The 54,130-nt window shown below is 60.6% G+C and carries 58 protein-coding genes and 3 tRNA genes (2 of these 61 cut by a window edge); 31 read left to right on the top strand and 30 right to left on the bottom strand.

What is annotated here, in order from left to right:
* On the top strand, positions 1-759 hold the 3' portion of the coding sequence (locus FAA97_RS04385) for a methyl-accepting chemotaxis protein (RefSeq protein WP_136597283.1). The gene continues 1,149 nt to the left of window position 1, outside the view; only the last 759 of its 1,908 coding nucleotides appear in the window; its start codon lies beyond the left edge, outside the window; the stop codon is at positions 757-759.
* A 78-nt stretch (positions 760-837) separates the two neighbouring features.
* Here the strand turns inward: FAA97_RS04385 and FAA97_RS04380 are convergent, their stop codons facing one another.
* The gene (locus FAA97_RS04380) at positions 838-1,653 is read right to left on the bottom strand and encodes a DUF1206 domain-containing protein (RefSeq protein ID WP_136597282.1); all 816 of its coding nucleotides are present in this window, start codon (positions 1,651-1,653) and stop codon (positions 838-840) included.
* Between the two features lie 129 nt (positions 1,654-1,782).
* On the opposite strand from FAA97_RS04380, the gene FAA97_RS21020 reads away from it, so the two are divergent.
* The 3 genes from FAA97_RS21020 (at position 1,783) to FAA97_RS04370 (ending at position 2,915) form a co-directional block, all read left to right on the top strand.
* Positions 1,783-1,953, top strand: coding sequence for a hypothetical protein (locus FAA97_RS21020; RefSeq protein WP_168800914.1), 171 nt, complete (start codon positions 1,783-1,785; stop codon positions 1,951-1,953).
* Positions 1,954-2,088: 135 nt separating this feature from the next.
* On the top strand, positions 2,089-2,379 hold the full coding sequence (locus tag FAA97_RS04375) for an ArsR/SmtB family transcription factor (RefSeq protein WP_425467395.1): 291 nt from the start codon (positions 2,089-2,091) through the stop codon (positions 2,377-2,379).
* A 2-nt stretch (positions 2,380-2,381) separates the two neighbouring features.
* Positions 2,382-2,915 (top strand): SRPBCC family protein, encoded by a 534-nt coding sequence (locus FAA97_RS04370; protein ID WP_168800913.1) that lies wholly within the window; start codon positions 2,382-2,384, stop codon positions 2,913-2,915.
* Positions 2,916-3,009: 94 nt separating this feature from the next.
* Here the strand turns inward: FAA97_RS04370 and FAA97_RS04365 are convergent, their stop codons facing one another.
* From FAA97_RS04365 to FAA97_RS04350, 5 genes are all read right to left on the bottom strand, one after another.
* On the bottom strand, positions 3,010-4,653 hold the full coding sequence (locus tag FAA97_RS04365; RefSeq protein WP_246041332.1) for a PQQ-dependent sugar dehydrogenase: 1,644 nt from the start codon (positions 4,651-4,653) through the stop codon (positions 3,010-3,012).
* Positions 4,650-5,090 carry a DUF2231 domain-containing protein gene (locus FAA97_RS21235; RefSeq protein WP_246041331.1) on the bottom strand — a complete coding sequence of 147 codons (441 nt, stop codon included), beginning with the start codon at positions 5,088-5,090 and terminating at the stop codon, positions 4,650-4,652. The genes FAA97_RS04365 and FAA97_RS21235 overlap by 4 nt, the downstream gene beginning before the upstream one ends.
* A 192-nt stretch (positions 5,091-5,282) precedes the next feature.
* Positions 5,283-5,780: a xanthine phosphoribosyltransferase gene (gpt, locus tag FAA97_RS04360; protein ID WP_136597279.1), complete on the bottom strand. Its 498-nt coding sequence runs from the start codon at positions 5,778-5,780 to the stop codon at positions 5,283-5,285.
* Between the two features lie 217 nt (positions 5,781-5,997).
* Entirely contained in the window at positions 5,998-6,840 is an 843-nt protein-coding gene (locus tag FAA97_RS04355; RefSeq protein ID WP_136597278.1) for a universal stress protein, read from the bottom strand.
* 115 nt (positions 6,841-6,955) lie between these two features.
* Entirely contained in the window at positions 6,956-7,741 is a 786-nt protein-coding gene (locus FAA97_RS04350) for a competence/damage-inducible protein A (protein WP_136597277.1), read from the bottom strand.
* Between the two features lie 188 nt (positions 7,742-7,929).
* On the opposite strand from FAA97_RS04350, the gene wrbA reads away from it, so the two are divergent.
* Both wrbA and FAA97_RS04340 read left to right on the top strand, forming a co-directional pair.
* Complete coding sequence (wrbA, locus tag FAA97_RS04345) at positions 7,930-8,526, top strand: NAD(P)H:quinone oxidoreductase (protein ID WP_136597276.1); 597 nt, start codon at positions 7,930-7,932, stop codon at positions 8,524-8,526.
* Between the two features lie 130 nt (positions 8,527-8,656).
* On the top strand, positions 8,657-8,950 hold the full coding sequence (locus FAA97_RS04340) for a PilZ domain-containing protein (RefSeq protein ID WP_136597275.1): 294 nt from the start codon (positions 8,657-8,659) through the stop codon (positions 8,948-8,950).
* 5 nt (positions 8,951-8,955) lie between these two features.
* On the opposite strand, the gene FAA97_RS04335 is transcribed toward FAA97_RS04340, so the two are convergent.
* Complete coding sequence (locus FAA97_RS04335) at positions 8,956-9,210, bottom strand: hypothetical protein (protein ID WP_136597274.1); 255 nt, start codon at positions 9,208-9,210, stop codon at positions 8,956-8,958.
* Between the two features lie 277 nt (positions 9,211-9,487).
* Between FAA97_RS04335 and FAA97_RS04330 the strand changes: the two genes are divergently transcribed.
* Positions 9,488-9,572: transfer RNA gene (locus tag FAA97_RS04330), tRNA-Leu, on the top strand.
* 108 nt (positions 9,573-9,680) lie between these two features.
* On the opposite strand, the gene FAA97_RS04325 is transcribed toward FAA97_RS04330, so the two are convergent.
* Complete coding sequence (locus tag FAA97_RS04325; RefSeq protein WP_136597273.1) at positions 9,681-10,079, bottom strand: hypothetical protein; 399 nt, start codon at positions 10,077-10,079, stop codon at positions 9,681-9,683.
* A gap of 245 nt (positions 10,080-10,324) precedes the next feature.
* Here FAA97_RS04325 and FAA97_RS04320 point away from each other — a divergent pair, with 245 nt between their 5' ends.
* The 3 genes from FAA97_RS04320 to FAA97_RS04310 all read left to right on the top strand — a co-directional run bounded on the left by FAA97_RS04320 (position 10,325) and on the right by FAA97_RS04310 (position 13,115).
* On the top strand, positions 10,325-11,359 hold the full coding sequence (locus FAA97_RS04320) for an ABC transporter substrate-binding protein (RefSeq protein WP_136597272.1): 1,035 nt from the start codon (positions 10,325-10,327) through the stop codon (positions 11,357-11,359).
* Between the two features lie 155 nt (positions 11,360-11,514).
* Positions 11,515-12,303, top strand: a complete 789-nt coding sequence (locus FAA97_RS04315; RefSeq protein ID WP_168800912.1) for an ABC transporter ATP-binding protein — start codon at positions 11,515-11,517, stop codon at positions 12,301-12,303.
* Positions 12,300-13,115, top strand: coding sequence for an ABC transporter permease (locus FAA97_RS04310; protein WP_136597271.1), 816 nt, complete (start codon positions 12,300-12,302; stop codon positions 13,113-13,115). Before FAA97_RS04315 ends, FAA97_RS04310 begins: the two co-directional genes overlap by 4 nt.
* 11 nt (positions 13,116-13,126) lie before the next feature.
* Here the strand turns inward: FAA97_RS04310 and FAA97_RS04305 are convergent, their stop codons facing one another.
* Both FAA97_RS04305 and FAA97_RS04300 read right to left on the bottom strand, forming a co-directional pair.
* Positions 13,127-13,762, bottom strand: coding sequence for a hypothetical protein (locus FAA97_RS04305; RefSeq protein ID WP_136597270.1), 636 nt, complete (start codon positions 13,760-13,762; stop codon positions 13,127-13,129).
* A gap of 87 nt (positions 13,763-13,849) precedes the next feature.
* Positions 13,850-15,304, bottom strand: a complete 1,455-nt coding sequence (locus tag FAA97_RS04300; RefSeq protein WP_136597269.1) for a TrkH family potassium uptake protein — start codon at positions 15,302-15,304, stop codon at positions 13,850-13,852.
* 97 nt (positions 15,305-15,401) lie between these two features.
* Between FAA97_RS04300 and ilvA the strand changes: the two genes are divergently transcribed.
* Together ilvA and FAA97_RS04290 are read left to right on the top strand one after the other, a co-directional pair.
* Complete coding sequence (ilvA, locus tag FAA97_RS04295; protein ID WP_168800911.1) at positions 15,402-16,652, top strand: threonine ammonia-lyase; 1,251 nt, start codon at positions 15,402-15,404, stop codon at positions 16,650-16,652.
* Between the two features lie 36 nt (positions 16,653-16,688).
* A complete protein-coding gene (locus tag FAA97_RS04290) occupies positions 16,689-17,009 on the top strand; it encodes an HlyU family transcriptional regulator (RefSeq protein ID WP_136597267.1) in 321 nt (106 codons plus the stop codon).
* Between the two features lie 66 nt (positions 17,010-17,075).
* Here FAA97_RS04290 and FAA97_RS04285 read toward each other — a convergent pair whose 3' ends face one another.
* On the bottom strand, positions 17,076-17,690 hold the full coding sequence (locus FAA97_RS04285; protein WP_136597266.1) for an FMN-dependent NADH-azoreductase: 615 nt from the start codon (positions 17,688-17,690) through the stop codon (positions 17,076-17,078).
* Positions 17,691-17,818: 128 nt separating this feature from the next.
* Here FAA97_RS04285 and FAA97_RS04280 point away from each other — a divergent pair, with 128 nt between their 5' ends.
* Entirely contained in the window at positions 17,819-18,784 is a 966-nt protein-coding gene (locus tag FAA97_RS04280) for a LysR family transcriptional regulator (RefSeq protein ID WP_136597265.1), read from the top strand.
* 55 nt (positions 18,785-18,839) lie between these two features.
* Here FAA97_RS04280 and FAA97_RS04275 read toward each other — a convergent pair whose 3' ends face one another.
* Entirely contained in the window at positions 18,840-20,837 is a 1,998-nt protein-coding gene (locus tag FAA97_RS04275) for a bifunctional 2',3'-cyclic-nucleotide 2'-phosphodiesterase/3'-nucleotidase (protein ID WP_136597264.1), read from the bottom strand.
* Positions 20,838-20,978: 141 nt separating this feature from the next.
* Here FAA97_RS04275 and FAA97_RS04270 point away from each other — a divergent pair, with 141 nt between their 5' ends.
* Positions 20,979-21,377, top strand: coding sequence for a hypothetical protein (locus tag FAA97_RS04270; protein WP_136597263.1), 399 nt, complete (start codon positions 20,979-20,981; stop codon positions 21,375-21,377).
* Positions 21,378-21,485: 108 nt separating this feature from the next.
* On the opposite strand, the gene FAA97_RS04265 is transcribed toward FAA97_RS04270, so the two are convergent.
* Positions 21,486-21,821 (bottom strand): PilZ domain-containing protein, encoded by a 336-nt coding sequence (locus FAA97_RS04265; RefSeq protein ID WP_136597262.1) that lies wholly within the window; start codon positions 21,819-21,821, stop codon positions 21,486-21,488.
* 102 nt (positions 21,822-21,923) lie between these two features.
* Positions 21,924-22,385 (bottom strand): Lrp/AsnC family transcriptional regulator, encoded by a 462-nt coding sequence (locus FAA97_RS04260; RefSeq protein WP_136597261.1) that lies wholly within the window; start codon positions 22,383-22,385, stop codon positions 21,924-21,926.
* A gap of 159 nt (positions 22,386-22,544) precedes the next feature.
* On the opposite strand from FAA97_RS04260, the gene ald reads away from it, so the two are divergent.
* Complete coding sequence (gene ald, locus FAA97_RS04255) at positions 22,545-23,663, top strand: alanine dehydrogenase (RefSeq protein ID WP_136597260.1); 1,119 nt, start codon at positions 22,545-22,547, stop codon at positions 23,661-23,663.
* Positions 23,664-23,803: 140 nt separating this feature from the next.
* Here ald and FAA97_RS04250 read toward each other — a convergent pair whose 3' ends face one another.
* Together FAA97_RS04250 and FAA97_RS04245 are read right to left on the bottom strand one after the other, a co-directional pair.
* Positions 23,804-24,901, bottom strand: a complete 1,098-nt coding sequence (locus tag FAA97_RS04250) for a catalase family protein (RefSeq protein ID WP_136597259.1) — start codon at positions 24,899-24,901, stop codon at positions 23,804-23,806.
* A gap of 133 nt (positions 24,902-25,034) precedes the next feature.
* A complete protein-coding gene (locus tag FAA97_RS04245) occupies positions 25,035-25,604 on the bottom strand; it encodes an OmpA family protein (protein WP_136597258.1) in 570 nt (189 codons plus the stop codon).
* Here FAA97_RS04245 and FAA97_RS04240 point away from each other — a divergent pair.
* A complete protein-coding gene (locus FAA97_RS04240) occupies positions 25,603-26,715 on the top strand; it encodes a DUF4344 domain-containing metallopeptidase (RefSeq protein WP_246041330.1) in 1,113 nt (370 codons plus the stop codon). The two genes, FAA97_RS04245 and FAA97_RS04240, sit on opposite strands and share 2 nt — an antisense overlap.
* 57 nt (positions 26,716-26,772) lie before the next feature.
* On the opposite strand, the gene FAA97_RS04235 is transcribed toward FAA97_RS04240, so the two are convergent.
* Positions 26,773-27,453, bottom strand: coding sequence for an NUDIX hydrolase (locus FAA97_RS04235; RefSeq protein WP_136597257.1), 681 nt, complete (start codon positions 27,451-27,453; stop codon positions 26,773-26,775).
* A 137-nt stretch (positions 27,454-27,590) separates the two neighbouring features.
* Here FAA97_RS04235 and FAA97_RS04230 point away from each other — a divergent pair, with 137 nt between their 5' ends.
* Entirely contained in the window at positions 27,591-28,613 is a 1,023-nt protein-coding gene (locus FAA97_RS04230; protein ID WP_136597256.1) for an SPFH domain-containing protein, read from the top strand.
* Entirely contained in the window at positions 28,610-29,554 is a 945-nt protein-coding gene (locus FAA97_RS04225; RefSeq protein WP_136597255.1) for a diacylglycerol kinase catalytic domain-containing protein, read from the top strand. Before FAA97_RS04230 ends, FAA97_RS04225 begins: the two co-directional genes overlap by 4 nt.
* Positions 29,555-29,574: 20 nt before the next feature.
* Here the strand turns inward: FAA97_RS04225 and sseA are convergent, their stop codons facing one another.
* From sseA to FAA97_RS04210, 3 genes are read right to left on the bottom strand one after another with little or no spacing between them, the layout of a single operon-like run.
* The gene (gene sseA / locus FAA97_RS04220; RefSeq protein ID WP_136597254.1) at positions 29,575-31,002 is read right to left on the bottom strand and encodes a 3-mercaptopyruvate sulfurtransferase; all 1,428 of its coding nucleotides are present in this window, start codon (positions 31,000-31,002) and stop codon (positions 29,575-29,577) included.
* 20 nt (positions 31,003-31,022) lie between these two features.
* Positions 31,023-31,766 carry an alanyl-tRNA editing protein gene (locus tag FAA97_RS04215; RefSeq protein WP_425467394.1) on the bottom strand — a complete coding sequence of 248 codons (744 nt, stop codon included), beginning with the start codon at positions 31,764-31,766 and terminating at the stop codon, positions 31,023-31,025.
* Between the two features lie 13 nt (positions 31,767-31,779).
* The gene (locus FAA97_RS04210; RefSeq protein ID WP_136597252.1) at positions 31,780-32,817 is read right to left on the bottom strand and encodes a cysteine synthase A; all 1,038 of its coding nucleotides are present in this window, start codon (positions 32,815-32,817) and stop codon (positions 31,780-31,782) included.
* 377 nt (positions 32,818-33,194) lie between these two features.
* On the opposite strand from FAA97_RS04210, the gene FAA97_RS04205 reads away from it, so the two are divergent.
* Positions 33,195-33,812, top strand: a complete 618-nt coding sequence (locus FAA97_RS04205; RefSeq protein ID WP_136597251.1) for a DUF2799 domain-containing protein — start codon at positions 33,195-33,197, stop codon at positions 33,810-33,812.
* 186 nt (positions 33,813-33,998) lie between these two features.
* Here FAA97_RS04205 and FAA97_RS04200 read toward each other — a convergent pair whose 3' ends face one another.
* The 3 genes from FAA97_RS04200 to FAA97_RS04190 form a co-directional block, all read right to left on the bottom strand.
* The gene (locus FAA97_RS04200; protein WP_136597250.1) at positions 33,999-35,453 is read right to left on the bottom strand and encodes a cryptochrome/photolyase family protein; all 1,455 of its coding nucleotides are present in this window, start codon (positions 35,451-35,453) and stop codon (positions 33,999-34,001) included.
* A gap of 116 nt (positions 35,454-35,569) precedes the next feature.
* A complete protein-coding gene (locus FAA97_RS04195; RefSeq protein WP_136597249.1) occupies positions 35,570-35,797 on the bottom strand; it encodes a hypothetical protein in 228 nt (75 codons plus the stop codon).
* 175 nt (positions 35,798-35,972) lie between these two features.
* Positions 35,973-36,047: transfer RNA gene (locus FAA97_RS04190), tRNA-Asn, on the bottom strand.
* A 164-nt stretch (positions 36,048-36,211) separates the two neighbouring features.
* Between FAA97_RS04190 and FAA97_RS04185 the strand changes: the two genes are divergently transcribed.
* From FAA97_RS04185 to FAA97_RS04170, 4 genes are all read left to right on the top strand, one after another.
* Positions 36,212-36,529: a hypothetical protein gene (locus tag FAA97_RS04185; RefSeq protein WP_246041329.1), complete on the top strand. Its 318-nt coding sequence runs from the start codon at positions 36,212-36,214 to the stop codon at positions 36,527-36,529.
* A 112-nt stretch (positions 36,530-36,641) separates the two neighbouring features.
* On the top strand, positions 36,642-36,899 hold the full coding sequence (locus tag FAA97_RS04180) for a hypothetical protein (RefSeq protein WP_136597248.1): 258 nt from the start codon (positions 36,642-36,644) through the stop codon (positions 36,897-36,899).
* A gap of 138 nt (positions 36,900-37,037) precedes the next feature.
* Positions 37,038-37,111: transfer RNA gene (locus FAA97_RS04175), tRNA-Cys, on the top strand.
* Positions 37,112-37,290: 179 nt separating this feature from the next.
* Entirely contained in the window at positions 37,291-37,614 is a 324-nt protein-coding gene (locus FAA97_RS04170; RefSeq protein ID WP_136597247.1) for a hypothetical protein, read from the top strand.
* Between the two features lie 70 nt (positions 37,615-37,684).
* On the opposite strand, the gene FAA97_RS04165 is transcribed toward FAA97_RS04170, so the two are convergent.
* The 5 genes from FAA97_RS04165 to FAA97_RS21015 form a co-directional block, all read right to left on the bottom strand.
* Positions 37,685-38,671, bottom strand: a complete 987-nt coding sequence (locus FAA97_RS04165) for a NucA/NucB deoxyribonuclease domain-containing protein (RefSeq protein ID WP_136597246.1) — start codon at positions 38,669-38,671, stop codon at positions 37,685-37,687.
* Positions 38,672-38,903: 232 nt separating this feature from the next.
* A complete protein-coding gene (locus FAA97_RS04160; RefSeq protein ID WP_136597245.1) occupies positions 38,904-39,572 on the bottom strand; it encodes a hypothetical protein in 669 nt (222 codons plus the stop codon).
* Between the two features lie 109 nt (positions 39,573-39,681).
* Entirely contained in the window at positions 39,682-40,059 is a 378-nt protein-coding gene (locus FAA97_RS04155; protein WP_136597244.1) for a helix-turn-helix domain-containing protein, read from the bottom strand.
* Positions 40,060-40,341: 282 nt separating this feature from the next.
* Positions 40,342-40,785: a helix-turn-helix transcriptional regulator gene (locus FAA97_RS21415; protein ID WP_425467405.1), complete on the bottom strand. Its 444-nt coding sequence runs from the start codon at positions 40,783-40,785 to the stop codon at positions 40,342-40,344.
* A gap of 193 nt (positions 40,786-40,978) precedes the next feature.
* Positions 40,979-41,143 carry a hypothetical protein gene (locus FAA97_RS21015; RefSeq protein ID WP_168800910.1) on the bottom strand — a complete coding sequence of 55 codons (165 nt, stop codon included), beginning with the start codon at positions 41,141-41,143 and terminating at the stop codon, positions 40,979-40,981.
* A 286-nt stretch (positions 41,144-41,429) separates the two neighbouring features.
* Here FAA97_RS21015 and FAA97_RS04145 point away from each other — a divergent pair, with 286 nt between their 5' ends.
* From FAA97_RS04145 to exoR, 5 genes are all read left to right on the top strand, one after another.
* On the top strand, positions 41,430-42,101 hold the full coding sequence (locus tag FAA97_RS04145; RefSeq protein ID WP_136597242.1) for a protein-L-isoaspartate O-methyltransferase family protein: 672 nt from the start codon (positions 41,430-41,432) through the stop codon (positions 42,099-42,101).
* 193 nt (positions 42,102-42,294) lie between these two features.
* A complete protein-coding gene (locus FAA97_RS04140) occupies positions 42,295-43,347 on the top strand; it encodes a PopZ family protein (protein ID WP_136597241.1) in 1,053 nt (350 codons plus the stop codon).
* Between the two features lie 114 nt (positions 43,348-43,461).
* Positions 43,462-46,392, top strand: coding sequence for a valine--tRNA ligase (locus tag FAA97_RS04135; protein ID WP_136597240.1), 2,931 nt, complete (start codon positions 43,462-43,464; stop codon positions 46,390-46,392).
* Positions 46,393-46,828: 436 nt separating this feature from the next.
* Entirely contained in the window at positions 46,829-47,998 is a 1,170-nt protein-coding gene (locus FAA97_RS04130) for an OmpP1/FadL family transporter (RefSeq protein WP_136597239.1), read from the top strand.
* Positions 47,999-48,592: 594 nt separating this feature from the next.
* Positions 48,593-49,336, top strand: coding sequence for an exopolysaccharide production regulator ExoR (exoR, locus tag FAA97_RS04125; protein ID WP_136597705.1), 744 nt, complete (start codon positions 48,593-48,595; stop codon positions 49,334-49,336).
* A gap of 84 nt (positions 49,337-49,420) precedes the next feature.
* Here the strand turns inward: exoR and xth are convergent, their stop codons facing one another.
* Both xth and erpA read right to left on the bottom strand, forming a co-directional pair.
* Positions 49,421-50,206: an exodeoxyribonuclease III gene (gene xth, locus FAA97_RS04120; RefSeq protein WP_136597238.1), complete on the bottom strand. Its 786-nt coding sequence runs from the start codon at positions 50,204-50,206 to the stop codon at positions 49,421-49,423.
* An 8-nt stretch (positions 50,207-50,214) separates the two neighbouring features.
* Positions 50,215-50,547, bottom strand: coding sequence for an iron-sulfur cluster insertion protein ErpA (gene erpA / locus FAA97_RS04115; RefSeq protein WP_136597237.1), 333 nt, complete (start codon positions 50,545-50,547; stop codon positions 50,215-50,217).
* Between the two features lie 196 nt (positions 50,548-50,743).
* On the opposite strand from erpA, the gene FAA97_RS04110 reads away from it, so the two are divergent.
* The 3 genes from FAA97_RS04110 to FAA97_RS04100 all read left to right on the top strand — a co-directional run.
* Positions 50,744-51,961: a deoxyguanosinetriphosphate triphosphohydrolase gene (locus tag FAA97_RS04110; protein WP_136597236.1), complete on the top strand. Its 1,218-nt coding sequence runs from the start codon at positions 50,744-50,746 to the stop codon at positions 51,959-51,961.
* A gap of 58 nt (positions 51,962-52,019) precedes the next feature.
* A complete protein-coding gene (argS, locus tag FAA97_RS04105; RefSeq protein ID WP_136597235.1) occupies positions 52,020-53,780 on the top strand; it encodes an arginine--tRNA ligase in 1,761 nt (586 codons plus the stop codon).
* Between the two features lie 64 nt (positions 53,781-53,844).
* A protein-coding gene (locus FAA97_RS04100) for an SPOR domain-containing protein (protein WP_136597234.1) crosses the window boundary here: on the top strand, positions 53,845-54,130 show its start. Its footprint extends 2,585 nt past the window's final position; only the first 286 of its 2,871 coding nucleotides appear in the window; the start codon lies at positions 53,845-53,847; its stop codon lies off the right edge, out of view.

The following is a 54,130-nucleotide window of genomic DNA, read 5'->3' as shown; positions in this document are numbered from 1 at the left end:
AATTCCGGCGAGCTGTCCTCGGCTGCCAATCAGCTTGCCCGTCGCACCGAACAGCAGGCTGCCGCGCTCGAGGAGACCGCAGCCGCTCTCGAAGAAATCACGACGACCGTGAAGACATCGACGGCACGCGCGACGGAAGCCTCGCACATGGTCAACGAGACGAAGAACAGCGCAGGCAAGTCCGGTGACATCGTTCGCAACGCGATCGATGCCATGGGCCGCATCGAGCAGTCTTCGCAGAAGATCAGCCAGATCATCTCGGTGATTGACGAGATTGCCTTCCAGACCAACCTTCTGGCGCTCAATGCCGGTGTTGAAGCCGCACGCGCCGGGGAAGCCGGTCGTGGCTTTGCGGTCGTTGCCCAGGAAGTTCGCGAACTGGCCCAGCGTTCCGCCAACGCCGCCAAGGAGATCAAGACCCTGATCAACACCTCGGCTGAAGAAGTGAAGGGCGGCGTATCGCTGGTTCTGTCGACCGGTGAAGCGCTGAAGGAGATCGAAGACCTCGTCAACCGCGTCAACGATCATGTCGTGACCATCGCGCGTGCCTCGCAGGAACAGTCGGCTGCCCTGGGTGAAATCAACACCTCGGTCAACCACATGGACCAGATGACCCAGCAGAATGCTGCCATGGTGGAAGAAACCACCGCGTCGAGCCAGGTTCTGGCCAACGAAGCCCGCCAGCTGCAGGCCGAGCTTGCCCGCTTCAAGCTGGCAGCGGCGACGCAGGCCAGCGCGTCTTATCGTTCGGCCGCATAAGCCAAACGGTCCAGAGGTTCCGAAACGAGAGGAGGCGCCGCGTGATTGCGGCGCCTTTTCCATGTTGTCTGCCGTACCTTAAGTCGGCAATTGCGCCTTCAGATCGGAGATCTGCGGCATGCGGATACGCCGGTATCGCGCCTCAACGAAATTGTAGAGGCCGAAAGCGCCAAGCCCGAGCGCAACGATGGTGTAGATCACCCCACCAAGGGGCAGCTGCCGCACCCAGGTGAGCGCTTCGGCGGTGCCGCCTGCCTGATCGGGATTAACGGTGAAGGCTGCATAGAGGAAGAAGCCGCCGACAATCGCAAAGACGACGCCGCGCGCAACGAGGCCGTAGATTGAGATCAGCACCGCAGGCGTGTTCCTGCTTGCATCGAGATCGAGGTATTTATCGAACTTGCGACGGATGCCTTTGGCCGCCGTGACAATGCCGCCGATGATGAAACCGACACCGACGATACCGGCAAGGTAACGTCCGAAAGGCTGTTGCATGATCCAGGCGGCGAGGCCCTGTTCGCCTCCAGAGCCAGACTGGCCGCCGGCCTGCAGTGCGAGCGTCAACGCCGATAGGGCCAGACCGGCATAGGTGATTGCGGAGCCGAAAAGCGCTGCCCTGATGAGGTAGCCTTTTGCATCCTCATCCTGCCCATCCGTATTGGCGATCGACTGGGCGAGACGCCAGACGACGAAGCCCGCGAGGCCGAGCCCGATCAGCGCGATCCAGATCTGGCCAAGCGGCTGTTGCAGGAGGGTTGTCAGCGCCGACTGCGAATCGGCTTTCCCGCCCGCCAAGCCGGAAAACAGGGCAAGGGCGGCGATGAGGAGGAAGACGATGCCACGGGCGGCGTAGCCGGCTCTGGCGATCATGTGGAAATTCTGAGGCGATGGCATGGGGCTCTCCGATTACTCGAAGGGCAAACGATGAAAACAGCCTTCGGTTCCCGGTCTCAATGGCCGTGGCGGCCTGGTCTCCGGAACCGCTTTGCAGATCGACCGTTTCTCTGAAGACAGGAGGCGCAGATGACCCCAATTGACGAGACCAATGACGGCGCGACCAAACATGAGACGGGCTATCGCGGACAGGAAATCCCGGGCTCCTGGGTCGGCACGGTCATCTCAGGCTGGTCGCTGCTCTGCGGCGCAGTTGCGCTCAGTGTTATCTTTGGTCTGGCCTGGGTGTTCATAGCCTGACGATACTCCGATAGATACTCAACTCAATGGTTGACTATTTCGTCTCGTGGCTTTATATTCAACCTCATGGTTGAGCAAATTTCGACATCTCTCGATAGGATATTTCACGCTCTCGGCGACGGCACGCGGCGACGTATGCTGGCCGATCTGGCGGGGGGTGAGCGAACGGTCAGCGCGCTGGCCGAACCTTTCACCATGTCGCTGGCCGCAGCCTCCAAGCATGTCAAGGTGCTGGAAGCGGCCGGTCTTGTCCGGCGGGAAATCCGCGGGCGAACCCATTTCTGCCGACTGGATCCGGGGCCCATGGCCAACGCGCACCAGTGGCTGAGCACCTATGAGCACTTCTGGACCGGCCGGCTGGATGTCCTCGAACGGCTTCTTCGAACCGAAGACGCCGCATTGTCCAACCCCCAACAAGGAGAATGACGATGACAGAGACGCTTGCCGTGAACCCCTATGGTCGGCTGACAGAGCCGGCCACCCTGACGATCGAACGCCTGCTGCCCGGGCCGGTCTCACGCATCTGGGCTTATCTCACCGATGCCGAAATGCGCCGCAAATGGCTGGCTGACGGGGAAATGGAGCAGAAGGCGGGCAGCACCTTCGAGCTCGTCTGGCGCAATGACGAGCTGAGTGATCGGCCTTCTGTCAGGCCGGATGGATTTGCCGAGGAAATGCGCATGACGAGCCGGGTGCTCGACGTGCAGGTGCAGAAGCGTCTGGTCTTCACCTGGGGTGAAAGCGGCGAGGTATCCTTCGATCTTACGCCGCAGGGGGAGGAGGTCCTGTTGACCGTGACCCATCGGCGGATCTCCGACCGCACCAATCTTTTGATGGTGGGGGCGGGATGGCACATGCATCTCGACATTCTCGCTGCCCGCTTGACCGGCGATCCCGTCGAGCCGTTCTGGGATGGCTGGCAGCGTCTGCGCGCGGCCTATGACCAGCGGCTGCCGGCCTGAGCGGTCGATCGTAAAACGGACGGCCCTCTCCTTGGCAGGAGAGGGCCGTCTCATGTCGCAGACGGGGTAGGCACTAACCGCAGGGCGTAGCCTGTCAGGGCTGGCTTGGCGCAGGGGCGTCCGGTGCATCCTCGACGGCAGCCGGTGGATCCGTTGCCGGCACATCGGTCTGCGGCGGTGAGGGTGGCGCTGCGGGAGGCTGCTCGCCATTCGGCTGCGCAGCCGGTGCCGGCGTGGTTGCAGGCGTTTCGCCGGCAGCCGGTGCCGGATCGGCCTGAGGCGGCGTGCCGGCATCTTCAGCCGGTGCCGTGGCGGCGGGACTGGCCGCCGCCGCGGCCGGCGAGCCTTCCGGCATCTGGTCGGTGCCAACAGGGTTCGGCAGGACGGTACCGTCGGCATTGGCGACACGCCAGACGGTGTTGCCGACGTCATCGGCGATCAGCAGCGCGCCGGTGCCATCAAAGCCGACGCCGACCGGGCGGCCGCGGGCCTGCTCGTCGGCGTTGAGGAAGCCGGTGACGACGTCGCGGGCCTCGCCTGCGGGAACACCATTTTCAAACGGTACGTAGAGGATCTTGTAGCCGTTGAAATGGGTGCGGTTCCAGCTGCCACGATTGCCGACGAAGGCGCCGTTGGCATAGTCCTCGGGCATTGCCATGCCGAGCGAAAAGGCAAGCCCGAGCGCGGCCACATGGCTCGACAGCGCATAATCCGGCTTGATCGCCTTTTCGACCATGTCGGGGCGCGGCGGATGCAGGCGCGGATCGACATGCTGGCCATAATAGCTCCAGGGCCAGCCATAGAAGGCGCCGTCCTTCACCGAGGTCATGTAGTCAGGAACGAGGTTCGGACCGAGCTCGTCGCGTTCGTTGACGACGGTCCAGAGTTCACCGCTTTCGGGATTGATGGTGAGGCCGTTCGGATTGCGCAGGCCAGAACCATAGATGCGCGAGGCGCCGGTTTCCCGGTCGACCTGCCAGACTGCCGCCCGGCCCTTTTCGGCTTCCAGCCCGCGTTCGCCGGCATTCGAATTGGAGCCGACGGAGGCATAGAGGAACCGGCCATCGGGGCTGAGCGCCAGATCCTTTGTCCAGTGGTGATTGATCGGGCCGCCGGGAAGCGGTGTCACGACACGCGGCTCGCCGGTGATCTCATTGGCGCCCAGCGCATAATCATAGGCGAGCACGGCATCGGCGGCAGCGACGTAAAGTGTGTCGTCGATCCAGGCAAGACCGAAGGGGGAGTTCAGGTCTTTCAGGAGGTCGAAACGCTCGTCGACGGTGCCATTGCGATCCGTATCACGCAGAAGCGTGATCAGGTTGGTCGGCTTCTGCTCGCTGCCGCCCGCCGCCATGCTCATGATGAAGCCGCGGATGAAATCCTTCGGTCGTTCGATCGGTTTGCCGGGCGGTGCCTTGGACTGGACCACCAGCACGTCGCCGTTCGGCAGCGTGTGGACGGTGCGCGGATTGGAGAGATCCTTGGCATAGGCGGTGATGGTGAAACCGTCGACGACGTCGGGCGTCTCGTTCTCGCCCCAGCCGACGACTTCGGCCACCTTCAGATCCGGCAAGAGATCCTGTTGCGGTTCCGGCAGATATGGGTCTGGACCGATCTGGCGGGTGATGTCGAAGCTGTCTTCGCTGTCGCTGCAGCCGGTGAGCGCCAGAACGATCAACGCCGTTGAAGCAAGGACTGCGCGGCCACGCTTGGATTGTCTCAAGGGATGGCAGGTCATGGCGTTCTCCAGGCGGTGGCGGCACGCTGGCCGGCGGTCAGGGCAAGGCAGACGATAATGGCGACGACGGTCACGGCCGAGCAGACAAGGCCGTAGGGCACGATGGCGGTCCAGCCATCGCCGGCATGGATGAAGCTGTTGAGGATGCCGAGGAGGAGGGCGACGACGTAAGCGACGACAGCCGGCAGGCGCGGCCGCAGGATTCGGGTCGCAGGACGGGCAAGGTCGATGAGGCCGGCAATGACCGACAGCGCGCCGCCGACCAGGCCGAAGAACAGCAGCCAGTCGGAGAAATTCGACCACATCAGATGCGAGGTCTGCCAGTAGAGGATGTCTGTGAGGAGGGTCAGCACGAAGCAGACGAAGGGAAAGGGCACGAACAGGGCCGACAAGGGATAGGCAGTTGTCGCGTCGGGCGGGGAGTGCAGGGAAGCCATGGCAATCTCGCGCTGGTCTGTGAGGAGAGGGATGGTGACGCAGGGCAGACGGTTTCAACCATGCTTTTGTTCCATCTTTTTCGCCGACAGTGCACATCAGGAGAGCGGAGCATGCCTTCCAAAACGACAAAACCCGCGCACTGCGCGGGTTCTGGACGAGATCAGGCACCCAACGGCCTCGGGATCGGGCAATCAGCCCTTGGAGCACTTGGCGATCGGCTCCTGATAGGTGAAGCCCATGTCCCAGGGGAAGTAGATCCAGGTGTCCTGGCTGACTTCGGTGACAAAGGTGTCGATGGTCGGCACGCCTTTCGGCTTGGCGTAGACGCAGGCAAAATGGGCCTTCGGCATCATCTCGCGCACTTCAAGTGCAGTCTTGCCGGTATCGGTCAGGTCGTCGACGACGAGGACGCCTTCGCCACCATTTTCCATCAGCGACGGCGTGATGCCCTTGAGGAGGTTCATTTCCCCCTGATTGACATAGTCATGGTAGGAGGCAACGCAGACCGTCTCGATCAGCCGGATATTCAGTTCGCGCGAGATGATCGCTGCCGGCACCAGACCGCCGCGGGTGATGCAGACGATGGCGCGGAATTCCTGGCCCATGCCGGCAAGACGCCAGGCAAGTGCCCGCGCATCGCGGTGGAACTGGTCCCAGGAAACGGGGAAGGCTTTATCGGGAAGGGACATCGTCATTGGCTCCGCTTGGCTGATCGGTCGTTGGCGCTTTGCGGCGCCGTGACGGAAGCGGGTGCCGGAGAGCCTGCCTATGCGGGCCACAAACGCGTTTCGCGCGGCATCGACCGCGCGAAATTCGCCCCGACGGGGCTGCCGTCCTTGGCTTCTGCTCATAACGGCAAAGACGCCGCCATGGCAAGGCCTTCAGACGGGCTGCACGCCGCTTGGCTCAGCGCGACAGAAGGGTAAGCGCAGTCATCGAATCGAGCAGCGTGCGGGTAACGCCGCCAAACAGCATTTCCCACCAGCGCTTGGTGCCAAAGGCGCCCATCACCAGGAGATCGATGGAACTGTCGGAGAGACGGTTCTCGATGGCGGCGGCCGGTGTGAGGCCGCTGTGTTCCTGGCTGGTGACCGTGACCTTGATCCCGTGCCGGGCGAGGGTGGCAGCAATCTCGGCGCCAGCCATGCCGGGCGTCTGGCTGGGTGTTTCGGGCGGGTCGACGCTGAAGATCTCGACGGTATCGGCAGCCTTCAGGAAGGGCAGCGCGTCGAAGGTGGCGCGGGCCGCCTCCCGCGAGCCGTTCCAGGCAATCAAAACGCGGCGGATCGGCTTCGGCTGCTTGAGAATATGGGGAATGAGGAGGACGGGACGGCCGCTTTCAAACAGGAAGCTTTCGAGCTCCGCCCTGTTGTCGTTGAGAAGGCCCGCTTCGCCCTGTGCTGCAACGACCAGATCGGCACTGCGGGCGCTATCGATCAGTGAGGCGGAGTTGAGCCCGGAGGCGGTGACGAAGCTGCGCCAGGCATGCGATGCGCCTTCGCGGGCCGCGATGTCGCGAAACAGCTTCTCGACGGTTTCCGATTCGCGGTGGGCTGCATCCTGGAGGGCCTGAACGGTTGCCGGATCCGGTATCTCCATCGGCGCCACCATGGGAATCATGGCGACGGATTCGGCATGGGCGCCGATGACATGCGCGTCATACTGCTTGGCAAGAGCGAGGCTGAAGTCCGTTACCTGACGGGCGTCCTTCGGCGTGTCGAGGATGGCGAGTAGCGTGCGATAGGTCATGACAGTCTCCCTTGGCGGTTCCGGCACAGGGCCGGTCTGAGACAACTATCGCGGGACGACGGCTGTTCCGCCTTGACCTTGGTCAAGTGCGCAAGGGTTGCTGTCGGATTTCTCGTCAGGCGACCTCGCCGGTGCCCAGATCGAGTCCAGATGCCGCATCCTTCTGCGCCCTGATCGCCTCGATCATCGCTTCGATCGCTGCCGCTGCCGCGTTGACGGCTGCCTCGTCGCGCGCTCGCACGATGAGTTCGGTGGAAAAGCGCAGTCCGTCGAAATGCGGATAGGAGCCGATCGATGTGTCGGGATGCGCCTTCTGGATGGCGGCAAGCGGCGTGCCGATATCGCCCTCGCCGAAGGGGCAGGCGATGGAACGGGACAGGACGCGTCGACCGGCGGGAAGCGTGGCAATCACATGCGCCATCATCGCCTGAAACACCTGCGGCACGCCTGCCATGACATGCACATTGCCGATGATGAAGCCCGGAGCCGTCGAGACCGGGTTCGGGATGTGGCTTGCCCCTTGCGGCATCCGCGCCATGCGCTGGCGGGCCTCGGTGAAGTCCAGGCCGCGCCCGGCATACATGTCGGCAAGCAGCTTCATTGCCGCCGCGTCATGCAGGCAGGGTACGCCAAAGGCCCTGGAGACGGCATCTGCGGTGATGTCGTCATGGGTCGGGCCGATACCGCCCGAGGTGAAGACATAGGTGTAGCGCGCGCGCAGGGCATTGAGCGCCTCGACGATGGCATCCTCCTCATCGGAGACGATGCGCACTTCCTTCAGATCAATGCCGGCGACGGTGAGGAGATCGGCGAGATGGCCGATGTTCTTGTCCTTGGTGCGACCGGACAGGAGTTCGTCGCCGATCGCCAGCATGGCGGCGGTTGAGATGGTGTCGCTCATCGAAAGGTCCTTTCGCAAGGGGGCAGGGCGTATCTAGTGGTTTGTAACGGACATGAGAAGCAAAAGTCGCATGGGAGTGAACACTGCGTTCTATTCGGCGGGGCTGGTCTCTCCAAAACTTTGCGCTAACTCTCGACGGGAACGGGCGGCGCCGCCTCCCGGCTGCATCTTCGAGAGGAATATACGACATGGCAAAGGTACTGGTTCTCTATTATTCGGCCTATGGTCACATCGAAACCATGGCTTACGCTGTTGCCGAAGGCGCAAAGTCGGCCGGCGCAGACGTTACCGTCAAGCGCGTGCCTGAACTTGTTCCGGAAGATGTTGCCAAGGCCTCCTACTACAAGATGGACCAGAAGGCGGAGATCGCCGATCCGAATGAACTCGACCAGTATGACGCGATCATTGTTGGTGCCGGAACGCGTTATGGCACCGTTGCCTCGCAGATGCGCAATTTCTGGGACCAGACCGGCGGCCTCTGGGCCCAGGGCAAGCTGACCGGCAAGCTCGGTTCGATGTTCACCTCGACCGCGACTCAGCACGGCGGCCAGGAAACCACGATCATGGGCTTCATCCCGACCTTCCTGCACCATGGCATGCTCTATGCCGGCCTGCCCTATGCCTTCCAGGGGCAGATGGGTGTGAGCGAAGTGATGGGTAACTCGCCCTACGGCGCTTCGACCATCACCGCCGGTGATGGCTCTCGCCAGCCGTCCGAAATCGAACTTGAGGGCGCGCGCTATCAGGGCGCCCATGTGGCAAAACTCGCGGCCAAGCTCGCCTGAGGCCGAGCTACTAATTTCGACATGGAGAAGGGCGGATTTTCCGCCCTTTTTCATGTCTGGGCACAAGAAAGAACGAATTTTCGTCACTGAGTTGGGAAAAGTTTTAACCCTTTGTGAGAGCATGTGACCCATGTCACATCAGTCGAAAGCGGAAATCCCGGGTCTGCCCGATCAGAGCGAGAGGCGTCGCGAGCCACGCCTGCGTGCGCTCAAGGCCGGTCGCGCCGTGATTGGAAACGGACACTCCACCTTCGACTGCACGATCCGCAATCTCTCCTCCCATGGGGCGAAGGTGATCTTCGAATCAACGGTGCCAATCCCGCAGCATTTCGAACTGCGCTTCGAAGACGGTCATCACCACGCCTGCGAAGTGCGCTGGCGCACGCCAAAGGAACTCGGCGTGCTCTTCACCGATGTGACCTGATCGCCTCAGTGCTCCGCTCTGGACGAGGTCTTTTCACCGAGATGGCCATAAAGCGAGATGGCAAGCAGGACTGACAGGAAGGCAACCTGAACGATCTGGGGCAGGGCCGGGATGTCCGACATGGCACCCTCTTGCACTGGCCAGAGACCGAGGTCCGACAGACGCGACATCAAGCTTCCAGGTGGAAAATCCAAGAGGAAGTAGACGGTAAGCGCAACGAACATCGCGATATCGCTCGATCTAAAAATGAATTTCGCCATTATAGTTTCCCCTCTTTTACCTGGCGAAGTGCTGCCGTTGGTTAATGCCTGTTAATATTTCGGCAGATCACGACGGAAACGGGGCAAGAAGGTGGCAAGAACAGTGCGGGCTTGTTGTGCTGTGTCCCGCATCACCAACAAGGGCCGAAAATGCTGTCGTTATACCTCCTCTATTTGGTGCCGCAGTTCGGCTAATCGCAAAGCTTGTACAGGGAAAGTCATGAGAGCGTCGAAACCGGCTTGCATTTTCACCGCGAACGCCCGAAAAAGCCGCGACGCGGACGTGGCGAAATTGGTAGACGCAAGGGACTTAAAATCCCTCACCTCAGGGTATACGGGTTCGACTCCCGTCGTCCGCACCAAATCGAATGCAGGCTTTGCCTTTTACTCCGTCAGGACCTGTGGCGGCGTGATGACGGTGGCAAAGCCCGCGAGAGCGGCAGTGCGCCCCGCGGGGTCATGCGCGAGCATCAGTTGCAAATCACACCTTGATCGTTGATGGCAAAGGCGGACGGATTGCCGGCGCCTGCGAGCGTCTGCTGACCGGTGATCGAATACTCAACATTGGTGACGGTTCGAAGCTTCGAGAAGGTCTTGCTGGACTGGCAGCGGAAGTTGCCATTGCCGAGATTGGCGCAGTTGACGTTGATGTGCTGGAAGGTCAGCGGGTCGTCCGTAAACATGTCGCCGGTCATCGTGGCGGAGTTGACCGTGTCCCCGACGGCGGAGGGTGCGACGACAACCGAGATGTCGGCGCGAAATGGTTCGCCGTCCCAGAGATCGCATGTGGCCGCCTGGATCTGGGCTGCGGACGCCCAGCCGGGCACGAGAACGACGACTGCGTGGAGAAGTGCGGTGAAATTGCGCATGAAGTACCTCCTATGGTTGAAATTGCGCAACTTGCAACTATAGGCAATCACTGGTTGAGTCAAGCCTTGATGGCGCTCGTGGATTGTGCCGTGCGCGGCTTGGTCGACCTAAGTCAGATGAATTCACTGCGCATTGCACAGGAATTGGTCATTCCTAAATTTGACCAAAGATTGAGCATTTTCCTCTTTGCCTGCCCCGGGAAACCTGCTTTGATGGCTCCATCAAAAACAAGGGGAACACGACCATGATCACGAGACGTCTTTTTTCCGGTGCAGCGCTTGCTGCCGCGGTTGCAGCCGGTGTGGGGCTTATGCCGGCTGTCGCCATGGCCGAGACCGCCATCAAGTTCACGCTGGACTGGAAGTTCGAAGGCCCGGCGGCCGGCTTCCTGCTGGCGCTGGACAAGGGCTACTTCAAGGCCGAAGGGCTCGACGTCACGATCGATAGCGGCAATGGTTCGGTCGAGGCGATCCCGAGGGTTGCGACCGGGGCCTACCAGATGGGCTTTGGCGACATCAACTCGGTGATCAAGTTCCTCGACGAGGACCCGACCCAGAAGGTCAAGGCGGTGATGATGGTGTATGAACGCCCCACCTTCGCCGTCGTCGGTCGCAAATCGCTTGGCGTTACCGAAGATCCGAAATCGCTTGAGGGAAAGAGGCTCGGCGCACCGCCGCCGGATGGCGCCTTTGCCCAGTGGGCTGCCTTCAAGCAAGCCGCCAAGATCGACGATAGCGGCATCAAAATCGAAAGCATCGGCTTTCCGGTTCGCGAGCCGGTGCTGGCCAAGGGTGATGTCGATGCCGTCTTCGGATTCGCTTTTTCCGTCATCCTGAACCTCAAGGCGCAAGGCATTGCCGACGAGGATATCGCCACCATCCTGATGGCCGAAAACGGACTGAACCTCTATGGCAACAGCGTACTTGTGAACTCCGATTTTGCCGCCGAAAACCCCGAGGCGGTCAAAGGCTTCCTGAAGGCGCTTGCCAAGGGCTTTGCCGATGCCGTCGCCAATCCGGAAGAGGGCGTGGCGGCCGTCTTGACGCGCAATGAAACGCTCAATGCCGATATCGAAAAGCAGCGGCTCGACATGGCCAATGCGATGAACATCAAGACGCCATATGTCGTGGAGAACGGTTTCGGCGGCGTCGATATGGCACGGTTGTCGGCATCGATCGAAACGCTGAAAATCTCAATGGGCCTGAAGGGCAACGTGAAGGCCGAACAGATCTTTGACGCAAGCTTCTTGCCGGCCAAGGAAGAGCGGATGCTGCCCTGATCGCGCACCTTCTGACGGAAGAAGCCGGTGCCACGATCGGGTGGGGGCGGCGCAACGACACGCACAAGTCTTGTGTTGTTGGCGCCCCCCCATTGCCTCGCAGGCGCTCGGTGCTTGTCCCCGCCGGGGAAAAGTGGAAGCGAAAAGGAGCAACCATGTCTCATCTTGTATCCATCGATGGCGTCGATATGCGCTATGGCGGCGCGGGCGGCACGCTCGCCGTCTCTGATCTGACGCTGCGCGTCGACAAGGGCGAATTTGCAGCCGTTGTCGGCCCATCCGGTTGCGGCAAGTCCACCTTGATGAAACTGGTGACGGGTCTCCACATTCCGCAAAAGGGCACCGTCATCGTGGCGGGCGAAGAGGTGACCAAACCGGTTTCCATTGTCGGCATGGCCTTTCAGAATCCGACGATGCTGCCCTGGCGCACCACGCTCGACAACATCCTTTTGCCGCTGGAGATTGTCGAAAAACATCGCCACCGTCTGCGAAAGCACCGCAAGGCCTATATCGAGAAGGCGGAAAGTCTGCTGGAAATGGTTGGCCTGAAAGGGGTGGGATCGAAATATCCCTGGCAGCTTTCCGGCGGCATGCAGCAGCGTGCCAATCTCTGCCGGGCGCTCATACACGAGCCTGACCTCTTGATGCTCGACGAGCCCTTCGGAGCGCTCGATGCCTTCACGCGTGAAGAGTTGTGGTGTGTCATTCGCGACCTTCACGCCGCGCAAGGTGTGACCGTGGTGCTGGTGACGCATGACCTGCGAGAGGCCGTGTTTCTGGCCGATCGGGTGTTTGTCATGAGCGCGCGGCCTGGAAGGGTGATCGCGGAGCACCGCGTGCCGTTCAATCGGCCCCGCGACCTCGATCTCATGTATGACCAGGCTTTCAACGACATGGTGCATGTGCTGCACGGCGAAATTGCCAAGGCGAGGGTGGCCGCATGACGACGATATCGACTGGAACCGCCTTGCATACAGCCAATCGCCCGCCGCTGCGGATCAACTGGGTGCGGCTTGCCCCCTGGCTCTACACCATCGGACTTTTTGCCGGCTGGGAGCTGCTTGTGCTGGCGCTCGACATGCCGCCGACCATTCTGCCGGCGCCGAGCCGGGTGTTTGAAGCCGTGCTGCAATACTGGTCGCCGATCTGGAAGAATTCGCTGCAGACGCTTTACACGACGACGCTCGGATTTCTCATTGCCGTGGTGGCGGGCTTGGCGCTTGGCCTGTTTGTCGGTTGGTCGAAAACCATCTATGCCGGGCTTTATCCGCTGATGATCGGCTTCAATGCGATCCCCAAGGTGGCGCTCGTTCCGATTCTGGTCATCTGGTTCGGCATCGGCACGGTGCCGGCCGTGCTCACCGCATTTCTGATTTCCTTCTTCCCGATCGTCGTCAATGTCGCGACGGGCCTGGCCACCATCGAGCCGGAAACGGAAGACGTGTTGCGGGCACTTGGTGCGAAGAAGATGGATATCATGCTGAAGGTCGGCATTCCGCGGTCGATGCCTTACTTCTTCGGATCGCTCAAAATTGCGGTGACGCTTGCCTTTGTCGGCTCAGTCGTTTCGGAAACGGTCGCTTCCAATTACGGTCTTGGCAATATGATGAGTTCGGCGCAGAGCCAGTTCAATGTGCCGCTGGTCTTTGCCGGCCTGCTGGCGCTGGCTGTCGAGGGCATTGCAATGTATGCGCTGATGGCCTGGGTGGAGCGGCGGATGACGGGCTGGGCGCATCGCTCCACGATGGCGCAGTGAATAGATAAGGTTCAGCTGTCGCCGGCGATGGAAAACGGCTGCTCGACCCGGACCGAGCGTTCCGAGACGAGATCGTTGAGGGTGTAGGACAACACATAGGAACCGGGGGCGGCGCCCGCGACATCGAGTGTCAGGTGGGTGAAGACCTCTTGCGCCATGCCCTGGCCGGCATAGCGGAAATCGCCGAAGCCTTGTTTCAGAGCCACGTCGCGCCCTGTCGCGTCGGTCAAGCGCATGTCGACGGTGAAATGCGCTTCCATCTCGCCGCTGCCGGTGTCCTTCCAGTCTAGCCCGACGATTTCGAGATAGGTGATCAGCGGCTCGCCACGGCGGAAGATCGGATCCGGTTTTTCGCGGTAGGAGCGATAGGCCGCAGGCTTCTCCGTCACGAACTTGGCGCGGGCGATGGTGAGCGGCAGGGCTTGCGAAAAAGCGGCCATGCCTGCCTGGATCGCATCGAGGGCAGCCACCGCATCGCCCGCGGCAGCGAGCCGTTCGGCTTTCATGGCGGCATCGAGAAGCGGGCCGGATGTGGCCGTTGCGGGCAGACCAAGGGCAAGAGAGAAGGCGGCAAGCAGCAGAGAGGCAGTCTTGGCGCAGCCCTCAGACCGTTCCGATGCTTTCGCTGATCCTGCTTTTCGCCGCATGCCGATTCTCCCGCCATTTCCTCTGAAACCAGAGTGCGGAGGTTGCAGGGCTTGCGTCAAGTCGGTGGCGAGCGGCTCCGACGGTGGTTACGACCGCCAGAACATCGGCACGAGCAGCACCAGAACCGTCAGGACCTCGAGACGGCCGAGCAGCATGGCAAGTGACAGGATGTAAAGCTCCGGATCATTCATCATGGCAAAGTTGCCAACCGGGCCGATCAGGGGGCCGATACCAGGGCCGACATTCGAAAGGGCCGTGATCACGGAGGAGGTGGCCGTTGCGAAATCGTAGCCGGCAAGCGCCATCCCCATCGAGCCGATGGCCCAGATAAAGATATAGGCGCTGATGAACAGGAAGACGGCACGTTGTGCATCGGCATCGACATTCTGGTTGCCGTAGCGCACCGAATAGACCGCGTTGGGATAGATGAGCTTCTTCAGGCCCGTGACGATGATGTTGAACAGGATGACGAAGCGATAGGCCTTGATGCCGCCGGCGGTGGAGCCGGAACATCCGCCCATGAAGGTGGCAAAAAAGGCTGCCGCGACCGCAAAAGGCCCCCACAGCGTGTAATCTTCGCTGGCATAGCCTGTGGTCGAGAGTATCGAAGCGAAGTTGAAGAAGGAGTGCGTCAGCGCGACTGGCAGTTCGATGCCATTGCGCACATGATTGTAGAGCCCGCCCAGGATGGCGAAGGTGCAGAGATAGGCCAGGAAGACGAAGATCTGCGGATCGCGCAGCGCATCCAGGCGGCCGCGCACCAGAAGCACGATCAGGATCGAGAAGGGCAGGCTGCAGACCGTCATGAAGAAGGTCGAGACCCAGAGCAGGGCATGGCTGTCGAAGGCCGCGAACGAGTTGTCGTAATTGCCGAAACCTGCCGTGGCGACCGTGGTAAAGCCATGCACAATGGCGTCGAAATGGCCCATGCCCGTCACGTCATAGGAAATGATGCAGGCAAGCGTGATGGCAACGTAGACGGCCATGAAGGCGCGCGTGAAGGTGGCGATGCGGGCAAAGGGCTTCTCGCCGGTATCGGAGGATTCCATCTTGAAGAAAGAGACGCCACCGACCCGCAGGAAGGGCAACACGAACAGGCCGAGCGCGACAATGCCGATACCGCCGAGCCAGGCAAGCAATGCACGCCACATCAGGATGCCGGGCGACACCTGATGCAGGTTTGAAATCACCGTGGAACCGGTTGTGGTGATGCCGGAAATCGCTTCGAAGAGGGACTGTGCAAAGGTCAGCTCGAGATCCGAGAAATAGAAGGGAATTGCCCCGACAAGCGAGAACACTGCCCAGAGCACGTTGACGAGCAGAAAGCCCATGCGCTTCGAAAAGGCCGGCGGCGGGCCGCGCGTGGCCATGGAGGCCATCAGCGAGATCGCACCGACCATGGCGGCGCAGATCGCAAACAGTGCCCAGTCGCGCTCGCCGTAATAGAGGTCGACCATCGCCGGGATCAGCATGGCCGTTGACAGGTAGAGGCCGCAGAGCGCGGCGATATAGACAACGGAGCGCAGCAGATTGGTGTTCAAGAAATGTCATCCGCGAGTTGGCGGACAAAGAGCCTTTGTCTCTGCCCCGCGTCTATGCCATAGCGGGGTGAGGTCGAAATTTCAACGGATGCGCGGAGTGAAGGTAATGGACGTCGAGAATGCAGTGGTTGCGATGCGGGAACTTTTCCCTGAAACGCCCTTGCAGCTCAACGATCACCTGAGCGCCCGCTTTGGCGCCAATGTCTATCTGAAGCGCGAGGATCTGACGCCGGTACGCTCCTACAAGATCCGTGGCGCCTTCAATTTCTTCCGCAAGATCGTCGCCGACAGCCCCGCCGACACCACCTTCGTCTGCGCCTCCGCCGGCAATCACGCCCAGGGCTTTGCCTATGTCTGCCGGCATTTCGGTGTCGAGGGCGTCGTTTTCATGCCGGTGACGACGCCGCAGCAGAAGATCGACAAGACCCGTACCTTCGGCGGAGACTTCATCACCATCCGATTGATCGGCGATATCTTCGACCAGTGCTATGCGGCAGCCCGCGAGCATGTGGAGACGATCGGCGGTCACATGGTGCCGCCCTTTGACGATCCCGATATCATCGAGGGACAGGCGACCGTTGCCGCCGAGATCATGCAGCAATTGCCGGAAGGCGTCGTGCCGGATCTGGTGATCATGCCGGTCGGCGGCGGCGGTCTGTCTTCGGGCATGACCGGCTATCTCAAGGACACGCTGCCGGATGAAGCCTTCGTCTTCTGCGAGCCGGCCGGCGCGCCGAGCCTGAAGACCAGTCTCGAACAGGGCAGGGTCGTGACCTTGCCGAAGGTCGACAATTTTGTCGACGGTGCGGCCGTCGCCCGAATCGGCGATCATAATTTTGCGGCCTTGAAGCGCTTTTCTCCAGAGCAGGTCGAGATCGTGCCGGAAAACGCGATCTGCGTGACGATGACCGAAATGCTCAACATCGAAGGTGTGGTGCTCGAGCCCGCAGGCGCGCTGTCGCTGGCGGCGCTTGCCCAGTTGCCGGAGGAGAAGCGCGCCGGAAAGACTGTTGTCGCGGTAGTCTCGGGCGGCAATTTCGACTTCGAGCGTCTGCCGGACGTGAAGGAGCGCGCGATGCGCTATGCCGGCCTGAAGAAGTATTTCATCCTCAGACTGCCGCAGCGTCCGGGAGCGCTGCGCGATTTCCTCAACCTGCTCGGACCGGAAGACGATATCGCGCGTTTTGAGTATCTGAAGAAGTCGGCGCGCAATTTCGGCTCCATCCTGATCGGCATCGAGACGGGCAAGCGGGAGAACTTCGCCGATCTGTTCGAGCGTTTCGATCAGGCCGGGCTGGGATTTGAGGATATCACCGAGAACGAGATCCTGGCCAATCTGATCATCTGATCCGCCATGCCCCGAATTTTCTGAGAGGAGCTATTCATGTCCCTGCTGTCGCGTATCGCATCGTTGTTCACCGGTGGTGCCGCTGCCGTACCCCAGGCGAAACCGGCGAGTGAACCGGAGATCTATCAGGACTGCCAGATCTTTGCCGAGCCGATCCGTGAGGGCAACCAGTATCGGCTGGCGGGCCGAATCGTCAAAACGGTTGATGGCGCGGTACTTGAGCGCAGCTTCATCCGCGCCGATGTCTTCACGAGCCTTGAGGATGCGCAAACAAGCGCCCTGCGCAAGGCGCAGCAGATCATCGATCAGAATGGTCCCGGCCTGTTTGCCGACGGTGAGGCGAAGCGCAGCGCCTGAGGTGCCGGCATAAAAAAGCCGCCGACAGCAGGGCTATCGGCGGCTTCTCGTCCGGGAGGCGGTGGATCAGGCGGCCCGGGCCAGTTCCTCGGCCTTGGCATGTGCTGCGGCAATCGCCTTTTCAGCAGCCTCAGGACCATAGGCCAGACCTTCGACATAGATGGTCTCGACCAGTTCGATGCCGAGGAAGCCAAGAACCGTCTTCAGATAGGGTTCGGCATGGTTCATCGAGACGGCAGGGCCAGAGGAGTAGACGCCGCCCGCTGCCAGAACCAGATAGGCCTTCTTGCCGCTGGCAAGACCGACCGGGCCGTTCTCCGTGTATTTGAAGGTCACGCCAGCGCGGGCGATATGGTCGATCCAGCTCTTCAGCGACGAATAGATGTTGAAGTTGATCAGGCCGGTGCCGATGACGATGGTGTCAGCGGCCATCAGCTCGGCCACGAGCTCGTCCGAAATCGCAGCCGCTGCCGCTTCGTCTGCCGAGCGCTCTTCCGCCGGCTTGCGGATGGCGGCGGTGAAGGTGCCATCGACATGGGCAAGCGGGCTGTCGGAGAGATTGCGATGCGTGATCGTACCGCCGGTCTGTGCCTTGATGTCCTCGGCAAACTTGGTGGCGACGGAATTGGACAGCGATTCTGCGCCGCGGGGGCTCGATGTGACGAGAAGAATGGATGACATGGTCTAAATCCTTGTATGCTCTCAGCGTGGGAGGACGCGAGCCAGGATTTAGTGGGATGGAGCCATCAGGAAAACGGTGATAATATAGATTGATTTCATCGAATAAATAGATGGCAAGGTGTTCGCCCATGGAAGCCAATCCAACGCTCGATCAATTGCAGGTCTTCCTCGCTGTTGCCGATGCCGGCAGCTTTTCAGCTGCCGCCCGCCAGCTCAACCGAGCCCAATCCGTCGTCAGCTACACCATTGCCAATCTCGAAGCCCAACTCGGTGTTTCACTTTTTGCCCGCAATGGGACGCGCCAATCCCAGTTGACCGAGGCGGGCAGGGCAATGCTCAGCGATGCCCGGCGGATCGTCTCGGATCTGCAGGTGATGCGGGCCAAGGCAAAAAGCATGGTGCAGGGTCTGGAGCCCGAGCTTTCCCTCGCCATCAGCGTCATGGTGCCGATGGGCGCAACACTGTCGGTGCTGCGCGAGTTTCAGCAGCGTTTTCCAGCGGTCTCGCTCAGGCTTGAGGTCGCCGAACTCGGGCGGATCATGGAATTGGTGATGACCGGTCGCGCATCGATCGGCATTGGCGGGGCCATTCTGGAGCAGGATGATGCGCTGACCATCGAGCGCATCGGCCACAACTATCTCTTGCCGGCCGTGGCGCGTGATCACCCACTGGCGAAGATCAGCCGGACGCTCTCGCTCGCCGATGTGCGCGAGGAGACGCAGATTGTCGTCAGCGATGCGTCCGATTTGACAGCTGGGCGCAATTTCAACGTCCTCTCCTACAAGACATGGCGGGTGAGCGACATGGCGACGAAACTCCAGCTGATCCGCGGAGGTCTCGGATGGGGTGGTCTGCCGGCCTCGATCATGCGGGAGGATCTGCGCAAGGGGCGCGTGGTGCACCTCGATCTGCCTGCCTACGAGCGGGGCGCCTACACGCTTTATGCCATTCGCAAGACGGAGCGGCCACCGGGCCCAGCCGGCGCCTGGCTGATCAGCGCCTTTGGCACCAGCCTGCAGAACTGCCCGGGATCGCATGAAAAAATTCCGGTAGAGTTTCAGAATGCAGGTGAACTTGTCGGTATAAGCGATTGATGGAACGTGAAGAACCCGCGATCGGATGTCGCGGGTTCTTCACGTGCAGGCCGCGTCAGAGCGAGATTCGGAATTTGGCGAAACCTTCCTGGCCTTCGCCAGCATCTTCCAGTTTGACCGAGGAGACGGCGCCCAGATAGTCGCGCGCCTTGGGACCGGTTTCAAAGGTCACGGAGGTGCCGGGCAGGGGCGCGAAGGACCAGTTGCCGTCGGCCGCGGGATTGATGGTTCCCTGCTCGACGATGAAGCGGACGATGATGTCGCGATTGGTGTCGGGGCCGACAAAGATCACCTTGTCCGAGGCAATTTCGGGGAACTTGCCACCGCCGCCGGCGCGATAATTGTTGGTCGCCACGACGAAGCGCTGCGCCGGATCGATCGGCTTGCCGTCGAAGGAGAGATCGACGATGCGGCTGGACTGCGGATTGACCGCCTGGCCGTCCTTGTCGAATTTCGCCGGTTTGGTCAGGTCGATCTTGTAGGTTACGCCATCGATGATGTCGAAATTATAGGATGGAAAATTCGGGTTGAGGAGCGGAGCATCCTGCCGTCCGGCTTCGATCTGGTTGAACATGCCCGCCGACATTTCCAGCCAGTTCTTCACCTGCTCGCCGGTGATGACAACAGCCTGGATCGTATTGGGGTAGAGATAGAGATCGGCGACATTCTTGATCGCGATGTCGCCTGCCGGCACATCGGTGAAGTAGTCGGGACCGCCGCGTCCGCCGGCCTTGAAGGGGGCGGCAGCCGAAAGCACCGGCAGATCCTTGTATTCGCCGTCTTTCAGCATCTCCTTGATATACCAGGTCTGCGCGTTCGAGACGATCTGCACGGACGGGTCATCGGCGACAAGGGCAAAGTATGAGTAGAGCGGCGCCGACGTCTTGCCCACAGGCGTGCGGACATAGGCGAGCGTCGCCTGATGGTCTTCAGCGATGGCCGTGACGACCTCCGGCTTGTCATCGACATCCGCAACGACCTTCCGATTGTCGTCGCGATGGTAGATCGGGCGCGCTTCGCAGGTGAAGTCGACAATCTTCCAGCTGTTGCCCTCCTTCTCCAGGAGAAGGTCGATCAACCCCATATGCGAGCCCCAGAACCCGGCCATGACCGCTGGTTTGCCAAGCAGCGTGCCCTTGACGGCATCCGCCCCCGGCACATCCTCGAAGTCCTTGCTCCCTGGAAAGACCAGATGCTGGTGGCCGGTGAAGACCGCATCGATGCCGTTTACCCCGGCAAGATAGAGGGAGGCATTTTCCATGCCTTCCTTTTCGCCCTGGCCGTCGATACCCGAATGGGAGAGTGCCACGACGATATCGGCACCCTCTTCCTTCATCTGCGGAACGAACGCACGGGCGGCCTGCAGAATGTCGCGTGTCAGAGCCTTGCCTTCGAGGTTTTTAGCATCCCACAGCATGATCTGCGGCGGCACGAAGCCGATAAAGCCGATTTTGATCGGGCTTTCCTGCCCGGAGCCATCCCGGATCATGCGCTCCAGAATGACGTAGGGCTTGAAGAAGAGCTCGTCGTCCTTGGGATCGGCGGCGAGCTTGCCCTTGGTGAGATTGGCGCAGACGAAGGGAAATTTCGCGCCGCCCAGCGTGTTGAACATGAAGTCCAGGCCGTAGTTGAATTCGTGGTTGCCGAGCGTGCCGCAATCATAGCCAAGCACATTCATCGCCTTGACGACCGGATGCACGTCGCCGGCCTTCATGCCCTTCTGATAGGCCATGTAGTCGCCCATCGGATTGCCCTGCAGGAAGTCGCCATTGTCGACGAGAAGGGAATTGCCGGCTTCGGCGCGCACCGCGTCGATCAGGCGCGCGGTCCGGGCAAGGCCCATCGTGTCGTTCGGTTTGTCGGCGTAATAGTCATAGGGCATCACATTGACATGGATGTCCGTGGTTTCCATCAGCCGCAGATGGGCCTGGTTGCCACTGGCGCGAGCCGCAAAGGGATGCAGGGTGACGAGGGCGGCGGAAGCGCCAAGGCCGCCGAGAAAGGCGCGACGGGACAAGGAGGGAAGATGAAGGAGGGATGCAACAAAAGCCATGGGAAACTCCCGAAGGGTTCAGTTTGAAACGAAGGCAGCTTAACCGCTCCGCCGAGAGTTGCATTGCAAAAAGACACAGCTGTGTCTCACACCTGAAAATTGTGCCGATTACTGGCCTTGCAGGTCCCCGAGGGCAAGAAGATGTTCGATGGCAGCGTTGATCTGGGCAAATTCAACCGTGATGAACCGTTCCGACACGCTCGCCACACGCGCTTCGATCTTGCCAAATTCGGCCGAGCTTACCACCAGGATCGCATCTTTCGGGATGGACAGGGGCGTGACGGGGTGGATGAGAAGCCGGCTGGACTCGATCTGCCCGATCCGCACACTGTAGTGCCGGCCCTGAAAATCGATCATGGCCCTGACATGACAGGCCATGCACCGGCGTGGTGCAGCATCAGGGGGCGCGGGCTTAGAGGTCATCCGAAATGCATTCCGTCGATTGAGGCGGCGTTCTGTGCCGGCCACATTCCCGGCTATCTCTTAAAGGCGACCTTCAATAATCGCTCAAATGCCATCTATCGCGGTAAGCAATTGTGAATCGATTGCAAAATCTGCCCGATCAACTCTCGGGTCAGGCAAGAAACGGGCGTGCCGTGCAGCCGCCGCAGGGTTTGCGGCGGCCGGGTCAAGACGCTGATTGCGCTGTCAGCGGGCCAAAACCGGACGGTATTCGCGATGGAAATTGCGGAAATAGGCATCCACCTTTGCAGCAGCATTGCTGTTGGGGCGGAACATGATGCCGAGGCGACCGCTGTAGTTCCAGCGGACGATGCCTTCCAGCAGGCCGATTTCATCGGTTTCGATGGCGACCGTGCTGCCAGCGCCGGCATTGAGACCGGTCGACAACTCAATCGCGAGACCTGTGCGCGAAATGTCGATAATGCGACCCGCGGCTTCCTGCTGAAAATAGCGTACCTTGCTCGCAATACGGCAACGGCTGCGGGGAGCCTTGCGTACTTCCATACCGAGATTCTTGGCCATGTTTATCGTCCTGAAATGTAGGTCTGTGACATAACAAGGCAGGTTGTATCACCAAGCTGTGAGGACGGATTAAATTCGATCGTTAGAATTGTCTGTTTTGCGTCAGAGGCCGACATTCGGCCGATCGATGATCTCGCGTAGCGCAAAGCTCGAATTGATCTTGACCACGTGCGGCAGGGCCGAGAGCCAGTCGCGGTGGATGCGTTCATAGTCAGAAAGATCCTTGGCCGCGACGCGCAGGATGTAATCGTATTCGCCCGACATCAGGTAACAGACGAGCACGTTCGGACAACGCTTCACGGCGGCCTCGAACTCGGTCAAGGTCTTGGCGAACTGCCCCGACAGCGAGATATGGACGATCACCATCATCTTGTAGTCGATGGCGTCATGGGCAAGACGCGCATGATAGCCGCTGATGACGCCCGATTTTTCCAGCATGTCGTGTCGACGCGAACAGGCGGAGGCGCTGAGCCCCACCTTTTCGGCAAGCTCGGCATTGGTCATGCGGCCGTTTTCCTGAAGCGCCTTCAGAATTGCACGATCAATCGAATCCAATTCTGCCATTCGCAGGAATCTCCAAAAATGCGTCGTATGGCGCAAGAACGTGCGAAGTTGATGCCGCGAGGCTCCTGACTTTGCAAGGACATTGTGCGGGATCGATGTTTGAATTTCGCCATCACAATCCACGCGGCGCAGACCGCGATAACATGAGAGGAACGCTTGATGCGTGTCGGTTGCCCGAAGGAAATCAAAAACCATGAATACCGTGTGGGTCTCACCCCCGGTGCTGTCAGAGAATATGTGGCGCATGGCCACGACGTGCTGGTCGAGACGGGGGCCGGTGCCGGCATCGGCGCAGACGACCACGCTTACATCGCCGCTGGCGCGAAGATCGCCGCCTCGGCCAGGGACGTGTTTGAAAAGTCCGACATGATCGTCAAGGTCAAGGAGCCGCAGCCGTCCGAATGGGTGCAGCTGCGCGAAGGCCAGATCCTCTACACCTATCTGCATCTCGCGCCGGACCCGGACCAGACCAAGGGTCTGATCGAGTCAGGCGTCACCGCTGTCGCCTATGAAACTGTCACCGATGATCGTGGTGGGCTGCCGCTGCTCGCGCCGATGTCGGAAGTCGCCGGACGCCTGGCGATCCAGGCGGGCGCAACCGCGCTGCAAAAGGCCCATGGCGGTCGCGGCATCCTGCTTGGCGGCGTTCCCGGGGTTCTTCCGGCCAAGGTCACCGTCATCGGTGGCGGCGTGGTCGGCCTGCATGCCGCGAAGATGGCGGTCGGCCTCGGCGCCGACGTTACCATCCTCGACCGGTCTCTGCCGCGCCTGCGCCAGCTCGACGACATCTTCCATGGCCGCGTGCATACCGTCTATTCGACCATCGATGCGCTGGAGCAGGAAGTGTTTTCCGCCGATCTCGTCATCGGTGCGGTTCTCATTCCCGGTGCTGCCGCGCCGAAGCTCGTCACCCGCGAAATGCTCTCCGGGATGAAGAAGGGGGCCGTCGTCGTCGACGTCGCGATCGATCAGGGCGGTTGTTTCGAGACATCGCATGCCACGACCCATTCCGATCCGACCTATGAGGTCGACGGCGTCGTGCATTATTGCGTGGCCAACATGCCGGGTGCCGTTCCGGTGACCTCGGCGCATGCGCTGAACAATGCAACGCTCGTCCATGGCCTGGCGCTCGCCGATCGCGGTCTGCGGGCGATCGCCGAGGACCGCCACCTGCGCAATGGCCTCAACGTCCACAAGGGCCGGGTGACCAATACGCCGGTGGCCGAGGCGCTGGGATATCCGGCGCATGCGCCGGAGGCCGTGCTCAGCGTGGCGTAACCGCCGCAAAGCGCCTCGGCGCGTTGGACGACCTGTCATGAGATAGGGAGGCGGCAGCCCCCCGAGTGTGGGGCTGCCGTCTCTCGTTTGCTATCCGGACCGCTGCCGATGTCGCCGGCGCGTCGAGGGATCGCGTGCCGTCATGGCAGGTCCGGGCGGCTTTTCGGCTCGTGCATAGGACAGCCGATGAGTTCGCTGCGGCGGGCTGCGGCGACCGGATAGACCTGGCGACGCGCCCGCATGACATTGCCGAGTGGACGGTGCAGCTCGATGCCGCGCCACGGGCGGAAGGTCAGCCCGTCATCCACCGCCCGCGATCGGCCCTCCGACCAGCCGGTCTGAGGCGCGACGCGGATCGTTGCGATGTCGAGATAGGGGCTCTCTTCCTCGGGCCAGACGACGGAGGCGTCCTCTATCGGCTGTGTCTCGATGTTGCGGCAGAGCTGGGCGCGCAGCGTCCATGCGCCACCTTCCGCTGCCATCACCTCGGCTACGGCTTGGCGCAGCACATCCGGACCTTCGGAGAGATCGATCCGGTCTTCGACAAGACGCTTGAAGCTTTCCGACTGCGGCACGATATCGAGCTTGGCAACGTGATCGCCGAAGCGGATCGGGACCTGCGTGTAGTAGTGTTCGCCGAGCGGATGGGTTTCCGGATAGCCGCCCATGGCCTTCAGCGCGCCGGCATCGGCCCCCATCGCCTCGAGCCCCTTGACGATCGGCCGCAGGATCCAGCTCAGCGCGCTCTTGGCCCATTCGACCCGATCCGTGGTGCGCGAGATGAGTTTCAGGTTCTTGGCAAAGCTGGCGGCATCCGGTGCCGCAAAGGCAGGCGCGGATGCGAACAGGAAATCCTGCGTCACGTCGCCTTCACTGCCGGGAAGTCGCGCACCTTCGACGTTGAAAAGCTTGATCGCGAATCCGCGGGGCAGGGAGACGCTGTCGCGCAGCGGGTCGCCGGGAATGGTCGAGATGCGGATGATCGCGGGATAGACGCGGGCCCCCTCGGCAAACACGCCTTGGGCGAGCTCTGGCGTCAGGCCGTCATGAACCGTGACCGTTGCTTCCAGCAGCGCGTGGCTCTTGGCGTGTACGCTGCGCTGCGCATGGCCCAGATCCTCATGCGTCTTGCCGATGATGTAGAGCATGCTGTCCTTGATGTCCTCGATCACGGCCTGCTCATCGGGGGAGGGCTTCTCGAGGTCGGCACTGTAGCGGATGGGAGGATTAAGCGGCATCAAGCGCTCCGTTGGTTCTGTTGCAACGGAGAGAACGCCCTTAAGCGGCGGGTGTTCCTGCGGCCGGCGCCGGGGCGGAGAAATGCCGAGGGCCCGAAACCGGGCCCTCGCGATCGACCTTCTCGATCAATCATCAGCGGACGAAATCGTCGATCCGTCGAAGCGTGACGCGGCGGTTGCGCCACTCGTCGCGCTCTGTCGGGATCAGCAGATAGTCTTCGCCGTAGCCGACGGTTTCGAGGATCCGCGAGGGAATGCCGAATTCACGCACCAGAACCTGTTTCAGCGATGCGGCGCGGCGCTCGGAGAGGATCTGGTTGGCATAGGCCGAACCGACAGCGTCGGTATGGCCCTCGATGAGAAAACGGATTGAGCGTCGACGGCGCAAGAGCCGCTCCATGGCGCGGGCGATCTGGCTCACCTTGCGGAATTCCGAGCGCGGAATTTCGGCCGAACCGGTGGCGAAGTTGATCGCCTGTATGTCGATGGATGGCGCTGCGCGGCGCAGTTCGGGCCGACGCTTGAACTCGTTGATGGTGACGCGGTTCTGCGGCGCCACCTGCCTTTGCGGCGCGGCATCGAGCCGGCGCATGATCATCTCCTCGCTCGGCGCTTCCTGGGCAAACGCCCCGGTTGGGACCAGCACGCCGGTCGGAACAAGTGCGGCCGCGCCGATTGCCATCAGAAAAGAACGTCTGTCCATGGAAGTCACCCTCACCCTTGCTGAAATCGATGCGCAAGGATCGCAGACCGGGCGTGAATTGCGACTGAACCTTTTGTTATCCTGCATTCATCCGGCAGAAGAGCGCAGTTTGCGGGTGCCGGTGTCATCAGGCCAAAAATGGCGTTTCCTGCTGGGCGACGACGGCGCTACAGTTCCGTTCCTCAACAAGCGCAAGGGGGCGCGGATGATGCGGATCGGATGTCATTTTGTGGCACTTCTTGCCCTGGTCGCGGTCTTGACGACCGGATGGCGGACGGATGTCCGTGCCGCCGAGCTTTCGCCCGAGCAGGTGGAGGAAGGGCAGAAGTTTGTCATCAACAATGCGATCTTCATCCTCTTCCACGAAGCCGGACACATGCTGGTATCTGAACTGGGGCTTCCGGTGCTCGGACGAGAAGAAGATGCAGTCGATGCGCTCTCCTCCGTACTGCTCCTCGGCGCGGAAGACGAAGAACTCTACACCACCATGCAGGACAGCGCCGATGGCTGGTTTCTCCTGGATGAGGCGAAAGAGGATGGGCCGCAGGAAGACGACTTCATGGGTACGCACGGGCTTGACCGCCAGCGTGCCTATTCGATCGTTTGCATGATGACCGGCGCCAATGCGGAATTCTTCAAGGAATTTGCCGATTCGCTCGATTTTCCGCAGGCGCGACGCGAGGAATGCGTTCACGAGTATCAGAGAACACGCGACAGCTGGATGAGCCTGCTTGGCGCCAATATGAAAGACGGCCAGAAGACCAAGTTTACCGTGACCTACGAGCCGGCCGGAAACGACGATCTGCAGGGGTTCGCCGAGCTTTTGAAAAGTGCCGGAGCGCTTGAAACCATCGCCACCGTCTTTGGCGAAGGTTATGACCTCGCGGACGGGATCAAGCTGACGGGCAAGACCTGCGGGACAGAGAATGCCTTCTGGAACCCCGCAGACCGCGAGATTACCTATTGCTACGAAATGGCCGCGTTTCACGCCGGACTGATCTCCACCTGGTTTGAGAAGCAGGACGAGGAGGCAGAGCAGGACGGAGATGCAGAGGCCGACGAGCCGCAGGCCGAGACCAGCGGCCTTGGCGCTGTGAAGCTCAAGAAGTGATCATGGTCTCAGCCTCTTGAGTCCTTCCAGCCGGGCCGGGATCGCTCCGGTGCAAAGTCAGAGGCTGCGGTTGAACAGGACCGGGCGCGCTTCGTCCTTCAGGCGGTAAACCTGTGGCGGGCGATGGCTTGCCGCCCGCTTCACGCCCTCAACCGGTTCGACAAAATCCGCTTCTGCCATGCGCTTGCGAAACGCGGATTTGTCGAGCGAGCGCCCGATCAGGTTCTCGTAGATCGCCTGCAGTTCCGGCAGGGTAAAATGCTCCGGCAAGAGATGCGCGGGAAGCGAACTATATTCGACCTTATCTCGAAGGCGGCGGATGGCGGCGCCGAGGATCCGATCATGATCGAAGGCAAGCGGCGCGGGCAGGGCCTCTTCGTCGACAGAATGCCAGATCAGATCGCCACCACGCGGCGTGATCTCTGCCACTTCAGTCTCCGGGCGTACCAATGCCATATAAGCAATGCTGACGGACCAGCCACGCGGGTCGCGGGTCGCATCGCCGAAGCTTGCGACCTGCTCGAGATAGGGCGTTGAAACCCCCGTCTTGTCGGTAAGCACCCGTCGTGCCGCATCTTCAAGTGTGGTGTCTTCCTGTCCGCGCACGAAGCCGCCGGGCAGGGACAGGGCACCGGAGAAGGGAGGTGTGTCGCGGTGGATCAAGGCCACATGGAGCGCACGGCCGATCAGCCGGAAGATCGCGACATCCACGGTGACTGCAAGTTGCGGATAGGGCATGGCGGCATCCTCCTCACACTCTGATAGCGCGCTTCAGCCTTAGTTGAAAGCGTAAACTAACTTAGTTGACAAAATCAACAAAGGTGAATTAGAGAGAAAGAAAGCATCGGTGTGACGGTGCGTTCAAGGAGACTGACATGTTCGGAGTGAGATATCTGAAGGCGATGCCGACCCAGTTCGTTATCCAGCACAAGGCAGGACAGATTGCCCGGCAGGGGCCAGGTCTCTCGTTCTGGTATTATGAGCCTTCAAGCTCGATCGCCATCCTGCCGACGGGCACGGCGCATGCGCCCTTCATGTTCGAAGAGACGACCTCGGACTTTCAGGAGGTGACAATCCAGGGGCAGACGACCTATCGCATCGTCGATCCCGAACGCACAGCCCAGATGCTGAACTTCACGGTCGACCGTCGCGGCGCCTATGTTTCCGACGACCCCGACAGCATCGAGGTGCTGCTCAGCGAGCAGGTGCAGGTGGCGATCCGCGCGGCCTTGCGCGGCCTGAACCTGCGCGCCGCACTGGCATCGGGGGATGTCCTCGTGGATGGGCTGCTTGCCAGCCTCAAGCAGAGTTCGGCAATCGTGTCGCTCGGCATCGACGTGCTCGGGCTTTCAATCCTCGCCATCCGTCCGACGCCCGAGACGGCACGGGCATTGGAAGCAGAAACCCGCGAGCAATTGCTGAAAGCCGCTGACGAGGCAATCTATGCCCGCCGCAATGCGGCCATCGAGCAGGAACGCGCCATCCGCGAGAACGAACTTGCGACCGAAGTCGCGGTCGAAAACAAGAAGCGACAGGTGCGTGAAGCGGCGATGGATGCCGAGCGCGCTGTCCTTGAACGGCGCATCGGCATCCAGCGGGCCGAAATGGCAGCCCAGATCGAGCGCGAGGCGCAGAACCGCGACCTCGTTGAATTGACCACCGCAAACCAGCGTGCCGAGGCCGATGCGAAGGCCTATGGTATCGACCAAATGATGAAGGCTTTCGAGGGGGCGGAGCCGAAGCTCCTGCAGGCGCTCGCCTCTGTGGGCATGAACCCGCAGCAGTTGATGGCGCTCGCCTTCCGCGATCTCGCCGATAACGCCGGCAAGATCGGCCAGCTCAACATGTCGCCCGACCTGCTGCGTGAGATGCTGCAGGCACCGGAGCGCCGAGGATGAGGGCGGCGGGGGGCGAGAGCGATCGCAAGGTCGTGCTGGTGGTACGCGAAACGCGGCTTGAGGAACTCACCCGCCGCTTCAACACGCGCCAGCAGGCCCGCTTCTACATCGAGCATCTCGGTGCCGACTACGGCGACTATCTGGCGGAACATCAGCGCTACACGGAGGCAGTAAGCGAGGTCGATACGGCCTTGCGCGGCCGCGTGCGCGTACAAAAGCTCGACCGTCGCTATCTGCCGAATTTCGTCTTCGGCGGCGATGATCTGGTGATTGTTCTCGGCCAGGACGGGCTTGTTGCCAACAGTCTGAAATATCTTGATGGCCAGCCGGTGATCGGCGTCAATCCCGATCCGGCGCGCTGGGACGGGGTGCTCTTGCCGTTTCAACCTTCTGACTTGAGCCGCGTGGTGCCCGAGGTGATCGCCGGTCGGCGCAATCGCGACAACGTGACCATGGCGGAAGCGAAGCTCAACACCGGCTCTTCGCTCTTGGCCGTCAACGACCTGTTTATCGGGCCGAAGAGCCATGTGTCCGCGCGTTATGTGCTGACGCTTGGCGAGCAGTCCGAGCGGCAGTCCTCGAGTGGTATCATCGTGTCGACGGGGCTTGGGTCGACCGGCTGGCTGCGCAGCATCTATGCCGGCATGGCCGCCGCCGTTACCAGCCTCTACGACAGGGACGCCCTGCTGCCGGACGGAAGCTTCCAGCGCAATGCGCAGGAGCTGCATTTTACCGTGCGCGAACCCTTCCCAAGCCGCACCACCCGCGCTTCCCTTGTGCTTGGCCGCTTCGGAGCGGAGACGCCCCTGGAGATCCTGTCGGAGATGCCGGAAAACGGCGTCATCTTCAGCGACGGCATCGAAAGCGATTTTCTCGAATTTAACAGCGGCACGCGCGCGACCATCGGGATCGCACGCCGTCAGGGCGTTCTCGTCACCTGAGCCGGCATGCCCCGTGCGCCTCAGATCCCGCCGCGCATCAGAAGGCGGGCAAGTTCCGCCTCGCTCATCGGATCGACCAGCGCATCATGGGTGGAGACCGGCGAGAAGCCGAACTGCTGGTAGAGCTGCAGCGCGCGCGGATGATCGAGCGAATTGGTGGTGACGGCGACCTTCTTCGGATTGCTCGACCAGGCCGCATAGAGACATTGCAGCAGGAACCACTTGCCGATGCCAAGGCCGAGCGCATGCTCGAACAGGCCGAAATAGGAAAGCTCCACCAGATCGTCGCTCTCCTGCGACAATTCAAAGAAGCCGGCAGGCGCACCGTTCACGTAGAGCACCGAGATCGAGACCTTCTGGTGATGGATGATCGCCTTCAGCTGCTCGTCGGGCATGCGCAGGCGTTCATACCAGTGCCAGCGGGCACCGACCTGGCGATGCAGGAAGCGATAGAAGGACAGCGGAATCTCATGCGTGCGCATGATCGCCGTCTGGATATTGACCGGCACCGGCAGGCTGGATTTCGGCGGTGCCGTCATTTCGAGCCGCGTGACATGGGCCTTCAACGGTCCGCTTGCCATGGGGGTGAGTGCATCTGCCGGGCCGGTGGCGATGGGCGTGTCCGTCTTTGAGCCCCATTCCGACCAGGAGCCGTCATAGAGAGAATTGTCGCTATGTCCCAGGCTCTCCAAAGCAAGGGTGACAACCGCTGCCGTAACACCCGAGCCGCAGCTCGTGACCACCGGATTGTTGAGGTCGATGCCGGCCTTGGTGAAGATCGAGCGCAGGGTGGCGAGATCCTTGAACTTGCCGTTTTCCGACAGCGATGACGCAGGCACGCTGCGCGCTGCCGGCATATGGCCCGAGCGCATGCCGGCCCGCGGTTCGGGCTCCTCGCCGGTGAAGCGCCCGGCGGGGCGGGCATCGGCGATCTGCTTGTCGCCATTGTCGGCAATCGCCGACATCTGATCGAAGGAGGTCAACTTGGCGCGATCGAACCGCGCCTCGAAGGTCACCGGTGCCGGTTCCGGCAGATCGGTTTCGATCGGTCGGCCTTCCGCCTTCCAGCCGTCAAAGCCGCCATCGAGCACATAGACGCGGCGCGCGCCCATGACGCGGAACATCCACCAGACGCGCGGCGCGGAAAAGAAGCCCGGACCGTCATAGACGACGATCGTATCTTCCGCCGAAATGCCGAGCTGACCGACGGCCTGCGCAAAGAAAGAGGGCGAGGGCAGCGAATGCGGCAGGCCGGTCGTGGTATCGGCGATCACGTCCTGATCGAAGAACACGGCCCCCGGGATGTGGCCGCTTGCATATTCGACGGCGCCGTTGCGGCCCTGTGCCGGCAGATACCAGGAGGCATCGACCAACTTGAATTCGGGAGCTCCGAGATTCTTCTCCACCCAATCCGCCGAAACGACGAAACGGCTCTTTTCTCCCGACATGCACGTCTCCCGTAATATCCTCAGGCGGAGACGTCCGGGGCTCCGAAGCGAATGCGGAACCGGCGGTTCTCCTTACCCTTCTTTTCGATCTTGGCGATATGAATCGCACCGACCTCCTGGGTCTCGGAAACATGTGTGCCCCCGCAGGGCTGGCTGTCAACGGCGGAGTTCTCGCCGATCGAGACAAGGCTAACGCGGCCTAACCCGACGGGCGGTCGGACATTCTTCGATTTGACGATGCCGGGATTGGCGGCAAGCTCTTCGTCGGTGATCCATTGCAGGTAAACAGGGTGGTTTTCGCTAACGAGTTTCATCAGGTCTGCCGTGACCTGATCCTTGTCGATCGTTTCGCCCATGTCGAAGTCCACCCGGCTCTCGTCCTCGCCAACGGCAGCCCCCGTGATCGGATAGGGGCAGACGACGGAGAGAAGGTGGCAGGCGGTGTGCATGCGCATCAGCTTGTAGCGGCGCGGCCAGTCGACATGCAGCACCAGCGTCTCGCCCGTTGCCGGCAGAGGCTGCCCTTCGACCGGGCGATGCAGGATGATGTCCTTCGTCGCGCCATGCCGGGTTTCGCCAAGCGCGATCCGGCTGCCGTCTTCCCGCTCCAGAAAGCCGGTATCGCCAGGCTGACCGCCGGAGGCTGCATAGAAGCAGGTCTGGGTAAGCTCGATTGCACCGTCTTCGTGAACCGCCGTCACCACCGCCTCCGCCGTCGCCAGGTAAAAATCGTCGCGGTAGAGGGCAAGGGTGGTCATTGGCATACTTTCACTGATATCAGGCAGTCTCGAAGGGCAGGTCGAAGGCCGGGCGCTTTTCGAGCCAGGTCGGGATCGGCAGGCCCTTGGACCGCAGGAAGTCCGGGTTGAAGAGCTTCGACTGGTAGCGATTTCCATAGTCGCAGAGGATCGTCACGATAGTATGGCCGGGACCGAGATCCTTGGCCAGGCGGATCGCGCCGGCGATATTGATGCCCGACGAACCGCCAAGGCAGAGACCCTCGTTTTCCACGAGATCGAAGACGATATCAAGCGCTTCCGAATCGGGGATCTGGTAGGCGTAATCAGGCGTGAAACCTTCGAGATTGGCGGTGATGCGGCCCTGGCCGATGCCCTCGGTGATCGAGGATCCCGAGGATTTGAGCTCGCCGTTCTTGTAGTATTCGTAAAGCGCTGCCCCCTCCGGATCGGCAATGCCGATCTTGACGTCTGGCTTTCTGTTGCGAAGGCCAATTCCGGTGCCGGCCAGCGTGCCGCCCGAGCCGACCGCACAAATGAAGCCGTCGACGGCGCCGCCGGTGTCCTCGAAGATTTCAAGGGCCGTCGTCTCGATATGGGCGTCGCGGTTGACGGTGTTGTCGAATTGGTTCGCCCAGATCGCACCGTTCGGCTCGGTCTTGGCAAGCTCGGCGGCAAGGCGACCGGAGATTTTCACGTAGTTGTTCGGGTTCTTGTAAGGCACGGCCGGCACTTCGACGAGTTCGGCGCCGAGCAGCCTCAACGCGTCCTTCTTTTCCTGGCTCTGGGTTTCCGGGATCACGATCACGGTGCGGTAGCCGAGCGCCTTCGCAACCAGCGTCAGCCCGATACCGGTATTGCCGGCCGTGCCCTCGACGATCACGCCGCCGGGACGCAGCAGGCCGCGCCGCTCGGCATCCCGGATAATGAAGAGGGCTGCGCGATCCTTCACCGACTGGCCGGGATTGAGGAATTCGGCCTTGCCGAGAATGGTGCAGCCGGTCGCCTGCGAGGCGCCCTTCAGCCGGATGAGGGGCGTGTTGCCAATGGCTTCGAGAACGGAAGGGTGGAATGCCATGTTGTCTGCCTTTTCGCCTGACGCGGACACTAGAACCATATGCGCGGGGAAGAAAACCACCAGGCCGCGAGATTTTCTCTGAACGGGCAAGAAATTCCGGGGGCGGGGCCGCGACGTGTGAACTGGTCTTTTCGGCGCGCGGACGAAAGAAGGCAAGGAATGGCATTTCGCCGGGAGCGAGAGAGCGGGAAAAACCATCTGCCTCTTCATCGGACCCGACGTCCACAAGGCCAGACGACGCGCTGCCAGGGACCAATTTAGGGAGCAATACCCAGCGAAGCAGGTCTGCCTGTTGAGGAGGTGCTTGGAGCGCTTGGAGCGGCGGCCATGACCCGCTAGGGTTGCCGCCAAGGCTTGAGGTCAATTCGGGGGTCACCATGCGTTTATATCTTTGGGCAGCGGCCGGCATCGCCATGGCCGCGCTTACATCCTGCAACTCCCTCTCGAAGGAAGAATGTGCCGCCGCCGACTGGTCGGTGATCGGCCAGGAGGATGGCGCGTCCGGTAAAGATCCCCAGGACCGCTTTGCGGCACATGTCAAATCCTGCGCCCGGATCAATGTCGTACCCGATCAGACCCGCTGGTATGAGGGCTATCAACTGGGGCTGCCCCGCTATTGCACCCCGCTCAACGGATTGAGCCGCGGCGAGGCGGGCGACGCCTATTACAATGTCTGCCCACCCGAGACGAGCGCCGGCTTCCTGCGTGGCTATGGTCTTGGCCAGCAGGCGTACCGCATCCGCTCGCGGATCAGTTCGCTAAGGAGCGATGTCTCGTTCAAGGACATGCAGGCCGACCGCAACTACGATGCCATCAAGAAGACGCAGGACAACAATCAGCGCCGGGCGCTGCGTGATGAGATCGACCGGCTCGACCGTGATATCCGGCGCGCCGAGCGCGAGATCGCCGATCTGGAATTCGACCTCTATGCCGTTGAACGGGATATCGAGGCATTCAGACGCAATCCGGGCGCACCGGTGTCGCCGGGGTATTGAGCTGCGGTCTGCTTGTTCGGAAGGATGCCGCGGTCGCTGAAGGGGCGGTGATTGGCTGGAATGTCGAGGCGGTTTCGACCGACATTCCCTTCTCCAGCAGAGTTTCTCACGGTGGCTTTTCAATAGATTGAGTCGGAGGGGCATTTTGAGCAGATGCAGAGAGTTTGGCGCGCAGAGCCCGCCGTCTCACTCCACCTTCAACCCCTGAAATGCCGCCATCGCGACATCCCGTGCCTTGCCGTGATCGACAATCGGCTTGGGATAGGTCTTTCCAAGGCTCACGCCCGCTTCTTTCAACACCAGCAGCGGTGCATCGAAGGGGCGGTGGATGAATTTGGCCGGCATGGCCTTCAGCTCCGGCACGAAGCGGCGGACATAAACGCCTTCCGGGTCGAATTTCTCGCCCTGGGTGATCGGGTTGAAGATGCGGAAGAAGGGCGAGGCATCCGCGCCGGAGCCGGCGACCCATTGCCAGCTCGCGGCATTGGACGCCGGGTCGGCATCGACGAGCGTGTCGCGGAACCAGCGCTCGCCTTCGCGCCAGTCGATCAACAGGTCCTTGATCAGGAAGGATGCGACGATCATGCGGACGCGGTTGTGCATGAAGCCGGTCTGCCAGAGCTGGCGCATGCCGGCATCGACGATCGGGTAGCCGGTCTGGCCCTTCTGCCATGCCTTCAGTTTCTCGGGCGCATGTTCCCACGGGAAGCCATCGAACTTCGCGTTCCAGTTTTTGCGTGCCAGTTCGGGGAAGTGAAAGAGCAGGTGATAGGAAAAATCGCGCCAGACGAGTTCCTTGCGGAAATGGATGTAGTCTTCAGTCGAATAGTCGTCGGGCAGGTCCCGCGTCGCGTCCCAGACGGCGGCGGGCGAGATTTCGCCGAGCGCCAGATGCGGCGAGAGCATGGACACATGGGCTTCCCCGGGGAAATCGCGACGGGTGCGATAGCCCTTGAGGCCGGTCTTGACGAAGGCTGCGAGCCGTTTATGGGCGCCCGCCTCGCCGGGCTGCCATTCGCTCTCAAATCCCTTCGCCCAGTTCGGTCTGGTGGGCAGCATCTGCCAGTCTGAGAGCGCTTCGGTCTCTGGCCAGGAATCGAGGGTGGGAAGCGCCTTAGGGGCAGGGATCGGTTCGGGCGGCTCGCCAGCGCCGTCCAGTGCCTTCCAGAAGGGGGTGTAGACGCGGAAATTGCCACCGGCATTCGTCATGAGTTTGCTGGGCTCATGCAGGATCTGACCGGCAAAGCTGCGGACTTCGATGCCGTCGTCGGAAAGCTTCGCCTTCAGCGCCTTGTCGATGGCGATTCCCGGCGGATCATATCGCCGGTTCCAGAAAACAGCCGATGCCTTCGTTTCAGCAATCAGATCATGAAGGACGGAGGCGGCGGAACCTGACCTCAGGGTCAGCCGAGTGCCTTTCTTCTCCAGGCTTTCAGCCAGTGCCTTCAGCGAGTGGTGCAGCCACCATGCCTGGGCAGCCCCTAGCGGCCCCGTCTCATCCTTGTCAGGCTCGCGTATGTAAAGCGGTATGATCTCGAAGCCCTCATCAAGGGCGGTTGCCAAGGCGGCGTTGTCGGCGAGGCGCAAGTCCTTGCGAAACCAGAGGATGGCGCGTTTAGGGGAGGGCTTCGAAGCGGACATGAATTTCAAACCTGCGGGGCAAGACAAAATGCGTTTCATCTTGCGGTACGCAGAGAGACGGCCTGAGGATCATCGCACTGCCAGTTTTGCGCAAAACCGCCACGCTTATCCTGGAATCACGCAGCCGTCCGGGTTCGACCGGCAAGACGGGCTTCCTCGGCGCGCATCATGGCCATGATCTGCTCGGCACTTTCCCGCACGAAGAGACGGTGCAGCTTTTCGGCAACCGGTGCCGTGGTCAAAAGGCAGGTATAGCCTTCGCGCTCATACCACCGAAAATCCACGACATTGTTCATGTTGACGAAAAAGGGAAAACCATCCCCATCGTGCAGCTGCAGCCACATCAGCCGATCTCCTTCTCCTGCGATCATCACAAGCTGACCTAACAGGCAAAGGTGAAGAGGGGGTTTCCTGAGGGGTGTTTATCACAACCGGATGCACCAAATCGGCACGGTTTCGGGTATGCGTCAGAAACGAAAAAGGCCCGCAGCTGAAAAGCGCGGGCCTTTTGGAATGAGATGGCTCCCCGGGCCGGATTCGAACCGGCGACCTGTCGATTAACAGTCGAATGCTCTACCGCTGAGCTACCAGGGAACAACCGCTTGCGGCGGTGTGAGCGGGGTAATACTGATGCTCGTTCCATTTGCCAAGCGGTTTTTCAAAAAAAATGCCGCGATCTTGTTTTATTTCGGTGGATCACCACCTCCCTCAGATGCGTTACCCCCGCAAAAGGGCTGGAATTCAGGAGATTTTGACCGGTGTCGAGTGCGTTCTATCGCTTGGATCATGTGCGTGGCCGATTGAAGCTCGGCGCGCTGGAAATCCCCGTGCCGAAATCGCGGGCAGGGCGCATTGTCGTCGGATCTGCCTTCATCGGCGGTGGTGCTTTGGGCTTCCTGCCGATTCTCGGTTTCTGGATGGTGCCGGTCGGCTTGCTCGTCCTCTCGCACGATCTGCCGGGTGTCAGGAAGCGGAGGCGACGCGCGACCGTCTGGTGGAGCCGGCGCAAGAACGGCACGCGACCCGAGCGGCAGACACCATCTGAGCCAGGGCAGAGCGAGAGGCCGGTCGATTAAAGTTCCATCGACGTGTCAAATGCAAATGCCAGCTTTTGCTGAAGCGGCTATGATTCGGGTGATCGGGGATTTGGCACTCTGCCAAGGGACGCGCCGATGATTGCGAGGGCCCATGACCGAAGATTATCACTCCATAGGAGCATTGATCCTTAGCCCGGCGGATCTGCGTGTCATCACAGATGCGCTCGACGGCATCTGCATCGCACAGCCGGAGCCGCGCGCCACGGAGGATCGTGAACGTGTCGGCAAAGCGGTGATCCGGCTTTATTCGGCCGGCATGACGGATATCGACCTTCTGACCGATGCGGCAAAGATCATGGCGGCCACACAGCGGCTTGGGCGCGACACGCCGTGCCAGGCTGTCGCCTGATCGAACCTCCGGCGGGCTGGGTTCACCTGGCCCGACGGCAACATTCGGGACAAATGCGCGGGATTTTGAAAAACCCTCTTGCGGTTTGTCTGGGATGGTTCTAAACGACCGCAACCACACGCACTTTACTTCTCGGATGGCCTCGTGGCGGAGTGGTGACGCAGAGGACTGCAAATCCTTGTACCCCGGTTCAATTCCGGGCGAGGCCTCCAAAATTCCCCGAATTTCACAGAACAGAGTGGCATGATCCGCCTGACGTCAGGTCGAGCGGCCATTTCTGTGCCGATCTTGGCCGATGGGGCGATGTGCCCGAATATGGCCGTTCGCGCTGCTTGCGCTGAAATCGGGTCGCGCTAGAGGCTATGCGGGTTCACATCCCGGAGCTTGGTCCATGCGCACGAAACTTTCGCTTTTTCTTCTGGCCTCTCTTGTGCCGGCTTTTCCCGCCGCCGCCGAAAGCCTCGATTTCACGCTGGAGAACGGCAGTGAAAACATGATTGTCCAGTTCTTCGTCTCGCCGGAAGGCGGCGGCAAGAGCGTCGATCTTCTGAAGAAGAAGGGGCTTTATGCCGGCAAGTCGCGGGCGCTGACGATCAATGACGGAACGGACAGCTGCGTCTATCGCATTCGCGCCGTGTTCGAGACGGACAGCTATTACGACATCCGCGACAAAGTCGATTTCTGCGAGGTCGGCACGTATACGATCGGCAATTGAGAGCCGGATCGTGACAGGCATGGCTTGTACCGTGCCTGTCACCGCACCCGGACCCTTGCAGTCTTCATACTCAATTGCCGGTGGCGCTCGAAGAGGGGCTGAGGATAAAATGCACCTCGGTGCTATCCGAGGGGGCGGCACCATTTTGCACGATGTCCACGCGGTATTGGCCGGCGTTCATCGGAATTCTGGCAGTATCTGCCATGGGGACGTTGCCAACATTGACGCCGCTGTTGCCCACGGTGATCAGGCGTATCGGAAGGCGCGGCGCCCCTTGCGGCGGCGATGGGCTCTCGTTGAGCGAAACCATGATGCGAATGTCCTTGTTGTTGGCCACTTGCACGACGACACCGCGGCCCCCAAACCAGGGGAGCGCATTCCCGGTCGGATAGGATGTCCGAAACTCTGCATCCCATAGCGCGACCTGTGCGTAGGACGCGCGATGTGTGCCCGCATAGACCTGCGTGCCCATAGAAAGATCCGTGTCTGTTTGACGATGCGTGCCCGCGGCGGCCAATGCCTGGCCGGTGCAAATCGCCGTGCCGTCGACAACGTCGAGATTGAGCGATTGGCTTTGAGGCGCATTGACTGCCGCAATCCAGTAAGGACTCTCATCCTCGATCCTGTTCAAAATGTAGAACCGGGACAATTGGCCGCCCTGGCTGATCGCTTCCGCGAGCGGCACGATCATGGCTCGGGGTTCTTCTTTCGCCTGCAGAGTGGAGCTTGGAAAGGGATACTGAACGCAGGCCATCGGATTGGCCGGATCAAGCGTGTTCAGCCGGTTGACACTCTCCTGTATCTTGGGGCTACAGATCGCGGCTTCATTTTGAAGGATCTCAGCCTTGTCCGTCGTCCGCGCCAGTTTTACCGGAGCTCCGTCCAGCTGCGCCACGGCGATGTTGTAGGATATGCAGGGCAAGTAGTTGCCGTCGAATGTCGAAGTCTGGGCTTCGGCTGGCGAGAAGGATGCGGCGAACAGAATGCCCGCGCTCAACAACCGGGCGAGGGGTGGCCTCGTGCCGATTGGTCCGCTTTGCAACTTTATGACTCGCATTGAAGCTCTCCAAGGAGTGTGGCGTTAGAACCGGCTGCGCCGGCAGCGGGGTGGATAATGGCTGCTTGCTTGGGAGTTTGTGGTGGTCGTTCCTGGTCGCGGCCTTTGATGTGTGTGGGCCAGCTTTGTGCGTTTGCCCTGTGGTCATGACGTGCCGAGCTGAGCTCCGGCAGCCCGTGACGGCTGCCGGAGCGCTGGTCTCAAAGAAGCGTCGCCACGGAGTGGCCAGGCCTCAGCCGACGGCCGTCACATCCCACCTGCCGTTTGGCTGCAGGGAAACGTCGATTGCCGAGACGCCGCCGGTGAAGTCGCAGAGGCCGGCATTGATGCTCGACTGGGTGAAGTTCATCACCGTGCCGCCCCGATAGCCGCCCGTCTGCACGTAGTATTTGATGATCGGCTGGCAATCGGTGAAGTTCAGCGGCTTGGCGGTGATAAAGTTCGACAGCACGATTCCGCCATTCCTGGTTTCGACGGCGCTGCCGATGTTGACGGCAGGCGGGAAGAATTCAGGCGTGACAATCCGGAACGATCCGGGTTGGGCGTTCGGATCCGACGTGGTGGCAAGCATGCCGATCGGATCGATCGAGGCTTCGGCACTGTTGTCCACGGCGCTGCCGGAGGCGGGCGTGAGATTGACCGCGCGCCAGGCCGATTCAAAGCCCGATGTCTGGCCGATTGCAGGTGGTGTGTTCGCCTGCTGAATGCCGGCATAGAACTGCAGGTTGACCTCGAAGGTCAGGATGGCCCCGTATTTGTCGTAGTTTCCGAGCTGCTCGGTATACAAGGAATTGCTGTATACCTTCGAGCCGCCCGAATAGATCGCAGGCTCCTGGAAAATATAGAAATCCTGCGTGACGTCCTGATAGTTTCTGACATTGATTGTGAGTGTTGTAGACATCGTCATATCCTCGCTGTCATCAGCCGATTGTTACTCTGATGAGGGCCCGGCTTCTTCCTCATGAGCTGTAGTGTGCCTGCCTGGTTGCATGGTCGCAACTCTGGATTGTTTACCTGAGGTTGATTGTTTTTTCTGAGTTGCGCTGCGCTTGAATGCTTGAAAGCTGCTCCGTCAGCGCGCCCACCACCGAGCGCTGGCTGTGGGGCAGCGCGCGATAGCGCAGGATCAGCCCAAGCTCTTCATCGGACAGTCTGTCCTCCCGGTGCCAATCGATGTGACCGCGGCCCATCAGCAGCCAGTCGAGTGAGATGTCGAGGTGTTGCGCGATGTCGCAGGCGCTTTGCAGCGAAACATGTCCGCCATTCTGCCAGCGGGAAATTGCCGCCACCGACACATTGAGTTCGGTGGCCAGCGCCAAGGTCTTGCTGAAATTCCGAGATTTCATTGCCTCGCGGAGCCGATGTCCGCGTGTGTGATCTTCTGTCATCAAACGCCTCGTCGTCAAGCGAAAGGGCGCGCAACATCGCCCTCCCTGGGTTGCCTAGACTATCTTTGTGTTGGGGTGGACGACGAGCAGCCGGGTGGGGGTGGGGTGGTGCTGCTCGCCGTCCTTATCCGCCGGCAGCTTTCCAGTTCTGAGGGGAAAGGCGCGGCGGAATCGCGGGCAGCCGCAGAGCCTGGGCATGTGCCAGTCTGTTACGGAATGCCTTCTTGTTAAGACGCGAGTAATTCTGTTTGAGATCTCGCAATGATTGTATTCGTCAACGTGCTACCCGTCTTTTGAAACAGTCACTGTCAGTTTTTGATTCCGCACCAATTCGCGATATTCGCGGGGCGAATGGCCATGATGAAGACGAAAGGCCGTCGAGAAATTCGCCGCATTGTCGAAGCCGACATCGAAGCCGATCTGTTGGATCGGTCGGTCTGTCTCGGTGAGAAGAGCGGCCGCATGGTTCAGGCGGGTTTCGCGGAACCACTCGTGAACGCCGGCCTCGAGCACCTGCCTGAAGGCCTTGGCGAGCGTGTTCCTGTTGGTGCCGACCTGCCGGGCAAGCTCATCGAGGTTGTGGTGGGCGGAAAGATCGAGCTGCAAAAACGTGCAGGTCGCAGCGACCAGGCTTTCGTAGCGTCCCAGGTGTTGGTGTGATGGAACGGCCGGCGAGGCGGGGCTTGGCGGGGTTGGTGCCACGTCACCTGATGAGCGTCTGGCCATCAGTCCGAGCAGGCGGGTGGCGACTTCTTCTCTCAGAAAGGGTCGGCAAATGTAGTCTTCAAACCCCAGTCTGAAGATATGGGCCCGTTGCAGCACAGGCTCCGATATCGCGGCGATGGAGGAGATTTTCTGTCGTCCGCACTCTTCCAGGATCCAGTTCCATTCCGAGGTGTGAGAGGTCGCCTCTGACTGGTCAATGATGACGCATGACGTTTTTTTTGAGCAGCAGATCCGACAGCTGCTCGGGCGTCAGGCAGCTCCATCGCGCGATCCTGAGCGGGTGGATGGCTTGCGCAAAGGCTGCCCGGGTAGCGCTGTCACGGGCGGTGAAGACGACACGAATCGGCATGGTTTCCAAGTTTATTCTCCCCATGGAAATACAACTCAACGGCCACTGATTTTCACAAATGCTGCTTATGCGCGCTTAACGTTACGTAAAGGTGCGTTATGGATTGCCGTAAGGAGAGGTCACGATGCGGTGAGAGCGGCCGCGCGCGGATCTGAGCGTTGACGCGGTCTTGTCGGAGCTTGGCCGCAATCTGCGGCGCATAAAGCGTTTTCCAACAATGCGGCGACTTGAAAGCCGGGCGCGCTGCAATTAAGACACGGGGTCAAATACGACCGGCCACATGGGGCGACAGGACATGATCGATTACGCAGCCGCACGCATCAAGATGGTGGAGAACCAGATCCGCACAACGGATGTGACCTCCCATTCCGTGCTCAACGCCTTCCTCTCGGTTCCGCGGGAGGCATTTGTCGCTCCCGAGTTGCGCCCGCTTGCCTATATCGACGAGGACCTGCTGGTCGCCCCGGCGACCGTTTCGAGCCCTGCTCGTTATGTCATGGAGCCGTCTCCGCTTGCCAAGCTGATGCAGCTGGCAGCAATCGATCGCGACGACGTCGTGCTCGAAGTGGGCTGTGGTTCCGGCTACGCGGCAGCGCTTCTGTCGCTGGTCGCAGGTTCGGTCGTGGCCCTGGAATGTGATGAGGCCCTGGCGGCCAAGGCAACCGAGACGCTGTCGAGCCTTGGCTATGACAATGTGGCGGTGGTGACGGGCGATCTGGAAGCCGGCTATCCCGGCGAAGCCCCCTATGATGTCATTTTCGTCAACGGTGCCGTGGAGCAGATGTCGCCGGCGCTGCTGGAGCAGTTGCGTGATGGCGGTCGTCTTGTCGCGGTTACCGGCTACGGCAATGCGGCCCGCGCGCGGCTGTATGTCAAGAATACGGGCGAGACGTCATACACAGACTATTTCAACGCGGCCGTCATGCCTTTGCCCGGATTCCGCAAAGCGGCTGAATTCGTTTTCTGATCCGATTTAGCGGCAATTGTCCCCAGTGAGGCCCGTCACAAGCGGGCCTCATGCATTTGTGATATACAAAACTGTGCATCTGTCGCGACTGTGGCCTTTGCGTGATTTTTTTCCTGAGCGGCGTATCCTACGGTGAAACGAATCGGTGCTGCCCGGTCGTGGGCCGGACACCTTGAAGACAGCGGGGACAAGTATGGCTCAGCCAAGCGTAGTGCGTGAACCGTCGATGGAAGAGATTCTGGCATCGATCCGTCGAATCATCGAGAGCAATGATCCGGCCACAGCGGCGGAACAGGCCGACGAGGTGGATGCGTTCACAGCCGAGTTCCAGAACGAGATGGAAGCGAGCATCGCGCGTGAGCAGCTTCTGTCGGCTGCAAACGATCCCGCCCCCAGCCCGAAAGTCGAGCGCAGCCTGGCCGCCGAGCGGCTTGTAGAGCCCGAGCGTGCGCCTGCAAGCCAGCCGATCCATCAGCCCCAGCATGTAGCGCCGGCTGTACCGGTCCAGCAGACGGTCAGGATCGAACTGCCTAGAGCAGAGGCGCCTCGGGTCGAGGCGCCGCGGATTGAGCCGCAGCAGGCCGAGCCGCAGAAAACCGTGTCGCTTGCAGATCTGGCCGCGCGCGTGCGCTCAGCCGCCGAGCGCGCCGTGCAGCAGGGCCCCGCTGCGACCTCTCGTGTTCCCCTGCGAGCCCCTCAGGCTCCGGTTCCTCAGGCACAGGCGCCAGTTGTTGAGGCGCCGCGCATGGCAAATTTCGGCAATGCCGAACTTCGGCCACACCTCGACCCCATGATGACGAAGGCTCCCGCTGCAGCTGAGCCGATCGCTCCAAGCCAGGAGGATCGCAGCTCGCCGCTCGGGCGGATGGCCTCCGTTGAAGTGAAACAAGAAAAGGGTGTGCCTTTGTCGCTTGATAACCCCGCCGCGAGCCTTTCCTCTCGCTCTGAGCCCTTGTCCTTCGAGGCATCTGCCCCGTGGGGTCTGTCGGCCGATGAGGACGGCAGCGCCGAAGAGGAGACCGGCGGTAATGCGCTGGTTTCCATGACGACTGTCGAGCAGGTCAACCGCTCCTTCTCGGATCTCGCCGCTGCCATCGATGGCCAGCAGCGTCGTTCGCTGGATGAAATGGCCGAGGAAATGCTGCGTCCGATGCTGAAGGAATGGCTCGACGACAACTTGCCGACGCTTGTGGAGCGCCTGGTGCGGGAGGAAATCGAACGCGTCGCCCGCGGCCCGCGGCGCTGATCCTCATCCCCATTTGCATCGAGGGCCGCTCGCGAGAGCGGCCTTTTTTATTGACTTGGTTTTGCCAGTCCTATTTACAAAACCACATCCAGAACTCGAAAATCCGGTCGGAAAATGCTCGAAAAGACCTATGATTCAGCCGCCGTCGAACCGAAGATCGCGAAAGCCTGGGAGGAGGCGGACGCCTTCCGCGCCGGCGCCAACGCGAAGCCGGGCGAGGACACCTTCACCATCGTGATCCCGCCGCCGAACGTGACCGGCTCGCTGCATATGGGTCATGCGCTGAACAACACGCTGCAGGACATCATGGTCCGCTTCGAGCGCATGCGCGGCAAGGACGTGCTGTGGCAGCCGGGCATGGACCATGCCGGCATTGCGACCCAGATGGTCGTCGAGCGCAAGCTTGCCGAAAACGGCCAGAACGTCACCCGCCGCGACATGGGCCGCGAGGCTTTCATCGATAAGGTCTGGGAGTGGAAGGAGGAATCGGGCGGCCTGATCTTCAACCAGTTGAAGCGCCTCGGTGCCTCCTGCGACTGGTCGCGCGAGCGCTTCACCATGGACGAGGGCCTGTCCAAGGCCGTGCTCGAAGTCTTCGTTTCGCTCTACAAGGAAGGCCTGATCTATCGCGGCAAGCGGCTGGTCAACTGGGATCCGAAGTTCGAAACGGCGATTTCCGACCTTGAAGTCGAGAATAAGGAAGTTGAAGGCCATATGTGGCACTTCAAATATCCGCTCGCGGGTGGGGAAACCTATACCTATGTCGAGAAGGATGAAGACGGCAATGTCACCTTCCAGGAAGAGCGAAACTACATCTCGATCGCAACCACGCGACCTGAGACCATGCTCGGCGACGGCGCAGTTGCTGTTCACCCCTCGGACGAGCGTTACACCGCAATCGTCGGAAAGCTCTGCGAAATCCCGGTTGGCCCGAAGGAGCATCGCCGCCTGATCCCGATCGTCACGGATGAATATCCGGATCCGAAGTTCGGCTCCGGCGCGGTCAAGATCACCGGCGCGCATGATTTCAACGACTATCAGGTTGCCCGCCGGAACAAGATTCCGCTCTATCGCCTGATGGATACGCAGGCGAAAATGCGCGACGACGGCGAGGACTACGCGGTCTATGCGGCCCGCGCGCTTGAGATCGTCAAGAGCGGTCATCTGCCGAACGAGGCCGAAGTCGACGAAATCAACCTCGTTCCCGACGAGTATCGCGGTCTCGACCGCTACGAAGCCCGCAAGCGCATCGTCGATGCAATCAATGCCGAAGGCCTCGCGGTCACGGTCAAGGATGGCGAGGGCAATGATGTGCCTTACGTCGAATCGAAGAAGATCATGCAGCCCTTCGGCGATCGCTCCGGCGTCGTCATCGAGCCGATGCTGACCGACCAGTGGTTCGCCGACGCCAAGACGCTGGCCGAACCGGCCATTGCCTCGGTTCGTGAAGGCCGCACCAACTTCGTCCCGAAGAACTGGGAAAAGACCTATTTCGAGTGGATGGAGAACATCGAGCCCTGGTGCATTTCGCGCCAGCTCTGGTGGGGCCATCAGATCCCCGCATGGTACGGCCCGGACGGCCAGGTTTTTGTCGAAAAGACCGAGGAAGAGGCGCTGCACGCCGCAATCCAGCACTACATCGCGCATGAAGGCCCGTGGAAAGCCTGGGTCGAGGAGAAGCTGGAGAATTTTGCACCCGGCGAAATTCTGACCCGCGACGAAGACGTGCTCGATACCTGGTTCTCGTCCGCGCTCTGGCCTTTCTCGACACTGGGCTGGCCGGACAACACACCGGAACTGGCGAAATACTACCAGACAGACGTTCTGGTTACCGGCTTTGACATCATCTTCTTCTGGGTCGCCCGCATGATGATGATGGGCCTGCACTTCATGAAGGACGAGGACGGCAACGCCGTCGAGCCCTTCCACACGGTTTATGTTCACGCGTTGGTTCGCGACAAGAACGGCCAGAAGATGTCGAAGTCCAAGGGCAACGTCATCGACCCGCTCGAGCTGATCGACGAATATGGTGCGGATGCGCTGCGCTTCACGCTGGCGATCATGGCAGCCCAGGGCCGCGACGTGAAGCTGGATCCAGCCCGTATTGCCGGCTACCGCAACTTCGGTACCAAGCTGTGGAACGCCACGCGTTTTGCCGAGATGAACGGCGTGAAGGCCGATCCGAAGTTCCTGCCGGAGACGGCATCGCTTGCGATCAACCGCTGGATCCTGACCGAACTCGCCCGCACAGAGCGGGACGTGACCGAGGCGATCGAAAGCTATCGCTTCAATGATGCCGCTGGCAGCCTCTACCGTTTTGTCTGGAATCAGGTCTGCGACTGGTATCTCGAACTCCTAAAGCCGGTCTTCATGGGCGAAGACGAAGCGGCAAAGGCCGAGGCACAGGCCTGTGCCGCTTATGTGCTGGAGCAGATCTACAAGCTCTTGCATCCCTTCATGCCCTTCATGACGGAAGAGCTTTGGGCACATACGGCCGGTGAGGGCGCATCGCGTGCTACGCTGCTCTGCCATGCCGACTGGCCGGCCCCGGAGTTCTCGGACGAAAATTCGGCGGCCGATATCAACTGGCTGATCGATCTCGTCACCGGGATCCGCTCTGCCCGCGCTGAAATGAACGTGCCGCCGGGGGCGACAGCGCCGCTGGTCGTTGTTGGCGCGAATGGCGTCACCCAGGAGCGCCTGCTTCGCCACGAGGCGGCAATCAAGCGGCTTGCCCGAGTGGAAACGATCACGGTCGCCGATGTGGCGCCGAAGGGCGCGGCCCAGATCGTCATCGGAGAGGCGACGGCCTGCCTGCCGCTGGGTGCGCTGATCGATATCGGCGCGGAGAAGGCCCGTCTGGAGAAGGCAATCGGCAAGGTGGACCAGGAAATGGCACGCATCGCCGGCAAGCTTGGCAACGAGAAATTTGTCGCCAATGCCAACCCGGATGTGGTGGCAGCCGAGCGTGAGCGGCATGAAGAATTGACCGTGCAGAAGGCCAGCCTGCAGACGGCTCTGCAGCGGGTTCTCGAAGCGGTTTAATTGTTCCCCTCAAAAGGAATGGATTTCTAAGCGCCGGGCAGGACATGTCCGGCGCTTTTTAGCGCGTCGGGCAGGGAGCCAGGCGCTTTTTGTTGCGTTGCACATCGATTCTGGCGCCCGGACGCCAGAAATGGCGGGTGCGCCTTACGTCACTGCCGATTTCAATGGGGCAATTCAGGTCGGATCACAGAAGCCGTCAGGTGTGGTTCGTTTGACACAGCTTTGAGCTGTAGAGGTAAAATCATCTACTGAGTGTGCGTATTTTGTCCATCACTGGAAAAATGTTGCGATGACGCTTCTCAAATCCTTGCGGGTAAAACAGGTTACGTAAATCAATGGGCTCAAACGCCGACTGGCCGCGAGCGGGCGCCGATTGTCAAACTGTCGCACTTGGTTACTATCCCAAATCACAGTTTTGCCGGAATTGGGGAGAGACATGGCGAATAACCTGAAAAAGACCACCGCGCTCGGTTTGATCGCAGCTTGTGCTTTCGTGGGAAGCGCGCAGGCCGGTGGCTGGAACCGCGGTGAGGCGGACACCGATATCCTGTTTGAAGACGGTACTGTTGCTGCTCGCGGCGGGGTCACCTTCGTCATGCCGCAGCGCGGCTACGACACGATCAACGGCGTGGCTGCTACCGACGACGACTTTACGCAGAATTATGCCATTCCGTCATTCGCTGCAAAGGTGAAGGTCACGGACAATTTCGCCTGTGCGTTTACCTACACGCAGCCTTTTGGCGCGGATGCGGATTATGGGCCGCAAGCGCAGGCAGCTGGCGCGTCCTCCCACAAGGACTTCATCACCAACGAATATGGTGCCACTTGCGCGGTAAACATGGATGCAGGCGCCGGTAAGGCCTATTTGTTAGGCGGCGTCTTTATGCAGGATTTCGATTACACTGCGGTTAGCGAAATTCTTAACACAGGCGCAAATGGTACACTGTCGCTCGAAGATACGTCGGCCTACGGGTATCGACTTGGGGCCGCGTATGCGATCCCTGAATACGCTATGCGTTTTCAGTTGATGTATCGTTCGAAGATCGATCACACAACAAATAAAGGCTCGTTCGACTGGACGGAACTAAACCCTGCTCTCGGCCTATCGGACGCCCGTGGCAGCGGAACCCTGCCGCAGTCGATCAAACTTAGTGCGCAAAGCGGTGTGGCGCCAGGCTGGCTTGTCTACGGCTCTATCAAGTGGACGGACTGGAGTGTGATGGACGCTCTTGAATATTCGATTGATGTTCCAATCGGTGTGCCAGTGCTTGGTGGTTCGGTCTTAGATCGTCGTGACGTCTATAATTGGAAAGACGGTTGGACGATCCAGGCGGGCGTAGGGCATTCCTTCAATGAGAAGATTTCCGGAACGGTCAATCTGACTTGGGACAAGGGTGTTGACTCAGGCGCAGATATTTACACGGATACGTGGACCTTGGGTGCCGGTGTGTCTGCCAAGCTTGGTCCAGGCGAGCTTCGTGCAGGTGGTGGCGTCAGCTACCTGACTGCCGGCAGCCAATCGGTTGGGGATGAAGCCCTTTATAACGCAACTGCCGATGCAGACTGGGCCTATGCTCTGACGGCCTCCTACAAGATCTCGTTCTGATCTTGAGCTATTGACACCCCGAAGCCCGGTTCATCCGGGCTTCTTTTTTGCCAAACCCACCCCTCTATTAGAATGGTCGAATGTGACGATTCTGCAACAATTCTCTTTTGCCTTTCGGGACAATGAATCCAGGCGTTGCATTTGTCCACTTTGCGCCACAAAGGAAGAGCACCGCTATGGCACGGGATGCGGGTTTCCGTTTCGAGTGTGTGCGGCGTATCGAAAAAGAAAAGAGCCTCAGGGCATGTTTAGGGTTTTGAATCCAGTGGTTGCGGTCGCTGTCGAGGGGCGGTTGCGGAAATCTTCGGTCGGGAAGACAACTTTGGCGACATCGGTCGAAGTCTTGCCGGAAATGCGGTCTACTGTTCCTCTTATGGATAGAACAGCGGAAGCTTGCAGCAAGTCTCATCTGAAAGGTGATAGCAAACAGGAGCGTCGGGTTCGCCCGGGGGGCACTCGGTTTGCATTGAGAGCGGCTGGTGCCGCGCGGACAGTTGGAATCGTCGCATGATGGTGGCGGTGATGACGAAGACCAGGGAAGTAAAACGGTTGAAAGACTGGAAGACATCAGCAGCGATCCTTTTGGCAGCAGCGATGTTGCTGCCTATGCCTTCGATTGCGCAGGCGTTTGACATCGATGCTGGCGTGAGCAGTGAGTCCGGCCCCTTCGATCTCTTCAAGTTCGGCTTCAATGCCTACAAGAACGGCCAGAAGGAAGACGCGGTCGAGGCCTATCGCTACGCTGCCGAAAAAGGCCATACCGGTTCGCGCTGGGCGCTTGCCAATATGTATGAAGCCGGCGACGGTGTGGTTGAAAACGACTTCGAAGCGTTCAAGATCTATGCCCAGATTGCCAACCAGGGGATCGAACCCGGTTCCGAAGACACGGGCTTTTTCGTCAATGCGCTGATGTCGCTGGCCCGCTATTATCGCAACGGTATCCCGAATACGCCGGTCAAGGCTGACCTCGCCCAGGCACGTCAGCTGTATTTCCAGGTGGCCTCCACCTTCGGCATTCCGGAAGCCCAGTTCCAGCTGGCGCGGATGATTCTCGCCGGTGAGGGCGGTGCCTCGAATGTGCAGCAGGCCAAGAAGTGGCTGAACATGGCGCGCAAGGGTGGCCATGCGGGTGCCATGTCGGTCTTCGGCAGTCTGCTGTTTGAAGAGGGGCAGACGGTGCGCGGGCTAGCCTTCCTGACGGCGGCTCTCAGCCATTGCCGCACCGCGGAATGCGAGTGGATGCAGCGGCTTCAGGAACAGGCCTTTGCTTCGGCCTCGGAAGAGGATCGCACTGTTGCCGTCTTGCTGGCACCGCAGGTCTATCGCGAAGGCAACTGATCGGTTTTCTGTCTGCAGACAATTGGAAAGGGAGGGCTGGACCCTCCCTTTTTGCATGCATTGATCTGGGTCGTTCGGGGCGGCTCAGAATTGGAAGTGGCCAATCACCGGGACGTGGTCGGAGGGTTTTTCCCAGGCGCGCACATGCTTCTCGATTGCGCTGGAGCGCAGCCGATCTGACGCTTCGGGCGAGAGCATCAGGTGATCGATGCGGATGCCGTTGTTCTTTGGCCAGGCGCCGGCCTGGTAATCCCAGAATGAGAACAGAGGGGTCTCGTCACTCGTGGCCCTGACCGCATCGACAAAACCGAGATTCTCAAGTCGACGAAAGGCCGCGCGCGTCTGCGGCAGGAAAAGCGCGTCGGTCAGCCACTGGCTGGCATCCTTCGCATCATGCGGCTCCGGGATGACGTTGTAGTCGCCGGCGAGGATCAGCGGCTCTTCGAGCGCCATGCGCTCACGCGCGAAGGCTTCCAGTCGCGCCATCCAGGCGAGCTTATAGGGATATTTGACGGGATCGTCGGCCGGATTGCCGTTCGGCAGATAGAGCGAGCAGACCCTGAGCACACCGCCGTCAGTCGAGAAAATGCCCTCGATGAAGCGTGCCTGCTCGTCGCTGTCGTCGCCCGGCAGGCCGCGATTGACCTCATCGGGTTTGAGCTTCGACAACAGGGCGACGCCGTTATAACCCTTCTGGCCATGCGTTTCCACGTGGTAGCCGAGTGCCTCGATCTCAAGCCGCGGAAAGCCTTCGTCGACGGACTTGATTTCCTGCAGGCAGACGATATCCGGATCGCTGTCCTTCAGCCACTGGCAAAGGTTCTCGATGCGCGCCTTGACGCCGTTGATGTTCCAGGTCGCAATTTTCATCGGCATGCTCATACGGAGAAGCTGGTGCCGCAGCCGCAGCTTGCCACCGCATTGGGGTTCTTGATCTGGAAGGACTGGCCGAGCAGATTATCGACAAAGTCGATTTCCGAGCCGGCCATGTAGACGATTGAAACGGGATCGATAAGGACGGTTGCGCCAGCGCGGGTGATGACGATGTCATCGGATTGCGGGCCACGATCGAGATCGAATTTGTAGGAAAAGCCGGAACAGCCGCCGCCTTCGACGGAGACGCGCAGGCTGGATTTCTCCGCGTCGGACGCGACGACGGCAGCGATTCGCTTCGCAGCGGCTTCAGAAAGTGTCACGGTGTCGGTGCTCATACTGCCTCCTGCCGGGGTCAAGGCCCGGTGAAAACCTGTCATTTAGGCGAATTTCATCGATTTGTCGTGCAAGTCACGGAATTTCGCTCATCTTCGCGGGTCACATTCGCATCGTGATCCGCTTCGCCTTGCGGCATCTTCCGCTATAGGTATGAAGGCAGGGGAATTGCGTCAATGGGGAGCGGACAGCACGCGCATGACGATTGATAAATCTGCATTGGGTTTCGGCGCCGGCGACCGGGCGATTTTCGCAACGGATCCGTGGAAGAGTCGCGGTCGGCTTTTCGTCGAGGGCGGCAGTCTGACGCGCTCGGATTTTCAGCGCGACCGTGACCGCATCGTCCACACGACGGCCTTTCGCCGCCTCAAGCACAAGACCCAGGTGTTCATCGGACCGGACGGCGATCACTATCGCACCCGGCTGACGCATACGATCGAAGTCGCCCAGATTGCCCGTGCGCTTGCCCGTGCGCTGCGGCTCGACGAGGATCTCGCTGAAGGTGTGGCGCTGGTGCATGATTTCGGCCACACGCCGTTCGGTCACACCGGCGAGGATGCCCTGCATGAGGTGCTCGCCCCCTATGGCGGGTTTGATCACAATGCCCAGTCGCTCCGGATCGTCACCAAGCTGGAGCGGCGTTATGCGGATTTCGACGGGCTGAACCTCACCTGGGAAGCGCTCGAAGGACTGGTCAAGCACAATGGGCCGTTGTTGACGAAGAACGGGCAGGGCACGCGTGGCCCCGTGCCACAGCCGATCCTGGACTATTGCGAAATCCATGACCTCGAGCTTTCGAGTTTCGCAGGGCTTGAGGCGCAGGTGGCGGCAATCGCCGACGACATCGCCTACAATACCCATGACATCGATGACGGATTGCGTTCCGGCTATCTGACATTCGAGATGCTGGAAGAGGTGCCCTTCCTGACCGGCTTGATGAAGGAGGTGCGTGATCGCTATCCGCATCTGGACGACGATCGTTTCACGCATGAAATCATGCGCCGCCAGATTACCCGCATGGTCGAGGACGTGATTGCCGTTGCGCAGGAGCGGTTGAAGACGATCAAGCCGCAGTCTGTCGAAGATGTTCGCGCCGCGCCGATGACCATTGCCACATTCTCCGAGGAGATGGCCGAGACGGACCGTCAGATCAAGAAGCTGTTGTTCAGCCGGATCTACCGTCATCCCGATATCATGCGGATCCGGGCTGCAGCCGCCCAGATCGTCACCGATCTGTTCAACGCCTACATGGCCGATCCTGCGCTGATGAAAAGCCACTACTGGGTCAATCATATCTCGGGACTCAATGATGGGCAGAAAGCCCGCCATGTCGGCGATTATCTCGCAGGGATGACGGACACCTATGCGGAGCGCACCCACCGTGCGCTGTTTGACCGGACTCCGGATTTGCGATAGGCAGCCGTCAAAATTTGAAGAGGCGCGGCTCTCGAGCGGCCGCGCGCAGGGACACGTCATGAACCTTTTTGCCGATTTCGAAACCCGGATCAAAGCCGCACTCGACGATATCGATGCCATCAGCGAAAAGCGCGACGCGCTGGACTTCAGCCGCATCGTGGTGGAGCCGCCGCGCGATCCGAGCCATGGCGACGCAGCGACCAATGCCGCCATGGTGCTTGCCAAGGGCATGGGCATGAACCCCCGCGCGCTGGCAGACGTGATCGGGGACCGGCTGAAGCAGGATCCGGATATTGCCGAGGTGAGCGTTGCCGGACCGGGTTTCATCAATATCCGCCTTTCTGTCGCCTATTGGCAGCAGTTGCTGGCAACGATGATCCGTCAGGGCGAAGCCTTCGGTCGCTCGACAGTCGGCGCCGGTCATAAGGTCAATGTCGAATATGTCTCGGCCAACCCGACGGGACCGATGCATGTCGGCCATTGCCGGGGCGCGGTCGTTGGTGATGCGCTTGCAAACCTTCTGGGTTTTGCCGGCTATGAGGTGACCAAAGAATATTACATCAACGATGCCGGCGCGCAGATCGAGGTGCTCGCCCGGTCAGCCTTCCTTCGTTACCGCGAGGCGCTCGGCGAAAGCATTGGTGAAATTCCGGCGGGACTCTATCCCGGCGATTATCTCTTGCCGGTTGGCAAGGCTCTGGCCGATGAATACGGCACCAAGCTGCTGACAATGCCCGAGGACGAGATGCTTGCCATTGTCAAGGACAAGGCCATCGACGCGATGATGGTGATGATCCGCGACGATCTCGCCACGCTGAATGTGCATCACGATGTGTTCTTCTCCGAGCGCACGCTGCATGCCGGCAATGCTGCCAAGATCCTCTCGGCGATCAATGACCTGACGTTCAAGGGGCATGTCTACAAGGGCAAGCTGCCGCCGCCGAAGGGGCAATTGCCGGAAGACTGGGAAGACCGTGAGCAGACGCTGTTTCGCTCGACGGAAGTCGGCGACGATATTGACCGTCCGCTGATGAAGTCAGACGGAGCCTTCACCTATTTCGCCGCCGACGTTGCTTACTTCAAGGACAAGTTCGATCGCGGTTTCTCCGAAATGATCTATGTGCTCGGCGCCGACCATGGCGGCTATGTCAAGCGACTGGAGGCGGTCAACCGGGCTGTGTCTGAAGGCAAGTCCAAGCTGACGGTGTTGCTCTGCCAGCTCGTCAAGCTTTACCGGGACGGCGAGCCGGTGAAGATGTCGAAGCGCTCCGGCGACTTCGTCACCCTGCGTGAGGTGGTCGAGGAAGTCGGTCGCGACAGCGTCCGCTTCATGATGCTCTATCGCAAGAGCTCCGAACCGCTCGACTTTGATTTTGCCAAGGTCACCGAGCAGTCCAAGGACAATCCGGTCTTCTACGTGCAGTACGCCCATGCCCGTTGCATGTCGATCCTGCGGCAAGCAAAGGAAGCCTTCCCGGATCTCGACTTGGCAAGCCTCGATCTTGCTTCGGCTGTTATGGGTAAAATTGCGGATCCGACCGAATTGCAACTTGTGGCTAAGCTTGCTGAATATCCAAGGTTGATTGAGGCGGCTGCGCAGTCACAAGAGCCACACCGACTCGCATTTTATTTGCATGATCTCGCGAGCTCGTTGCATTCTCATTGGAATAAGGGCAAGGATTCGCCGGAATTACGCTTTGTTAACGATAACGATAGAGAATTGACCATCGCCAGGCTTGGGCTGGTGCATGCTGTCGCCTCGGTGTTGAAGTCTGGACTGACAATCACGGGCACCGAAGCTCCACTCGAGATGCGATAGTCTGTCACCAATTCCCCACATTGCACTGGCAAGCGTAAAGTCGCGTGAGTAAGTGGGATTAGTAATGGTACACAAGCAGGCTGCTAACAGCATCGGCGCGCAGGGCGATGGTTTCTCTGATGACGATCCATTGGCGGAACTCGCCAGGATCGTCGGATTTGAGCAGGCCCCGCGCCGCGAGACGCTGCCCGGTCCAGCCGGCGATACGCCGCGCGACGAGCCCGTGTTTAGCTTGCATGACGAGTTGTTGGGTGAGTTCGACGGCTATGTCGAACCGCAGCAGGACCGCTATGTCCAGGCTGAAGTGACTTCGCACCGCAACGAGCCGGCATTCGAGCCCATGAACTGGA

The organism is Peteryoungia ipomoeae (assembly GCF_004912165.1).
Lineage (GTDB): Bacteria > Pseudomonadota > Alphaproteobacteria > Rhizobiales > Rhizobiaceae > Allorhizobium > Allorhizobium ipomoeae.
This window is presented reverse-complemented; position numbering and strand designations above follow the sequence as displayed.

What these genes read in the sequence shown, in the direction of transcription:
- FAA97_RS04200 (WP_136597250.1), bottom strand. Translation starts at nt 35,453, where the DNA reads ATGTCCGCTTCGAAGCCCTCCCCTAAACGCGCCATCCTCTGGTTTCGC.
- argS (WP_136597235.1), top strand. Translation starts at nt 52,020, where the DNA reads ATGAACCTTTTTGCCGATTTCGAAACCCGGATCAAAGCCGCACTCGAC.
- erpA (WP_136597237.1), bottom strand. Translation starts at nt 50,547, where the DNA reads ATGAGCACCGACACCGTGACACTTTCTGAAGCCGCTGCGAAGCGAATC.
- FAA97_RS04335 (WP_136597274.1), bottom strand. Translation starts at nt 9,210, where the DNA reads ATGGCGAAATTCATTTTTAGATCGAGCGATATCGCGATGTTCGTTGCG.
- FAA97_RS04205 (WP_136597251.1), top strand. Translation starts at nt 33,195, where the DNA reads ATGCGTTTATATCTTTGGGCAGCGGCCGGCATCGCCATGGCCGCGCTT.
- FAA97_RS04305 (WP_136597270.1), bottom strand. Translation starts at nt 13,762, where the DNA reads ATGCGGCGAAAAGCAGGATCAGCGAAAGCATCGGAACGGTCTGAGGGC.
- FAA97_RS04355 (WP_136597278.1), bottom strand. Translation starts at nt 6,840, where the DNA reads ATGACCTATCGCACGCTACTCGCCATCCTCGACACGCCGAAGGACGCC.
- FAA97_RS04380 (WP_136597282.1), bottom strand. Translation starts at nt 1,653, where the DNA reads ATGCCATCGCCTCAGAATTTCCACATGATCGCCAGAGCCGGCTACGCC.
- FAA97_RS04245 (WP_136597258.1), bottom strand. Translation starts at nt 25,604, where the DNA reads ATGGACAGACGTTCTTTTCTGATGGCAATCGGCGCGGCCGCACTTGTT.
- FAA97_RS04110 (WP_136597236.1), top strand. Translation starts at nt 50,744, where the DNA reads ATGACGATTGATAAATCTGCATTGGGTTTCGGCGCCGGCGACCGGGCG.
- FAA97_RS04365 (WP_246041332.1), bottom strand. Translation starts at nt 4,653, where the DNA reads ATGACCTGCCATCCCTTGAGACAATCCAAGCGTGGCCGCGCAGTCCTT.
- FAA97_RS04350 (WP_136597277.1), bottom strand. Translation starts at nt 7,741, where the DNA reads ATGAGCGACACCATCTCAACCGCCGCCATGCTGGCGATCGGCGACGAA.
- FAA97_RS04375 (WP_425467395.1), top strand. Translation starts at nt 2,089, where the DNA reads ATGCTGGCCGATCTGGCGGGGGGTGAGCGAACGGTCAGCGCGCTGGCC.
- FAA97_RS04230 (WP_136597256.1), top strand. Translation starts at nt 27,591, where the DNA reads ATGTTCGGAGTGAGATATCTGAAGGCGATGCCGACCCAGTTCGTTATC.
- FAA97_RS04165 (WP_136597246.1), bottom strand. Translation starts at nt 38,671, where the DNA reads ATGCGAGTCATAAAGTTGCAAAGCGGACCAATCGGCACGAGGCCACCC.
- FAA97_RS04265 (WP_136597262.1), bottom strand. Translation starts at nt 21,821, where the DNA reads ATGGCCAAGAATCTCGGTATGGAAGTACGCAAGGCTCCCCGCAGCCGT.
- FAA97_RS04310 (WP_136597271.1), top strand. Translation starts at nt 12,300, where the DNA reads ATGACGACGATATCGACTGGAACCGCCTTGCATACAGCCAATCGCCCG.
- FAA97_RS04140 (WP_136597241.1), top strand. Translation starts at nt 42,295, where the DNA reads ATGGCTCAGCCAAGCGTAGTGCGTGAACCGTCGATGGAAGAGATTCTG.
- FAA97_RS04145 (WP_136597242.1), top strand. Translation starts at nt 41,430, where the DNA reads ATGATCGATTACGCAGCCGCACGCATCAAGATGGTGGAGAACCAGATC.
- FAA97_RS04325 (WP_136597273.1), bottom strand. Translation starts at nt 10,079, where the DNA reads ATGCGCAATTTCACCGCACTTCTCCACGCAGTCGTCGTTCTCGTGCCC.
- FAA97_RS04250 (WP_136597259.1), bottom strand. Translation starts at nt 24,901, where the DNA reads ATGCCGCTTAATCCTCCCATCCGCTACAGTGCCGACCTCGAGAAGCCC.
- FAA97_RS04370 (WP_168800913.1), top strand. Translation starts at nt 2,382, where the DNA reads ATGACAGAGACGCTTGCCGTGAACCCCTATGGTCGGCTGACAGAGCCG.
- FAA97_RS04155 (WP_136597244.1), bottom strand. Translation starts at nt 40,059, where the DNA reads ATGACAGAAGATCACACACGCGGACATCGGCTCCGCGAGGCAATGAAA.
- FAA97_RS04235 (WP_136597257.1), bottom strand. Translation starts at nt 27,453, where the DNA reads ATGCCCTATCCGCAACTTGCAGTCACCGTGGATGTCGCGATCTTCCGG.
- sseA (WP_136597254.1), bottom strand. Translation starts at nt 31,002, where the DNA reads ATGTCGGGAGAAAAGAGCCGTTTCGTCGTTTCGGCGGATTGGGTGGAG.
- FAA97_RS04320 (WP_136597272.1), top strand. Translation starts at nt 10,325, where the DNA reads ATGATCACGAGACGTCTTTTTTCCGGTGCAGCGCTTGCTGCCGCGGTT.
- FAA97_RS21235 (WP_246041331.1), bottom strand. Translation starts at nt 5,090, where the DNA reads ATGGCTTCCCTGCACTCCCCGCCCGACGCGACAACTGCCTATCCCTTG.
- exoR (WP_136597705.1), top strand. Translation starts at nt 48,593, where the DNA reads ATGTTGCTGCCTATGCCTTCGATTGCGCAGGCGTTTGACATCGATGCT.
- FAA97_RS04170 (WP_136597247.1), top strand. Translation starts at nt 37,291, where the DNA reads ATGCGCACGAAACTTTCGCTTTTTCTTCTGGCCTCTCTTGTGCCGGCT.
- FAA97_RS04275 (WP_136597264.1), bottom strand. Translation starts at nt 20,837, where the DNA reads ATGGCTTTTGTTGCATCCCTCCTTCATCTTCCCTCCTTGTCCCGTCGC.
- FAA97_RS04130 (WP_136597239.1), top strand. Translation starts at nt 46,829, where the DNA reads ATGGCGAATAACCTGAAAAAGACCACCGCGCTCGGTTTGATCGCAGCT.
- FAA97_RS04290 (WP_136597267.1), top strand. Translation starts at nt 16,689, where the DNA reads ATGTCCCTGCTGTCGCGTATCGCATCGTTGTTCACCGGTGGTGCCGCT.
- FAA97_RS04215 (WP_425467394.1), bottom strand. Translation starts at nt 31,766, where the DNA reads ATGCCAATGACCACCCTTGCCCTCTACCGCGACGATTTTTACCTGGCG.
- FAA97_RS04260 (WP_136597261.1), bottom strand. Translation starts at nt 22,385, where the DNA reads ATGGCAGAATTGGATTCGATTGATCGTGCAATTCTGAAGGCGCTTCAG.
- FAA97_RS04240 (WP_246041330.1), top strand. Translation starts at nt 25,603, where the DNA reads ATGGAAGTCACCCTCACCCTTGCTGAAATCGATGCGCAAGGATCGCAG.
- FAA97_RS04210 (WP_136597252.1), bottom strand. Translation starts at nt 32,817, where the DNA reads ATGGCATTCCACCCTTCCGTTCTCGAAGCCATTGGCAACACGCCCCTC.
- FAA97_RS04280 (WP_136597265.1), top strand. Translation starts at nt 17,819, where the DNA reads ATGGAAGCCAATCCAACGCTCGATCAATTGCAGGTCTTCCTCGCTGTT.
- FAA97_RS04160 (WP_136597245.1), bottom strand. Translation starts at nt 39,572, where the DNA reads ATGTCTACAACACTCACAATCAATGTCAGAAACTATCAGGACGTCACG.
- FAA97_RS04315 (WP_168800912.1), top strand. Translation starts at nt 11,515, where the DNA reads ATGTCTCATCTTGTATCCATCGATGGCGTCGATATGCGCTATGGCGGC.
- FAA97_RS21020 (WP_168800914.1), top strand. Translation starts at nt 1,783, where the DNA reads ATGACCCCAATTGACGAGACCAATGACGGCGCGACCAAACATGAGACG.
- FAA97_RS04195 (WP_136597249.1), bottom strand. Translation starts at nt 35,797, where the DNA reads ATGTGGCTGCAGCTGCACGATGGGGATGGTTTTCCCTTTTTCGTCAAC.
- FAA97_RS21415 (WP_425467405.1), bottom strand. Translation starts at nt 40,785, where the DNA reads ATGGCCAGACGCTCATCAGGTGACGTGGCACCAACCCCGCCAAGCCCC.
- gpt (WP_136597279.1), bottom strand. Translation starts at nt 5,780, where the DNA reads ATGTCCCTTCCCGATAAAGCCTTCCCCGTTTCCTGGGACCAGTTCCAC.
- xth (WP_136597238.1), bottom strand. Translation starts at nt 50,206, where the DNA reads ATGAAAATTGCGACCTGGAACATCAACGGCGTCAAGGCGCGCATCGAG.
- ald (WP_136597260.1), top strand. Translation starts at nt 22,545, where the DNA reads ATGCGTGTCGGTTGCCCGAAGGAAATCAAAAACCATGAATACCGTGTG.
- FAA97_RS04135 (WP_136597240.1), top strand. Translation starts at nt 43,462, where the DNA reads ATGCTCGAAAAGACCTATGATTCAGCCGCCGTCGAACCGAAGATCGCG.
- FAA97_RS04225 (WP_136597255.1), top strand. Translation starts at nt 28,610, where the DNA reads ATGAGGGCGGCGGGGGGCGAGAGCGATCGCAAGGTCGTGCTGGTGGTA.
- FAA97_RS04270 (WP_136597263.1), top strand. Translation starts at nt 20,979, where the DNA reads ATGTTCGATGGCAGCGTTGATCTGGGCAAATTCAACCGTGATGAACCG.
- FAA97_RS04180 (WP_136597248.1), top strand. Translation starts at nt 36,642, where the DNA reads ATGACCGAAGATTATCACTCCATAGGAGCATTGATCCTTAGCCCGGCG.
- wrbA (WP_136597276.1), top strand. Translation starts at nt 7,930, where the DNA reads ATGGCAAAGGTACTGGTTCTCTATTATTCGGCCTATGGTCACATCGAA.
- FAA97_RS04340 (WP_136597275.1), top strand. Translation starts at nt 8,657, where the DNA reads ATGTCACATCAGTCGAAAGCGGAAATCCCGGGTCTGCCCGATCAGAGC.
- FAA97_RS04285 (WP_136597266.1), bottom strand. Translation starts at nt 17,690, where the DNA reads ATGTCATCCATTCTTCTCGTCACATCGAGCCCCCGCGGCGCAGAATCG.